Genomic DNA, 57,671 nt, shown 5'->3' with positions numbered 1-57,671 from the left:
TCACTCGCGAGATGCTCATCGAGAAACCGGAAGAAGAACGCCCGGATCTCGTCGTTGTCGTTGTCGACGCCACGGCACTGGGCCGTGGTCTCTACATGGCCGCGGAATTGGCGGAACAGCCCCAGCGCATCGTTCTGGCTCTGACCAAACTAGATGTTGCCAAGGCCAAGGGCATCGATGTGAATCCGGACGCATTGCAGTCAGCTATGGGGATGCCGGTGGTGGCGCTGGATCCCCGTCGTAAAGCGGGAATGGCGCGGTTGGCCGACGCGGTAGCAGCGGCTCTGGACGGATGTAGTTCGGTGTCGTCACCGATTCGCCAGGTCGATGGTGAATCGATTGAACGCCGGGACGACGCACGCTTTGCCGCGATTGATGCGGCGGTTGCGGCATCTACGGGCGGGGTGGAAGATCGCCAGACTTTCTCCGACCGCATTGATAACGTGGTTCTTCACCCGGTGCTCGGACCGATTGTGTTCCTGGCAGTTATGTGGGCAGTCTTCCAAATCACGACGACGGTAGCAGCACCGTTGCAGGACGGTTTGGAAACCCTTATTACCGGTAATTTCGCAGATTTGGTTACCCGTGGATTAGAAGCGGTGGGATGGGACCATCCGATTGTCACCGGGCTGCTTGTAAACGGCATCATCGGTGGTGTCGGCATGGTGCTGACCTTCGTTCCGCTAATGGCACTCATGTTCCTGTGCCTCGCAGTACTCGAGGATTCAGGGTATATGGCGCGTGCAGCCGTGGTGGCGGACCGTGTCATGCGTGCAATTGGTCTTCCGGGTAAGGCATTTATTCCGCTCATCGTCGGCTTTGGCTGTAATGTGCCAGCAATCTCGGCAACACGTGTGCTGAGTAATCCGCGCCACCGCATTTTGACGGCTCTACTGGTTCCGTTTACCTCCTGCTCGGCGCGCCTGACCGTGTATGTCATGTTGGGTGCGGTGTTCTTTCCGGAACACGCGGGCACAGTCGTCTTCGCTATGTACGTGATCTCGATTCTGCTGATTGTTCTGACCGGCCTTGCACTGCGTAAGACCCTGTGGCGCACCATGCCGTCGGAACCGCTGGTCATTGACCTGCCAACCTACCAGCTTCCGACCGCACGGCTGGCACTATCTGTGATGTGGATGCGTCTGAAGGGATTCCTGCAGACCGCTAGTGGAATCATCGTCAGCACCGTCATCGTCGTATGGCTACTGATGTCTATTCCGGTTGTCTCCGGGCACTCCTTTGCCGATGAAGACCTGGCACCGCAGGACTCCGCATACGGTGCAGTCAGCGAAACTATTGCTCCTGTGTTTAACCCGGCAGGATTCGGTACATGGTCTCTGACAGGTCCGTTGGTGACGGGCTTTGTGGCCAAGGAAGCCGTCATTTCTACCTGGGCACAGACCTATGCAGTGGAGGACGTCACCGACTCCAATTCGAGCGAACAGGCCTCCAGCCCGCTCGCGGAGAATATTCGACGTGACTTTGACAATGCATCCGATGGACACGGATTGGCAGCAGTCTGGGCCTATATGATCTTCCTGCTGGCTTACACACCGTGCGTGGCTACGCTCGCGGCACAACGTCGAGAGATCGGCGTGAAGTGGACGGGCTTCGGTTTGCTAGCGCAGCTGGTCGTTGCATGGGCACTGGCCGTGATTGTTTTCCAAGGGTTGAAGCTGTTCCTGTAAAGCCTCGTTGATTCCTAGTAGCTTCGGCAAAGCTACTAAGTCACACTTGCGAACTAGAAATCAGATCCAACAAGAATCGCGATACGGAAAGGAGCTATCGCCGTGGGACTCTTTAGAGCCAGGAAGAATACGACGGTTACTCGTCGGCCTTCAGAAGCCGTTCAGGATGCAATTGCGCAGGGCATTAGCTCCCGACGCAAGATTTGCGAAATCACTGGCCTGCAGCGAGCAACGGTAGACCTCATCCTTGACCGCATGGAACACACCGGCCAACTGCGCCGGGAATCCCTCGGTGGCATGTGCCCAGGCGGAGGTTGTTCCAACTGTGGAATGTCCGACAGTGGTACGTGTGCTGGTGGTAGTTCTAAGAGTGGTCCGGTCGCACTGGTTCTGACACGCAGGCCACCCTCTGCAGCCTAAGTCTTGAGCTTCGGCTCGGTATTCTCCGCACACAATGCGGAGAATTTGGCTTGTCATGCGACAATAGCAGCTAGTATGACGAATTTTTCCAACAACTTTGATGAGGTCAGCGGCGAAACGTCGCAGCAAGCTCGCACCTCGCACGAGATGGACGATTTTTTCATCGACGCTAATGATGCTGGCGAAAACGCTGATAGTGCCTCCGGGGATGCGTTCGCAACGAACGTCGGCACGCAAAGGGAACCTACCGTCGGTGATTTGGATCTGGAGGCGCGTTCCTCTCTGCGCCGGCTGACCAGGTCAGTAGCACATACTGAGTCTGAAGAAGTGATGGTCGAGTACCGTCAGCTCCGACTGGAACGCGTTGTGCTGCTCGGTGTCTGGACATCCGGGACCCTGCAGGAAGCCGAAGTGGCGATGGAGGAGCTCGCCGCACTGGCAGAGACTGCAGGTTCGGAAGTTTTAGAGATGGTGCTGCAGCGTCGCGATAAGCCGGACCCTGGTACTTACGTGGGATCCGGCAAGCTCAACGAGCTTCGCGATATTGTCGCCTCTACCGGCGCAGATACAGTTATTTGCGACGGTGAGCTGTCTCCCGGCCAGTTGGTGGCGCTGGAGGATCGCCTTGACGCCAAGGTTATTGACCGCACCATGCTGATTCTGGATATCTTTGCTCAGCACGCGAAGTCCAAGGAGGGCAAGGCGCAGGTCTCGCTGGCACAAATGCAGTACCTGTACACGCGTCTGCGCGGCTGGGGCGGCAACCTATCGCGTCAGGCTGGTGGTCGCGCGGGCTCCAACGGCGGCGTGGGTCTGCGTGGTCCGGGTGAAACTAAGATCGAAACCGATCGTCAGCGCCTACGCCAAGATATGGCGCGAATCCGCAAGGAATTAGCTGGCATGAAGACTGCGCGTGAGATTAAACGCGCACGTCGTAAGGCTGGACACCTGCCGCGCGTGGCAATTGTCGGCTACACCAACGCGGGTAAATCTTCGTTGCTCAACGCACTGACAGGCGCTGGTGTGCTGGTGGAAGACGCGCTGTTTGCGACGCTGGATCCGACGACTCGTCGCACCAAGCTTCGCGACGGTCGCACGGTGATTATGACCGATACGGTCGGATTTGTTCGCCACTTGCCGACGCAGCTCATTGAAGCTTTTCGCTCGACCTTGGAAGAGGTGCTCGAAGCCGACGTCATCATGCACGTCGTAGACTCCTCTGACCCATTCCCGCTGGAGCAGATTAAGGCTGTCAACAAAGTCATCAACGAAATCGCGGAGGAAGAAAAGGCCGAGATTCCGCCCGAGCTGTTGGTAGTCAACAAGGTGGACAAGGCCGATGGCATCACTCTGGCGCAACTGCGCCACCAGCTCGATGATGCGGTCTTTGTCTCTGCGCGAACGGGTGAGGGGATCGGTGAACTGGAGACCCGACTCGAGCTTGCACTCAATGAGCTGGAGTCTCACGTCCACATGTTGATCCCCTATGACAAGGGCAATATTGTCTCCATGCTCCACGAAGATGCGACCGTGCTGTCGGAGACATGGACAGAGCAAGGCACCCAGATGGATGTGCGTTTGCCCACTAGCCTCGCGGATGAACTGTCGGCATACCACATCGAACCTGCAGAGAATACTGACTTCTCGGCCGACGCGAATGAGGATAGTAGCAACGACGGCTAGTCGGAATAGGGCGAGCGGAGTTGGAATAGGGAGAGCGACAAAGAGCTCCGGCAGTCCTGGGTTTAATGCTGTATCCGTGGCGTGATCTGCGGTGGGCATCCACTAGCATTACAACCATGAATTCTACTTCTGACGCGGAGACCCAACAGGGAACCTCCGCAAATCCGCCTGCTGAAAACGCCGAACGTGGCCGTCTTTTCGGTTGGGATATTCACGGTGACGGTCGAAAGATTGCACCGGGAGCCGTGGTGGCTCCCAACGAACGCCTCGATTGGCCTCGTACAATTGGCATTGGCGCACAGCACGTCATTGCCATGTTTGGTGCAACTCTTCTGGTGCCGCTATTGACTGGTTTCCCAGTCAATACCACACTGCTGTTCTCGGGTATCGGCACGATTGTCTTCCTGCTAATCACCCGAAACCGCTTGCCCTCTTACCTGGGCTCGTCGTTTGCCTTCATCGCACCACTGACCGCGACACAGGCGCAGGGTATTGGTGTTCAGCTCGGTGTCGTGCTCTGCGCCGGCATCGCGCTCATGCTCGTTGGCTGCGTTGTAAAGTTCGCCGGCAAGCGTGTCCTCGATGCAGTGATGCCACCTGCAGTAACCGGTGCCATCGTCGCTCTCATCGGACTTAACCTGGCGCCTGCCGCCACGGAGAACTTCGCCACTCAGCCGTTGGTCGCATTTGTCACGATGGCATCCATTGTCTTCGCAACCGTCGCTGGCCGCGGTATGGTCAGCCGTCTGGGTGTCCTTATCGGCGTACTAATCGGCTGGGTCTTCGCCGCTGCCACTGGAAATCTCTCGCCCGAGGCTACAGAAACTGTCGGCAATGCCGCCTGGATTGGTCTGCCCGCATTCCACGCGCCGGAGTTCCACTTCAATGCGATGCTGATTGGTCTGCCCGTCATCGTAGTACTCATCGCAGAGAATGTCGGTCACGTCAAGGCTGTTGCTGCCATGACCGGCCGAAACCTCGATGACATCGCTGGCGATGCTCTTATTGCAGACGGTCTAGCCACCACCATCGCCGGTTCAGCTGGTGGTTCTGGTACCACTACCTACGCTGAAAATATCGGTGTTATGGCCGCTACCCGTGTCTATTCGACCGCAGCTTACTGGGTGGCAGCTTTCACCGCCATTGCACTGGCTTTCATTCCAAAGTTCGGCGCACTCATCTTGACCATTCCTACCGGCGTGCTCGGTGGGGCAACGATGGTGCTCTACGGCCTGATCGGTTTGCTCGGTGTGCGCATCTGGATGGACGAAAAGGTCGACTTCAACAACCCGGTTAATCTCACCGCTGCCGCCACCGCGCTGATCGCGGGTATCGGCAACCTCACCCTCGACATTGGTTCGCTGACGCTGGAGGGTATTGCTTGGGGGTCGGTCGGCATTATTATCGGCTATCCAATTTTGAACTGGCTCTACAATCGCATCGGCGAGAACCGCTCGTAGGCCACCCGTCCAGGGCAGAATCTCGCACGAATGCTTAACGACGGACCCCGTGACCGTTGCCACGATGTTTCGTCGTTAAGCTCTTTTGCTTTTTAATCGCTCAGGTCTTGGGCGATGAGTTCGGCGATTTTCTCTACCGCAACCGCGTTACTACTGGTCACAGTGACTTCATCGCCGAATTCGGCACCGAGTGCCATGAGCATCAACGAGGATGAAGCATCGGCCGGTTCGTTGTCGGGCTCGTCTGAGTCAAGGAGCTCGACCAGAATTTCTTCCTGAAAACGGGAGGCACGCTCAGCGATGACCGTTGCAGGGCGGGCATGAATACCCACCTTGGAGCCGACGTGGACATGTTGAGTAACCATGCGAGCGGCATCCTGCCTTTCTGCTTCTCGATTTCCTCGATGCCATTTCTGAGCTTAATAGGTTGCCCGGATGGGTTGGGGAATGTTTGCTGAAAATCGTAGAAATGCTCGTTGGGATAAACCAGCCGGTGCGGTAAAAACTACGCTTCCGCTGAAACGTCCGCTTCTAGGTTTTGATTATCGGTGCTGACTTGCCGCGGCCACAGGCTTTTAGCTGCCACAACGAGAATTGCTGCCACTATGCTGCCCAAGACGATTGCAGTAAGCCATGCGACAGGGTTGTCGATTGCAAACAGCACAAAAATACCTCCGTGCGGAACACGTGTGGCCGCACCCAAAGCCATTGAGGTGCCACCGGTGACGGCACCGCCAATCACAATCGACGGAATCACACGTAGCGGATCTGCGGCGGCGAAGGGAATTACTCCCTCTGAAATGAAGGCCGCACCGAGCACCCAGCCCGCTTTGCCGTTTTGACGCTCCGCCGAACTGAACAGCTTTGGTCGGAGCACAACTGCCAGAGATGTAGCCAATGGAGGTACCATGCCCGCCGCCATCACAGCGGCCATGACCTTCCATGATGCGGGATCTGCTGAGGCGATGTTTGCGACGGCAAAAAGATAAGCAGCCTTGTTGATCATTCCGCCCATATCCACGCACATCATTGCGCCGAGAAGACCACCGAACAGGAACGCCGCCGTCGTATCCAGTGATTGCAGCCACTGCTGCAGAGCCGTCATCAGCCACGCCAGCGGCATCCCGAGCAGCAGGTACATGGTGAGCCCAACGGACATAGCGCCGAGCATAGGAATCACGACAACCGGCATCAGCGGTCGCAGCCAGTCCGGGACTTTCATCCTCAACAGTAGGGCTACAACTAGTCCCGCCAGGATGCCTGTCACCAGGCCCCCAAGGAAGCCGGCGCCAACCGTGACCGCGATGGCACCGCCAATAAAGCCTGGTGCAATGCCGGCTCTGCCAGCCATGCCAAAGGCGATATAAGCACTCATTACAGCCACAATGACCTGCATGCCGTGGTTGCCAATGGCAAAAAGCGCCGAGCCGAGATACAGCCACAGCCCACTACGATCAATTAGCACGGTGCCGAGATCTTCTGTCGGCACAGCAATCGGGGCATCGAGTCCGATAATCTCCGGCAGCCGCAAATCCCTAGTCACGGCGTCAGCTACTACACCAACCTGATGACCGCCGACGAGGAATCCCAGCGCAATCAACAACCCCGATGCGGCCACGAACGGCACCATATAGCTGACACCGGTCATAATGGCATCACGAACCCAGTGTCCGAAGGCTTTGTCACCGCCTAACGATGATTTATGTGCCCCCACCTTCGTAGTTGCTTGTACCCTCTCAGATGAAGGGTCTGCGCCTGTAGTACCGGTTTGCGAACCGGCCTCCTTGTCGTGGTCATCCTTAGGTTGCGGCGCCTTTCGGTCGTAGGCGCGAACCCGTGATTGTTCTGCTTTTGCCTTCGCTTGTTTAATAACCGCAGTAGGTTCATTGACTGCCTTACGAATTGGCACTTTGACCTGTGGTTTATCGCTGAAGCGCTTAAGCCCCGTAACCCCAATATCGGCTGCGATTACTAGCACGTCGGCCCGGACAATTGCCTCTGCGGGGGCTTCCTGGGTTCCTGCCGAGCCCTGCGTCTCTACAGTTAGTGTGACATCAGACATGCTTTCTGCCGCGCCAGTAAGCGCTTCGGCTGCCAAATAAGTGTGTGCGATGCCCGTGGGGCAGGCCGTGATGGCGACGATATTGGTCTTCGCCGGAGGTTTTTTCGCTTTCCGACGAGGCGCTTTGGTGACGTGCTCGCTAATGATCCGGGCAGTCTCTTCATCGCTTTCAGCACCGCGAAGAGCTGCGCGAAACCCCTTATCGCGAAGTGCTTTTGCGAGTGCGGCCAGAATATCGACGTGGACATCGCTGTTACTAGATGGGACACCAATGAAAAAGAGCAGGTCCGCCGGCCCATCTGGTGTGGTGAATTCTGTAGCGCTGGTTAAGCGGGCAAACATCAGGGTCGGCTTCGACCAGTCCTCATGGCGGCAGTGGGGGATGGCTATCCCTCCCGACAGACCTGTCGGGGCCTTCTCTTCGCGTTCGAGGGCTGCTGCGACGATGCCGTTGCTGTCGGTGGCGCGGCCGGTCTCTACAGCTTTAGCGATGAGATAGTTAAGGATCTTCTCCTTTTGCGGACCGATATCTAGGTCAAGGAACACTGTCGACTCATCGGCTAGGTCTGATGCAATAGCGGAAAAATCTGCCGAAGAAGACATGGTTTTCTAATGCTCCTTATCTAGGCATCGAAAAGCTAAGTGTCGAGCTGCCATAACCGGCCGGCCTCGGGGTGAACCTGTTCTGGATAGGGGATGGTCGTACCGGGAAGGCTGGTTGCCGCCGCCCCATAAGCTACGGCGGTGGTTAGTGCATCTTGGTAGCTATCACCGCGTTCGCGGGACATAACGTAGCCGGCCAAAGCACAGTCTCCAGCACCGACCGTCGACTGAGCGACTATCGAGGGGGAGGTAGCAGCGAAACAACCGCCTGACTTCACTGAAAGCACCGCCCCTGCTTCGCCGAGAGTGGCCAGGACTTCGGAAACGCCAAGCTCGTTCAGCGCACGAGCAGCCTGCGCTACGGGAAGATAGTTCCCTTCGGCTGCAGCGGCCTCAAGTTCTTCGCCGTCCTGATCAATGATTTGACCAAGTTCGTAGGCGTTCGGCTTCATCAAAAAAGGTCGCACCTTTGGAAATGCGCGAACGACCTCAGTCAGTGGGCCGTCGCTCGTATCCATAGCAACACGAATATTCGGGTTGACCGAATACACCGCCTCGGTGCATTGAACGTAAAAATCCCTGGGGACACCAGGGGGCAATGAACCTGCGAAAACTACCCACGTGGCGTGTTTAGCATGGTGGATAAGTTTCTCCAGGACACGCCTACGGTGCGCTTTCGTCAATGTCATGCCAGGGGAATTGAGCTTGGTGGTCGTCCCATCTGGCTCTGCGAGTGTGAGATTAACGCGGGCTTCGTTAGTCGTGTTGATGGCTTCATGGGGTATGCCAGAGACTTCCAACAGGCGCGTGAATTTTCCGGAGTCCGATGCCGGGTAGAGCGCGAGCGTCTTTTCTCCGGCGTAGTGCAACGCCTTGGACACATTAATTCCCTTGCCACCAGCCATGTCCTCAGCCATTGGTAGGCGGAACACGCCACCTCGCTTGAGCTCCGTATCGAGTCGAGCAAGTCGATCGATTGACGGATTTACAGTCAAGGTCAGGATCATGAAGCAACCACAACCTCGACACCTTGCTCCCTGAGATCGTTGACGAACTGTTCCGGGGCAGAGGAATCTGTAATCACGACGTCGATATCTTCCAATGCTGCAAAGCTGACGAGAAAGTCGCGGCCAAGTTTCGTCGAGTCCGCCATAACGATGACCTTGCGCGCATTCGTAATCATCGCGCGCTTTACCGCCGCTTCCTGCGGATCAGCAGTAGAAAGACCGTGGTCAATTGTCAAGGCATTAGAACCAATGAAAGCGACATCGGCACGCATAACCGCGAGAGTGCGGAGTGCCGTATCGCCAGCAACCGCCTGAGTAATGACGCGAACTTGGCCGCCAAGGAGTTGAAGCTCAATGCGGTTCGATCCTGCGAGTGTGATGGCGTTGGGAAGAGAGTTTGTGACAACCGACCAACGGCGGTTATCAGGGGAGTGGACCATCAGCTCTGCAAGAGCCTCGGTGGTAGTTCCAGCATCGAGAAAAATTCCACCACCAGAGTCAGGCAGAAAATCCGCAGCACAGCGGGCAATAGAGAGCTTCGCGTCCTTTTGCGCGTTCTTTCGAGCGGCAACTGAAAACTCAACAGTCTGAAAAGAACGAGTAGCCACAGCGCCACCGTGTACGCGGTGAACTGCGCCCTCTGCATCCAACTGAGCTAGGTCACGGCGAATCGTCTCTGCTGTGACATCGAAAGCTTCCGCAAGATCAGCGACCGTCACGCGCCCTTCGACTGCTGTCAAAGACGCAATCTTCCGGCGGCGTTCCTCTGCGTACATTCCCCGCTCCTTAGCTGTTAAGAAATTTCAGCTTTACTATCTGTTCCCAGTATGCCCGTTTATGTCTGTTTCGGGCAACGAAAATGTGGGAAATTAGAGGCTGCGTAGGACGCTGACAATCTTGCCGAGGATTTTGGCGTGCTCCGCGGGGAGTGGGTCAAAGGCGCGATTATGGGGCATGAGCCACTTGCCAGCAGCGTCTTCGTGCCATTCCTTGACTGTTGCTTCATCTTCAAACAGGGCTGCAACGAAATCTCCCTGTTCGACCACGTCTTGGGAACGGACTACCACCCAGTCTCCGTCGAGAATGCCCGCGTCAACCATGGAATCACCCACGACCTTGAGTAGGTATAGCTGACCAGAGCCCGTAATCTCCATCGGAAGTGCCATGTGACTTTCCACATGCTGCTCCGCCAAAATAGGGTTGCCAGCCGCAATCTGTCCAACGATAGGAACGAAGATTGGCTCTGGCATGTCCTCTGGCATCTCGGGAGTTTGGGTGGTGCCAGTAGCCTTTGGCCCAGGCTTTACCGGAGTGAAAGTGCCAGCGGAGGACTTCGAATCCCTTACGTTTACCGCGCGGGGTTTGTGTGGGTCGCGGCGGAGAAAGCCCTTCTTCTCCAACTCCTTGAGTTGGTATGCCACCGACGAGGTGGAATTCAAGCCCACAGCATCCCCAATTTCTCGAATGCTCGGTGGGTATCCGCGAAGTACGACGGCATCCGAAATGACGTCAAGAATCCGACGCTGCCGATCGGTGAGTGTTTTAGGGTTCGCTTTCTTCTTTTGAGCCATGGAACATCCCTTCTCAAACTCTTTCGAATGAATCATAACTCAAAACTGTTCGAATCGTCGAGCATCGAACACTGTGCGCCCTTGAATTCTTTAGAAAACGTGTACATTATCCGTGCTCGGAGGCGGTGATGATGTCGAAAATCGAAAATAAATCCGGATAGCAGTAGACAATATTCGAACATGGTGTTATAAATCGAACATGACAAGTTACTCGAACAGTCGTTTGATGAAAGGGTCTAGACGGATTCTCCGCATCCGCCCTTGGACATAGTCTCCACAGCGTCGGGAAACGGTCGTACAACTCTTATTCTCTCCAGGCCGGCAACGGTGGGAGAGTCAACGTTGGAAAGGGAGAAAACATGATGTCTACGGTTTCAACCGCACTTGGTGTTAGCAGCACATCTGATATTGACTTTTCTCAAGTTTCCGAGCTCCCTGCTCGGACGACACGGAAAGCCCCGTTGGTGTGGGGTGAACGTAGTGCGTCTTGCACACAGCACATCGTTCGGCCCGGTCAGCGTGCACGTATTGCACAGCGCAATCGAAATGGGGCTTCATCGGCGCGAATGCGGAGGGACAGGTCGCGGCCCAGTCATGTCTCGGTCAACTACGGGCGTCCGTCTCTATCCGTTAGCAGGGCGCAGCAGTCCAATCGTAGTGATGTATCCGCAGGCACTAACCTGACTCGCCTGATGGCGGTATGGGCTCTAGGGCTTGGTGCTTTCTTCGGAGTTTTCGGCAGCATGGTCTTTGAACAGGGACAAAGTGAGGCGGTCGAAAGCACCTTTACGTCTACGTACGCTTCCTACTCCGCGCAATAATCATTCCAGTTTCCGGTGTTGGGGTGGGACGTAGACTGGAGACCGTGTATTGCCAGTTTTGTCATCATGATCAGACACGAGTCTTGGACTCACGGTTGATAGATAACGGTATGGGGATTCGTCGCCGAAGGGAATGCCTGAATTGCGGCAAACGTTTTTCTACGATTGAACGCTCGCAGCTGATGGTCGTTAAACGGGATGGAATCCCTGAGGAATTCAACCGTGAAAAGGTCATCCAGGGTGTTCGACGTGCGTGCCAGGGGCGCGAAGTATCAGAGTCTCAGCTGAAGAAACTTGCACAAAAAGTGGAGGAGAGCCTCCGCGAGAAAGGCACGCCCCGGGTGGACTCAAACGATATCGGCCTTGCCATCCTTGAGCCGCTCAAAGAACTGGACGAAGTTGGCTATCTCCGCTTCGCTTCGGTGTACAAGTCCTTTTCCTCCGCGGACGATTTCGCGCAAGAGATTGCCAGCATGCGCAAGGGGAAAGGACCGCAGGCTAATGGCAACGAGGTTAAAAAGAACTAACGCAGTTTATCCACACGTTTCTTTATTCGAGTCAGGGATACGCTCTGGGCGGTACCCAGCCGTTGTGCGAAAAGGCTGACGCGCAGCTCTTGAATGAGCCACTGAATATCCCGTACCTCCGCGGAATTCGAACGTGCCTTAGGCAGCTGCTGAAGCTTTGCCGCCAAGTATTCGCGGGCCTCAGTCACCTCATCTTCACGTTCGGCATCACGGTCCGGGTTACGGTTCATTTCCTCAAGCCGAATCTCCATCGCTTGGAGATAACGTGGCAAATGTCGTAGGTGCTGCCAACCGTGCCTTGCCACAGCGCCCTTAGGGAACATGAACTCCAGCTGGCGACGCATATCGTCAATAGCATCGCCTTCCCACTTGTTTAGCTGATTTACCACCGAGACATAACGAGGCATTGCCTGGGCAACGCCGACGACCAATTGGCGCACCTCTGAGGCGACTCCAGAACGAACGTGTTCGAGTAGTTTGTCGAATTCCTTCGGATCGCGGACCGGGCCGCCGGCAGCCATCATACGGTCGCGAATCACTGCGACACGGCAGTCCTCGACAAGCCCATCGGCGCCCCCATGTGGCCATGCGTCCACGCCAACACGTTGCTGGAGTGGAAGCCCCTTAGTCATTTGTGCACCATTTACTGGGCAATCCCGCAATAGCATTGTCAAGTTTGTGGTCGCCAACGTCGCCTCAGCCTGAGCCTTAGTTGGTTTGACCTCAATGGCCACGCCATCCTTGGTGGTCACCAGCGTCGGATACATCGTGACGGACTGACCGTCGACATTACTTTTGACCGTTAATGAGACGGCGCCCAAGTTCTCTGAAGTCCACTTTTTCACAGCTTCGCGTGCTGCAGACTTCGAACGTTTCGACACAGCAGTTGAGACCGTCGAGGCATGCTTGTCTCGAAGCGCAGCAAGATCTCGGCTCTGATCGACGATCTTTCCATGGCGGTCGACCACTGCGTAGTTAAAGCGCAAGTGTGCTGGCAGCTTCGAAGGGGCAAAGTCTGCACCATTGATGCCCGAGCCTCCGAGTCGTCGTAAAGCATCGGCAAAAACATCGACGAAGCGGCCTGAGTACGGAGTCATCGTCTCCAGCGCGCGGCGTGCGAAATCCGGGGCGGGGACAACGGACTTCCGCAGTGCCTTCGGCAGAGTGCGAATGTAGGCTTCCGCGAGCTCAGCGCGAAGACCTGGTACCTGCCAGTCGAAGCCATCTTCACGCAGACCTGCAAGAAGAGGCACGGGGACACGGAGAGTCACACCGTCATCAGGGGCGCCCGGTTCGAATTTATAGGACAGAGAGAAATCGACCGAGCCCTGCTGCCACATTTCGGGGAAGGCGTTGTCGTCGATGTCGCCGGCTTCGGGGTTGAGCAGCTTATTGGGATCAAAGTCCAGTAGATTTGGCTGCTTGGGCTTAGTTTTCTTCCACCAGCGGTCAAAATTGGTGGCCGTGGTGATAGAGGCGGGCAGCTTGGAGTCGTAGAACGCGTAGAGCACGTCGTCATCGACGACAATGCCGCGGGAACGCTGCTTTTCCTCGATCTTCTCGGCTTCGGCAAGTTTGTCTTGATTGTTCTTAAAGAACTCGTGATGTGTGTTCCATTCGCCGTCGACAAGCGCAGAGCGAATGAAGATCGAGCGGGCGGCGTCGGCATTGACTCGGTGATAAGGCATCAAACGGTCAACCACCACGGGCACGCCGTAGAGCGTCGACTTCTGGTAAGCCATCGCTGCACCGCGCTTAGTAGACCAGTGAGGCTTTGAGTACTGGTGCTTGAGCAGATGAGGGGCTACCTTCTCTAGCCACTGCGGCTGAATCGTGCCGACGTTGCGCGCAAAAGTGCGCGAGGTCTCGACGATTTCCGCAGCCATCACCCAGCGAGGCGGCTTCTTTGCCAACGCGGACGAGGGGTGAATGAGGAACTTAGTGTTGCGGGTGCCAGTAAATTCCTTGCCCTCGCCCTCGCGCGTACCAATCATCGATAACAGACCCGGTAACAGTGACTTTGCCACCTCGTCGGGATTGTCGACACCGTTGGTTGAGCTGCGGGCCGAAAGATGCCAGCCCAGCTCGGCCGTTGCCTGGTGGAGCTGACGCACCAAGTCCTGCCACTCGCGAACGCGCAGATAGTGGAGGTACTCGCGCTTGCACATCTTGCGGAATTGGTTACCGCTAAGCTCGCGACGCTTTTCCTCCAGGTACTCCCAGAGCTTCAGTAGGGAGTTGAAGTCGCTGGTGGTGTCCTTAAAACGGGCATGTAGCTGATCTGCCTGAGCTTGGAACTCCAGTGGACGTTCGCGAACATCCTGCAGAGACAAAGCGGCGACAATGACGGTTACCGCCCCAAGAGTGGTGTTCTCGTACCCTTCGACCAGCATGCGGGCAAGACGCGGGTCGACTGGGATACGGGCAATTTGTCGGCCGATGTCCGTCAGCTCGGGGGCATCAGACCCCGACGTGGTGGTAATAGCCTGAAGCTCTGTGAGCAGGTTAATGCCATCGCGGATTGCTTTGTGCTCTGGTGGCTGGACAAAGGGGAAGTCCTCAATCGCGCCAAGCCGCAGTGAAATCATTTGCAGTACAACCGAAGCGAGATTGGTGCGCAGAATCTCCGGATCCGTAAACTCGGGGCGCGAGAGAAAATCCTCTTCGCTGTAGAGACGAATCGCCACACCATCAGCTACACGGCCACAGCGTCCAGAGCGCTGATTCGCGGATGCCTGGCTGATGTCCTCAACTGGCAGGCGCTGCACCTTCGTGCGGGTGGAGTAGCGGGAAATGCGTGCGGTACCAGTATCGACGACATACTCGATACCAGGGACCGTCAGCGACGTTTCCGCAATGTTGGTCGCCAGCACAATGCGACGCCCGGAATGCGGAGTGAAGATCCGATGCTGCTCTGCATTAGATAGCCGACCGAATAGTGGAACGGCTTCTACACCTTTCCAGTGTTTGCCCTCGATGGCTTCGGCAGCTTCTCGGATCTCTCGCTCACCCGAAAAGAACACCAGGATATCGCCGTCGCCAAGCCGCATCAGCTCTTCACACGCAGCGATTACACCATCGATCTGCTCGATGGCGACTTCCTTTTCCTGCCCATTCTTCGCAACAACGGTCCGCACCAGCGGGCGATAGCGGATTTCCACCGGGTAGGTGCGCCCCGACACCTCGATGATGGGCGCAGGGTGCTCGTCGTCAGGCGCGAAATGACGAGCGAACCGTTCCGGATCAATCGTCGCGGAAGTGATAATGATTTTCAGATCTGGACGCTGCGGCAGAATATGCTTTAAATATCCCAGCAGGAAGTCGATGTTGAGGCTGCGCTCGTGCGCCTCATCGATGATGATGGTGTCGTACTCGCGTAGCAGTCGGTCGCGGCCAATTTCGGCCAGCAGGATACCGTCGGTCATCAGTTTGATGCAGGTATCCTTGCTCACGCGATCATCAAAACGCACTGCATAGCCGACGTGCTGTCCAATCTTTTCGCCCAGCTCATGAGCGATGCGCTCCGCGACGGAACGCGCCGCAATACGACGTGGCTGAGTGTGACCAATCTTGCCCCGCACGCCGCGTCCCAGTTCGAGGCATATCTTCGGGATCTGCGTAGTCTTACCAGAGCCAGTCTCACCAGCAATAATGACGACCTGGTTGTTTTCAATTGCCTCTGCAATGTCGTCGCGGCGCGCGGACACCGGCAACTGGGCAGGGTAGGTGATGCGAGGAATCGCTTTACGACGATCTTCTAACCGCTCCAGCGCAAAGTCGAGGTCTGCAGAGATTGCAGACAGCGCCTTCGGCGCGGATGCTCGCTTTAGCCGGCGTCGGAAGGACTGAGCCTCCCGAATCGGCAATTGATCAGCGAGCTGGTAGAGCTCCTTTTTACGCGTGTCCTTAGCAGGTTTGCCAGAGCGCTGTGGCCTGGCGGAATTGCGGTGGCCGGAGTGGTGGTTTCCCGACTGGGCACGTGGAGCTGGTTTATCAGAACGGCTAGGAGTACTCATGGTTGCCTACTAGATTAGCCGCGTCTGGGGAGACAACCCACATCTGTGCTGATTAAGAGGTGCTCGAGATAGTCCGATGGCAGCAGGGAGCGTCCTACTTTGCGGCTGCTAGCTCTTCGGCAACTTCCTTGCAGTCCTCGCGCCCACAGTGCTGTGTCTCGGTGTGCTCCCAGCAATCATCGCAAATAAGCACCTGACGACGGCAGGTATCTTCGTTGATGCAGTTCTGGAAGGTGTTTGTGGGCTTGCCGCAGTGGACGCAGTGCCCGAGCTGTACGTAGTCCTCGTCTTCGATGCCATCGCCAAACTCCATATGCATGCGCTTGTCGAAGACATATAGGGAGCCTTCCCACAGCCCCTTATTGCCAAACTTTTCGCCGTAGCGCACAATACCGCCGTCGATTTGGTAGACCTCTTCGAAACCGCGGTTCTTCATAAGTGCGGAGAGGATCTCGCAGCGGATGCCGCCGGTGCAGTAGGAGATAACCGGCTTGTCCTTCATCCAGTCGTACTTACCGGATTCCAGTTCGTCGATGAAGTCGTGCGTGGTCTTTACGTCCGGGACGACAGCGTTTTTAAACTTGCCAATCTCGGCTTCCATTGCGTTGCGGCCATCGAAGAAGATGACATCGTCGCCGCGTTCCTCGACCAGTTTATTGACCTCTTCCGGCTTCAAATGTGTGCCGCCGCCAATGACACCATCGACATCGACTTTCAGCTCACCCGGAGCACCGAAAGCGACGATTTCGTCGCGAACCCTGACGGAGAGTTTTGGAAAGTCATCAGCGCCGCCTTCGCTCCACTTGAACTGCATGGAGTGAAAAGCGGGGTACTGCTTGGTTTTCTTGATGTACTTCTTGCAGGCATCGAGATCACCGCCGACGGTGCCATTGATGCCGTGCTCGGACACCAGAATGCGGCCCTTGAGCCCTAACGACTCGCAAAGATCGCGCTGCCATAGCATGATGGCACGCGGATCGGACAGTGGGGCGAACTGGTAGTACAGAAGAATCTTGCTGATGCTCACGGGGACTATTCTAGTCTGCTCTCTCAGTTATCCTATTTTCGGCGTGAGCTGCTGGTATGGCTTAGTGCTTCTGATAGAGAGCCTTCTTCTGGTACTTAGGCTCCGAAGTCACTAGCACACCGAGGTTGCGGAAAATTGTTTCGTCCACGCTGCCCAGAATGGTGGTGGTGTGGACATCGCAGTTTCGAAGGTTCTTCAGCTCGGCGAGGGCTGCGCGGGCATCGTCGCTGGTGGCCGCCGACACGGAAAGGGCGATAAGAACCTCGTCGGTATGTAAGCGGGGGTTGCGGCTGCCCAGGTGATGCGTCTTAAGCGTTTGAATTGGCTCAATGGCAGCTGGGGAGAGCAAGTGCAAGTCCGGGTCGATATTGGCGAGCTTCTTGAGAGCGTTGAGGAGCATTGCTGCTGAGCATCCGAGTAGTTCAGAAGTCTTGCCCGTGATGATTGTGCCGTCGTGCAATTCGATTGCGCTACCCGGTGCCCCGGTAGATTTCTCAACTTCAAGTGCTGGTGCGACGACTCGGCGGGCGGCTGTCGACACGTTGGCCTTGCTCATAATCATGGCAATGCGCTGTGAGACTTCGTCGTCTGCGCTGTTCTTGTGTTCGTCGACAAGAGCCTTGTAGTAACGGCGAACGATTTCCTGGTTGGATGCCTCTCGGCACACTTCGTCATCGTCGATACAGTAACCGGCCATATTGACGCCCATGTCGGTCGGTGACTTGTACGGCGACTCGCCCGCGAGCTTCTCCAACAGAGTGCGCAGCAGTGGGAAGACCTCGACATCACGGTTATAGCTGGTGACCTTGGTGTCATAGGCGGCCAAATGAAAAGGGTCGATGAGATTGATGTCATCGAGATCAGCTGTTGCCGCCTCGTAGGCCAGATTTACCGGGTGTTCGAGTGCCAGGTTCCAGATAGGGAAGGTCTCAAACTTTGCGTAACCGGAACGAATTCCGTGTTTGTGATCGTGATAAATCTGCGATAGACAGGTCGCCAGCTTTCCAGAGCCCGGGCCCGGCGCTGTAACAACGACCAAGTCCCGCGACGTTTGCGCCCATTCATTCAGCCCGAAGCCGGCTTCACTGACAATTTTCTCCGTGTTTGTCGGGTAGCCCTCGATATTGCGATGGCGGATTACGCTCAATCCGAGTCGCTGCAGGCGCTCAATGAAGTTCTTTGCCAGGGTGTTGTCGTCGGAAAGCTGCGTGACGACGACGCTGTCGACTAGAAACCCGCGTTCACGAAAGACATCGACGAGGCGCAGCACATCGTCTTCGTAAGTGATGTCGAGGTCAGCGCGGACCTTGTGGCGCTCCAAATCCTTGGCATTGATGCACACCATGATTTCCAGATCGTCTTTGAGGCGATCGAGCATAGCGATTTTATTGTCAGGCGTGAAGCCGGGGAGCACGCGCGAGGCATGCATGTCATCAAATAGCTTGCCGCCCATTTCGAGATAGAGCTTGCCGCCTTCACCTGCGATGTCTGCGCGCCGCTTCTTAATATGAGCGGATTGCATTTCGATGTACTTTTCGCGGTTAAAACCGACAGCCTGAGCCATGGTGCCCTTTCTGAAGTTGTGTCTGCGAGGAGCGCGCTAAAGCTTGCGAAATTCTACTGTGTCCATGGTAGTGATACTGCCTTGCGAATGTCGTATCGGTTACTGCTGTCGCGGGGGGAATTTTGGGAACTTTGGCTTATTAGGCCACGCGTAGGGGATTGTCTGATTAAAGTCCAACATATTGATATTCAAAAAGAAATATGAAGAGGATGTGACATGCTCGATCCCCAGATGGCATCATCGTCGAATTCGGCAGAACCAACCGCACGCGCCCCGTACCAAGTGGGCAGGCGAGGCTTCCTCGTCGGAGCAACTGCCGTGTCAGCTGCGAGTATGATGCCTGCCGTAAATGGTGCATCAAAGGCAAACGCCGCTCCTGCAAACGGGGCTTCTGCCGCCGCGGGGAATTCGACCACCACTTTGAATGTCGGTCGAGGAATGGCTGACATGACAGGCGAGCCACTCGGCGCTGGCATGAACGGGTATGCGGTCATGGACCAGACCACCTCGGGTCTGCGTCTTCGCCAGATGGCGCGTGCATTCATCTTCGGTGATGACAACGACAACCGTGTCGTCCACGTCACCGCAGATATGGGGCTCATGTTCCAGTCCATCCAGATGGAAGTTCTGCGGCGACTGCGAGCTCTCTTCGGAGACCTCTACCACGAGGGCAACGTGCTTATCTGCGCATCTCATACGCATGTCGCGCCGGGTGGTACATCGGGCCATCTTATGGTCGACCTGACTACTCTCGGTTTCCGTCCCGTCACTTTCGAAGCTGTGGTCGTCGGTGTGGTCAAGGCTATTGAACGTGCACACGCTGATTACCAGCCGTCGACTATCCACCTGACCAAGGGGATTGCCAAGGATGCGGGTGTTAACCGCTCCCTGGAGGCATTCAGGCGTAACCCCGAGGAAGAACAGCGTCTTTTCCCCGACGGAGTCAACCCGGAAAGCCATACACTGCACGTGAGTCGCGGTGGTCGCGAAGTCGGATTCATTAACTGGTATGGAATTCATCCGACCACCTTCGGCCCCGAGCACACCATCATCGACGGCGACAACAAGGGCTATGCAGCATGGAAGGTTGAGGTCGACCGCGGGGTTACCCACCGTGAGCCGGCCGATGCCCCCTTTGTCGCCGCATTTACCATGTCGTGCCCGGGTGACATCAGCCCGAACATGGGGCTCGTGCCAAATTCGGGTCCCGGCAACGGAGACGAAGCAGAGTCCGCCCGCATTCTCGGTCAGCGTCAGATTGACGCTACCCAGGGTCAGACCATTGCACTGCCAGGAGGCGGAATCTCTACCGTCCACAAGTGGGTCAACCTCGGCGATGTCGACATTGACGGCCAATTCACGCCCGACGGCCAGCCGCACCGCACTGGACCTGCAATCCTCGGTGCGGCCTTCGCAGCCAGTAGCCAGGAGGACGGCGGCGGCGAACCAGCCCTAGGTTTCAACGAGGGCCAGCGTGGAGGCACACCGTGGGTACGTCAGCTCAATAACGTCGTACTCCCGAAAAATATCGGGGAGATTCAGGGCGAGAAAGAATGCCTGCTGCCAGTGGGCTACATCGATGGTCTTCTCCAGCAGACCCACATGTTCTCCATCACCCGCATCGGTGGCTTCACCTTGATTACCAACGGCCTTGAACCCACCACGATGTCGGGTTACCGCATGCGTCAGCACGTCGCCGATGTCCTCGGCGTTCCAATCGACACTGTCATCTGCCAGGGCTACACCAACAGCTATGGACACTACGTCGTTACCCCAGAGGAATACGATCAGCAGGACTACGAGGGCGGCGCAACGGCTTTCGGCAAGTACACGCTCAGTGCGATGATCTCCATCTATCACGATCTCGCCCACGCGCTTGCCGACGGCATGGCTGTCGACCCGGGCAGTGCTGCAGGTGATCTCACTGGCATCATCCCGCCGTCGCCAGCAGGAGGAAAGACTATCGATTCCGTACCAATGGGCAAGAATTTTGGTGACGTGCTCGAATCGACTGCAAGCGTCACGGTAGGGCAGCAGGCCGTTGCCCAATTCGTCGCGGCAAATCCGAATAACGACTTGCGACTGGAAGACGGCTACCTACTCATCAAGAATGACCGCGGTGAGATCGTTTCTGACGACTGGGACCAGGCAACTGTCATTGAATTTGCCAAGGACGGTAATTACACCACCGCCAAGGTCACTTGGGAGACCGGAGGAGTCGCGCCGGGCAAGTATGACATCATCGTGCGTGGTAGCGCGTTGGGTGCCGGTGATTCGCTGAACGAGTTCGAGGGAGTCGCCGCGGTGGAGCTCGTGTAAGAACGTCCAATTAAATACGTCCATGCGCACAATGTGACTTATACTTCGGCCTTTAAAAACTCATCAAGGGCTTGTCTCACGTATAGTCCGTTGTGCGCGTTATTTGTATGTATCCGTCAATTTGGCAGGAGCAATTTGCTTCATGAATACCTCAAACGATCCATATAGCAACAACGATTCTTACGGTGACGGCAGCCGGGACAATGAGTCCAATAACTATGACTCCCAGAGTCACGGTTTTCCCAACAATGGTTCGCAGGACTACAACCCTTACGGGTTCGATTCGGACGCACAACATGGCCCGCGTGGACCAGAGGATTCGCCACAGTGGAATCAGACTTACGGCCGTGAACAGGCTTATGGCGAAATTCCTTCTTATGGAACTGGCGAGTCGCGCGATAGTTACGGCGGGCAACCCTATGGTGCGGACTCGAGCTACTGGCAGCACCAGTCCAGCGGGGCTTCTGCAGCCGGTGCACTTGCTCCCGGAGTCAACATGCCAGGTGGCGATGAGCCGCCGGTGAAGCCTGTGGCACAGGGGCCGACGAAGGTCGACATTGGAAGTGCCTTTTCCGCGGCGTTTCGTAGTCTAAACAGCAATTTTGCTTCCTGGCTTGGCATCATGCTGACGTTCTTCGCCGTACTAGTCGCACTGATTGTTGGCGCAGCGGCAATTCTCTTTGCGACTGGTGACTTCGATCCGGACTTTGAGCCGAACTATCCAGGCGATGTTCCGTTTGAGGATCTAGGGTCAATGTTCGCGACTCTCGGCGCGATGGCACTCCTATTTGCCGTGGGCATGTTCGCGATGCAGGCATTTATGCTGCGCGGTGCATTCGAAGCTGTCGACGGCCGAGTGCCGAGCTACGGTACTTTCTTCCGTGTAAACCGGTGGGGATCTCTTATCGGTGCCTACATTGTCACGTTCCTGGTGGGGCTGCTCGCCATGCTTCCGGGGATGGTGCTCTTCATCGCTGGAGTATCCCTGTCTGCCAACGGCAGTGAAGCTGCAGCTGCGATGATTCCCATCGGCTACCTGTTGGTACTTGTGCTGTCCATCTTCATCATGCCAATCACAGCGACTATGCCGCTTCTTGTTTTTGATGGTCGAGCAACAGCACTTGAGGCTCCGGTCGTCGCATGGCGCTTGGTGAAGCCTCAGTATTGGACGATGCTCGTTGCATTCATTCTGACGTCAATTGTTTCTTCCGCAGGTGCAATGCTCTTCTATATCGGTATGTTGTACACAGTCCCGCTTGCTCTCCTCGTGCAAGTACATATCTACCGTCAGCTCATCGGTGGCCGTCGAGTAGTTAATGAAGCCCAGGAGAATCCGGGTTATTACCCGCCACAGCAGTAGCCAAAAACGTACAAGAAAAAGCGCCCAAGGAACCGATAAAAATTGGTTCCTCGGGCGCTATTTCGTCAGCAGGTAATCCTGCGGGGGAGCGTTCGGCTATCAAAAGCCGAACCTAAGCTCTGAATATTTAGCGGGTAGCCTCAGCGAAGACAGCCTGTGCAACACCAGAGACGGTGCCTGCAATCTTCACAGCTTCCCAGACCTGCTCCTTGGTCAGACCAGCATCGCGGACGACCTTTGCGTGAGAAGTCACGCAAGCTTCACAGCCGTTGATGGCAGAAACTGCCAGAGACCACAGCTCGAAGTCTTCCTTCTCGACACCCGGATTGGAGATGATGTTCATGCGCAGGCCGAACTTGACCTGTGCGTAGTCATCACCGAGCATGTGGCGAGTGCGGTAAGCAACGTTGTTCATGCCCATAACGGTGGCCGCACCAAGCGCAGATTCGAAAGCCTCGTCAGACAGGTGCTCCTTGGCTTCCTCAGCGATCTCGGAGAAAACGGTCTCGTTGCGGGTGGCAGCAGCGGATGCAAGCAGGGTACCCCACAGCTGCTGCTCGGAGAGTTCCGTAGAACGGGTGAGAGTGCCAAGGTTCAGCTTCATGTCCTTGGCGTACTCCGGTAGACCGGAACGAAGGTTATCGATGCTCATATGAGTTACTTCAGCTCCTGCTTCAGAACGTCCATCTTGTCGATGTTCTTGGTCGGGTCATTCTTCTGCCAGTTACATGCGCAGACCTCTTCAGACTGAAGAGCGTCGAGAACACGCAGAACCTCGTCAACGTTACGACCGACAGCGTCCGGGGTAACGGAAACGAACTGAATGATGCCGTCCGGGTCAATGATGAAGGTTGCGCGGTCTGCAACACCGTCAGCGTTCTCGACGCCGAGTGCACGCATCAGGTCATGGCGGATGTCGGAGAACATCGGGAACGGGATGTCCAGCAGTTCCTCGTGGGTTGCACGCCAGTTGAAGTGGGAGAACTCGTTGTCGCCAGAGCCACCGAGAATAACGGTGTCACGGTCCTCGAATTCCTCATTCAGCTTGCCGAATGCAGCAATCTCAGTCGGGCAGACAAAGGTGAAGTCCTTCGGGTAGAAGAAGACGACCTTCCACTTACCCTCGTAGGACTCATTGGTTACCTGCTCGAAGTAGTCATCCGGAGAAGAAGCGTTTGCATCACGCAGGTTGCCGCCCTTCAGAGCGGTCAGAGAAAACTCGGGGAACTTGTCGCCAACAGTCAAAATTGCCATGGAATCCTCCTGAATGTATTCCTTTTGGGGTCACACACCATTATGCCTATGGATTCCCGAACCGTCAAGAGGAAAAAGTTAATAAGCTCGTGTAGGCTTATAGGTATGCGTAATAGAGATTATCGGCCCACTTTGCCTCAGTTACGTGCCTTTGTCGCGATTGCCGATACCGGTCACTTCGGTCAAGCCGCTGCCCGCCTCGGCATTTCACAGCCCAGCCTGTCACAAGCGCTTTCCACCCTTGAGCAGGGACTGGGGGTGCAGCTTGTAGAGCGTTCGACTCGCCGAGTGCTGGTGACGCCACTCGGTCGCGGTCTGATTCCATATGCCCGCCAAGCATCTGAAATTGTTGACGAGATCGTTGCTCGCGCCTCTGGCCGTACAGATGATTTGTCCGGACCACTATCCATTGGTGTTATCCCTACGGTTGCTCCATACGTGCTGCCCAACTTCCTCCAGTTGGTTCGTGACGAGCTGCCAGATCTAAAGCCTAGGATCGTCGAAGAGCCGACCGAGCGCCTCATCGAATCACTTCGCTCCGGCACCATTGATGCAGCCATCATGGCACTGCCGTCCGATGTGCCTTCCTTTGAAGAGATCTACCTCTACGACGAAGAGTTCTACATCGTCGTGCCAGAGGATCATCCGCTGGCAGGTAAGGAAGAGGTAAAGCTTGAGGCAATCAGAGACTTGGACTTGCTTCTGCTTGACGACGGTCATTGCCTGCGCGACCAAGTGTTGGATATTTGTCGCAAGGTCGATGCTGTTCACGGCGAGACCTCCAGCTTGGAAACACGGGCGGCTTCTCTATCGACCGTCGTGCAGTGTGTTGCCGGTGGGTTGGGGCAGTCGCTTGTACCGGAATCGGCTGTCAAGATTGAGGCCGACCGTCCCGGCCTGGCTGTTGCGCGATTCGAAGGTCCGGCACGGCCGGGACGCACCATTGGGCTGGTTCACCGCGCATCATCGGTACGCGGCGGCGAGTTCAATCGAATTGCTGAACTGGTACGGCAGGCCTACATAGACGCTGTTGCCTAAAGCTCTCTTGGCGCATGCCGCAGTAGCGTATGAAATAAGCAAAACCGGGCTGGTAGTTCCAGCCCGGTTTTTCGCGTTTATCCCTGAATAATTCGCAGCGATGCCAACCTGACCTCGCCGTATTCATCAGATGCAGCCAAGTCAACGCCCGCTTCAAAGCGCCAGCCGTGGTCGCCCTCAGGGTCATCGAGTATCTGGATCACATGCCATAGGCCCTCACCAGCCTTGCGGTCAATCGAAATCATATCGCCGCCGCGAGCCTTTGCATCGATCCCTAGGTCATCGTATTCATCGAAGTAGTCATCCATCGCGGCAGGCCAATCTGGCGCATCGTCGAGGTAGTTGTCCAGGTCGGCCAGCTCCTCCTCCTTTTCAAAGGCAAAGAGCTGCACGTGGCGAAACATGAGATTGCGCACCATACGGGTAAATGCACGTTCGTTGCCTGTAAGGGGCCGCGACTCGTCGGTGCCAAAAGCCGCTTCCTTGAGAGTTTCCTCGTCCAATGGCTTGTCCGGATCGGCCATCTGCGCCCATTCATCCACCAGGGAGTTATCCACCTGCACAACGAGCTCGCCGAGCCATTCCACAATGTCCCGGAGTTCCTCGTTAGCGGCTTCCGGAGGGAGAGTGTGTCGCAAAGTGCGCCAGGCATCGGTGAGGTAGCGCAGGAAAATACCTTCAGAGCGGGCAATTCCATACTCAGATACCACGTCCGAGAAAGTCATGGCCTTTTCCACCATCTCGCGCACCACAGACTTGGGCGACAGCGAAAACTCACGCACCCACGGGTGACCTTGAGCATAGGTGTCGAATGCGCCCTCCAGCTCGTCGGCAAGCGGCATCGGCCATGTGATGTCTTCGACGATGTTCATACGTTCGGTGTAATCAACACCCTCGGCCTTGAGCGCGGCGATTTCTTCACCGCGTGCCTTTTTCTGCTGCGCGATGAGCAGTGGGCGAGGGTCTTCCAGAATTGACTCAAACACACTGATGACATCGAGTGCGTAGTTCGGGCTGTCCTTATCCAACAGTTCGAGCGCGGCGATGGCGAAAGGCGACAGCGGCTGATTGAGCGCGAAGTCACGCTGCAGCTCCATTGTCAGCTCGGGGCGGCAGTCATCGCCCTCGCCATGCATGACGACGATTCCCGCGTTGACCAAACCGCGGTAGAGCTCAATTGCGGTCAGAATAGCCTCATTTTGCTGGTGGCGGGTGTCGTGATTGGTGCGCAGCAGATGACGCATGTGTTCGTAGGTATCGCCACCACGTGCAATGACGTTGAGCAACATACCGTTGGTAACTGCAAAGCGGCTGGTCAGCGGCTCCGGTGGCTGAGAAACGATTTTGTCGAAGGTCTTCTCCGACCATGTCACTTCGCCCTTGGGAACGGACTTCAGCCGCAACTTCTTCAGTTTGGCCTCATCCTGGCCGGCACGGCGCCGCAGCTTGGCGTTTTCGATTTCGTGTTCAGGTGCTTCGACAACTACGGTGCCCTCGGTGTCGTAGCCAGCACGGCCGGCGCGTCCAGCGATCTGGTGGAACTCGCGTGACTTGAGAATACGGCTACGACGGCCATCGAACTTGGCCAAACCGGTAATCAGCACCGTGCGAATAGGCACGTTAATGCCGACGCCGAGGGTATCCGTGCCACAGATGACCTTCAGCAGACCAGTCTGAGAGAGACGCTCAACCAAACGACGGTACTTCGGCAGCATTCCCGCATGGTGGACGCCAATGCCCTGGCGCACCAACTTGGAAAGAACTCGACCAAAGGCCGTGGTAAACCGGAAATCGCCAATCTCTTCGCGAATCCGCTCCTTCTCCTCCTTCGTCAGCAGCTTCAGACCGGTCAGTGCCTGAGCCTGTTCAGCTGCTTGGCGCTGGGAGAAAAAGACGATGTAGATTGGGGCTTTGCCGGATTCCAGCAACTCCGCCAGCGTGTCATGAACTGGTGTGTAGACATAGTGGAAATCCAGCGGTACCGGGCGCGTCGTACCTGTAACGAGGTTGACGTCGAGTCCCGTGCGTTCCTTCAAATCCGTCTCAAACTTTTGAGTATCGCCGAGAGTGGCGGACATCAACAGGAATTGGCAACGGGAAAGCTCGAGCAAGGGCACTTGCCATGCCCACCCGCGATCGGGATCCGCATAGAAGTGGAATTCATCCATTACCACCTGGTCAATATCGGCGTCGGCCCCGTCGCGCAGGGCGATATTGGCGACAATTTCCGCAGTTGCGCAGATGATGGGTGCACCACCGTTGACGGTGGCATCGCCGGTCATCATACCGACGTTCTCAGCGCCAAAGACCTCGCAGAGGGCAAAGAACTTCTCGCTGACCAAGGCCTTAATAGGCGCTGTGTAAAAGCTGCGCTGGCCACGAGCGAGGGCGCAGAAGTGGGCAGCAATAGCCACCATGGACTTGCCCGAACCTGTCGGAGTGGCAAGGATGACGTGGTCGCCACCAGCGAGACCAATAGCGGCCTCCTCCTGGGCCGGGTAGAGCGTGATGCCCTGATCCCTGGTCCAGGCAATGAACGAGTCCATAATCGCATCGTCGAAAAGGGACTCTGGAACCTCAGCTAGGTCGGGAAGCATTTCAGATAGTGACACGCTTCCCACCCTAGCGGTAACCCCGGATTAGAAGCGGAACCAGGGCTTCCAGCCGCGCCGACGGCGAGGTTGTTCCGGTTCACCGGATTCTTCGCTTTCCGCCTGCTCTTCCCGAGGCTGTTCTGACTCAGGCTGTTCGGCAGTGCCGTCTGCAGAAAACTCCGCAGACCTATCATCCGCCGAGGCCGACTCGGATTCTTCCGAGTGTGCGTCAGTGTCCTCTGATGTAGTTGCCGAGGAATCCGAGCTGGCCGGGGTCTCCGCCTCGTCGTCAAGCGAGGAAGAATCCTCTACTGGGCGCAGCGGTTGAGAAGCGAGGAACCTTTCGAACTCAGCGCCAATCTCGTCGGCCGAAGGCATCTCGCCGTTAGGTCCAAGCAGGGGAGAAGTCTCCAGCTCTTGACGACGTTGAACTTCCTGGTCGTACTGTTCCTCGAGAAGATTGACCAGCTGAGAGACCTCGCCGGAATCATTCGTCTGCGTATTGAGCAGCTCCGCCACCCGCGCGGATTCCTTCTCCAACGCCTCAAGCGGGAGCTCGAGCTTGGCTAGTTTTGCTACCTCCTGCAACAGCCGCAGTGACGCCAGCGGATACTCAGAGGCCGCGACATAGTGTGGCACCTGTGCGGTGAAACCAAAGGCATCACAACCGCGGCTTGCGAGCTCGTACTCAATGTTCAGGCTCGCAGCACCCGGAACTGTGACGCGGTTTCCCCAGGTATGCATATCACCGAGTTTCCGCTTATCTGTGCCATGGGCGATGATGCCCAGTGGTCGGGTGTGCGGAACCGTCATCGGAGCCGAGTACAGCGACACAGTCCGACCGACATCGTAGCGCTCCGCCAACTCTGCAACGGCAGTCGAGAAAGCCTCCCACCGCATGTCTGGCTCAGGGCCAGAAAGCAGCAAGAACGGCTTACCGACGTTGTCGCGAACCACATTGAGTGACAGGTTCAAATCGGATACATCCACAATCTGGTCGTGGTTCATCGTCACAGAGGGACGGCGAGAACGATAATCAATCAGCTCGTCGATAGAAAAGTTCACCAATGGACGGTGCTCGAGAGCATCCAAGAGGAAACTAGCTGATTCCGAGACGGCATTACCGGCATCCGCATAACCGCTAAGTGCAATGACCAGGGTCAGATGGCCCTCGCTTCCCGTTACGTCAGGAACCGGAAAAACTACCTCGTACATATTGCCCTGAGGCTTGTCGGTCGGATCACTCACGTACGACTACCTCCTGCATCACATTTTTCGTCATTTGAAGTAAACAACCACGATACCGCAGAAACTATTCCAGTTATCCACAAGTAGAAAGTAGTCCACAGATGGGCCGATTTTTCCGGTCGCGCACAAGCAAGGCTGTTGCGGATTCGATAACAATGAGAGCCACCAGATGGCGAGAGGATTGTCCGCTGTCGAGCTATTCCAATGGGGGAAAAGGGGTAAGGAATTAATGGGAAACAAACAGAACTTCGGTGCAGGACAAAAGCCTGAAATTGAGCCGAGTGTTTTTCTGACGAACCTGCCGGGAATCGTTGGATTCTATCCGCGGGGGCAGGTAGTGATTGCGGCGTTGTATCGTCAGCAGGTCGAAGATCTCATCGATGGCAAGGTCGAGTTTGATCCGACAGCGCATGCTGGCCCGATGCTGATTAAGGATGTGGCCTCGATGGAGAACAATCCTGACTTGGTGCGGGCAGCCGCGGACTTCCTGCTCGATGAAGGATGCACTCACGCAGATGTGTTTATCATCGACGAATCCTGGGGGATTGAAAAGGACTCCACACCTATTACAGGCTGGCTGCGAGAAGGCGGCCTGCATGAGGTGCGTTTGGCGGGCGTTGCCACTATTGCTGCGGGGGAAGTTGTCACGGACGAGCAGGGAGAGATCGTCGGCATTGTCGGTGACAGTCTGATGACCGACAATGCAAATCTAATCTCTCGGCAGGGAGAGCAGATTTTCAAAAACTATGAGGAGTACCGCAGCTATTTTCGAGGTGGCCAATTCCGCGACAGTAAAGACAGGGCTCTGATTGAACCGCCTCCGGGAACGAGCGACAGCCGTTGAGCAGCCTAGGAAGCTCAAAATTGGTTCGGACAATCCCGCGCTCATCGAGCATTTCGACATGCTAAAAGCCGCCGTGGAAAACGTGGCCGATGGTGTGATGGATGCACATGAGGCGGTTCGCGATGAAACCGCGGGATATGCCATTGCTGCAGCACTGACCAACGTCACCTTGCGCGATATGTCCATGATTTTCATTACTACGCAGTTGGCGCAATCAATGGGAGAAATCTGGCGCGAGGCCGCAATCGTCCACCGCGGCAGCCTGCGTGCTAACGCTTTAGCGTGTTTTGCCATCGCAAAGTTCGCGGCTGGGCTGGAGAACTATGCGCAAACAGCTCTCGATGAGGCAGCGGGGGAGCAACCGAATCATTCACTGACTCAGTTGCTGGAAATTGCGGTCGCCAATCAAATTGTGCCGAGGTGCGTTGGCACAATTCTTGGTGCGGCACAAGAGGTGCTGCGCAGGGTATACAAGGTGAAAATGCCGCGTATTGATTAGCGACCCTGCAAGCTGTGCTGCAGTACCTAGCGGTGCGCCGAGTGGGCTCGGTCGCCGAGGTTCTTGGTGTACTCCCATGCATCGGCGACGATGGTTTCCAGCTCCGTATGATTGGGCTTCCATCCGAGCTCGTCCATGGCGCGCTGAGAAGAGGCAATAAGGGTTGCCGGATCACCGGCTCTACGCGGTGCATCCTCAGCAGGAATCGGGTGACCGGTGACCTTACGGCAGGTCTCAATAACCTGGCGAACCGAAAAGCCGTCGCCAGAACCGAGGTTGAAGATACGGTGGGTTCCCGGCGTGTTGGACTCCAGTGCCAAGACGTGCGCATCGGCGAGGTCTTTGATGTGGATGTAGTCACGAACCGCGGTGCCGTCCGGAGTCGGCCAGTCATTGCCAAAGACCATAATCTTGTCGCGGTGACCGAGCGCAACCTGCAGTACCAGGGGGATGAGGTGAGTTTCCACCTCACGGTTTTCGCCAAAACCGCCCCAGGCACCCGCCACATTGAAGTAACGCAAGCTGGTAGCGCCGATGTTGTATGCCTTGGCGTAAGACGAGATGGCGTAGTCCATGGCCAGCTTGGTGGCACCGTAAGGGTTGGTCGGTGCGGTTGGCATGTCTTCGGTAATTGGTGTCTTCTCTGGCTCACCGTAGGTTGCAGCTGTCGAAGAGAACACCAGGTTATTCGTACCGGTATCACGCATTGCGTCGAGTAGCTTCAGGGTTTGGCCCACATTGTTGTGCCAGTAGTCGGAAGGAACCTCAACAGACTCGCCAACAAGCGATTTCGCAGCGAAATGAACGACGCCGTCGAAGCTGTCGGAGGACAGAACCTCGTAGGCCTTGTCCGCCACATCGCCTTCGACTAGGGTCGCGCCCTCTGGCACCGCATCACGGTTGCCAACAGAGAAGTTGTCCAGAATGGTGACGTCGTGGCCAAGAGAAATCAATACTGCCGAGCACACGCTACCGACGTAGCCGGCACCACCAGTGACGAGGAGTTTCATTTGATAATCACCATGATTGCGTGAGACAGAGTATCCGGAATGTCAAGAGAATGATCACCACGGGCGAGAGTCACGCGGCCGGCGGCAACCTCGGCAAGTGCCTCAGTACCCGGCATAATTCCAGCCTTGTGGAGACGCTTCATGTAGCTCTGCTCGACCTGCAGGATTTCGTTAATCTGGACGATCTCAACGGTGTACTCGCCGGGGTTTAGATCGGACAGTCGGCGAACGTTCTCTAACGACTCTGGTGACTGAGTCCCACCGAGGTCTCCCAAACCGGGAATCGGATTGCCGAATGGGGAGCGTGTGTAAGAGTCAAGCACGTCGAGAAGTTTGCGCTCGACCTCGTCACTCATTACGTGCTCCCAGCGGCAGGCTTCGTCGTGAACCTTGTCCCATTCGAGGCCAATGACATCCGTAAGTAGGCGCTCAGCTAGGCGGTGCTTACGCATGACAGCCGTGGCCAGCCTGCGGCCCTCGTCGGAAAGCTGCAAGCTGCGATCTGGGGCAACTACGAGAAGGCCATCGCGCTCCATGCGCGCAACGGTTTGGCTAACGGTCGGCCCCGACTGCTCAAGGCGTTCGGCAATGCGAGCACGCAAAGGAATGATGCCCTCTTCTTCGAGTTCGAAAATCGTACGTAAGTACATTTCCGTGGTGTCAACCAAATCCCTCACGGTTTTCCTCCGATAACACAGTCTTAAAAGTTTTCACTCAAGTATTAGGATAACCACACTTGCGCAAGAAAGATGTTAGGGCTCGCAAATCTAGTGGCTTTGGTGCTGATTAGGCAGCGAAAAGCTTGGTTCGGTGGGCGCTGCTGAGACGGAAGGGAGCGTACGCGATGTCGAAAGTTCGACGTGCAGACGAAAACGCCGACCGCCAGTGTGGATGAAACTCCGGCACGGGGTCGGCATTGAAGTCCAGCTCTATCTCAGGGCTGAAATTAGGAACCCTATCGATGTCACCGCCATGTGGCGTTAGTTTGCGTACTCACGCAGCTTGTCAGCACGGTCACCCTCGCGGAGCTTGGACATAACTTCCCGCTCAATCTGGCGGACGCGCTCTCGAGACAGGCCAAAGTGGCGGCCAATCTGATCCAGCGTGCGGGGCAGGCCATCGTCGAGACCGTAGCGGAGCTTAATAACTTCCTGCTCTCGAATCTCGAGAGTGGACAGAACCTTGCGGACATCGTGGTGACGCAGGGAAGCGACAACTGCCTCCTCGGCATCAGTTGCCTCTGAGTCCTCGATGAAGTCTCCCAGAGGAGCTTCCTCATCAGTGCCCACCGGCATGTCCAAGCTCACCGGGTCGCGGGACTGACGCAGCAGCATCTCGATCTTGGCCTCTGGAATGCCGGATTCCTCTGCCAATTCCTCATTCGTAGCCTCACGGCCGAGCTGCTGGTAGAGCTCACGTTTGATACGAGAAATCTTGTTGACCTGCTCAACCAAATGGACGGGGAGGCGAATAGTGCGCGACTGATCAGCCATACCGCGGGTAATAGCTTGGCGAATCCACCACGTTGCGTAAGTGGAAAACTTGAAGCCCTTGGTGTAGTCGAACTTTTCCATGGCGCGGATGAGGCCCAAGTTGCCCTCCTGGATTAGATCCAGCAGAGGCATACCGCGGTTGGTGTAGCGCTTCGCCAGCGAGACCACAAGACGGAGATTGGCTTCGAGTAGGTGGGCGCGTGCAGCCTTACCTTCCTTTGCCAAAATCTTGACATCACGCTTCTTTGCGCGGGTCATTTTCGCGCCGGTCTGCAGCAAATGCTCGGCGTATACACCGGCTTCAATGCGCTTAGAAAGTTCCACCTCTTCTTCAGCGCTGAGAAGAGCAGTCTTTCCGATGCCGTTCAAATACACACGAACCAAATCGGCGGACGGATTGGAGTTATTGCCAGTGCGGCGCCCCTTGTCCCGTGGCTGACCTTCCAGTTCGTCATTTTGAATATCGGCACTCTTCATGAATCTGCCTCCTGGATTTTTAAGTGGACTCAATAACTACAACGCACGGAGTTACGGAAATGTTCCCGTGAAAGTTGATGAATGTCAATAGGGTAATTTTGCCATGCAAATATAATGTTTAGAAAAACTGCCGCGACTAGCATTCTACGAGAACTGTAAAGGGTCCATCATTGACGGATGCGACCTCCATCATTGCTCCAAATTGTCCCGTTTCGACCGTCAAGCCACGATTGCGCAAGTTCTCGACAATTTTTTCTATGACGGGTTCGGCTTCTGGGCCCGGAGCCGCGTCTACCCACGACGGCCGCCGTCCCTTCTTTGTCGCCCCCATCAACGTGAATTGGCTAACAACGAGCACCGGGGCGCCAGCGTCGACAGCGCTGAGCTCGCCATCCAGAATGCGCAGCTCCGCGATCTTGCGGGCCATCGTTTCCCAAGCATCGGCAGTGTCCTCGCGGCCAACACCTACGAGCGCCAAAATGGCGCCGGTATCGCCTCCGTCAACGTGGCCAACAACGGAGCCGTCGACAGTGACTGACGCGGATTTAACTAGGGTGAGAACGGCTTTCATTTACTGTTTATCCTCCAAGAGCTCGGTGGGGAGAATCAGACCATGGCGAACCAGGTCAACGACGATGGGAACTAGGGCGTCCTTGATTGCAGGGACTTCGGACTCATCAAAGGCTCCAAACATTGCCATGATGTCGATGACGGAGCCCAGAGCAGCTTCGGGATGCAGCGCACCCAGAATGGTTGCCACGGACTCATCGATTGAGTGTGTCCAGGCGGGGCCGTCGGTGCGTGAGATGCGCGTATCGAACTCAGTGAAGCCCTGGCCGCTGTCGACGTCGGCAAGCGAAACGCGTTCTAAGGCGACGCCAGGGCGCAGAGTAAAGGCAGCTTCGAGGATGGTGTTAGCAGTTTGTGCGCGAAGCCATTCGGCGCGGCCGAGATACTCCTGGGCTTCGGCGCCGAAGGGAGCGGCCAAAGGCTGCGGCATTTCTTCGCACACGGCGGAAGTCGGGCCGGCAATGCGTTGGACTGTGATGTAGCCGAACCCGATGCCTGTCACGCCGCTGTTGCGGAAGTGCTCCAGCCAGGCACGGGAGCGCTCGCAGCCTTCTGGGCTGCGGGGGTCGATGGACTCGTCTCGAAGCCAGGTGCCGATGTATTCCGCCGGCGTGGCGACATCTCGTTGTGTTACCCACACTTCGAGGCCTTCAGCAGGGAGCCAAGAGGCGATGCGCTGTTGCCAACTTTCGCCTTCGATATGGGCCCAAGCACCGAGCAGATGCGCCGTGCCGCCGTCGGTGAGATGGTCGGCCAGACCGCGGATCATAAGTTCGGTGGCACCGTCCAGATTCAATCCTGAGTCACGGTAAACATGTTCCACACTTGGCAGCCCTACGACGAACGGCGGGTTCGCCACAATGCGGTCAAACTTCTTGCCTGCAACCGGTTCAAACCACGAACCTTCGACGGCCTGCGCCTGGTCGAAGCCATTTGCGGCGAAAGTAGCGCGGGCAAAAAACAGCGCCCGGGGGTGAATGTCCGTCGCGACAATCGACTTTGCATCCGGCTGGGCAAGACTCTGGACGCCACAACCGGCACCGAGGTCGAGTACGGATTCCACCGCCGAGGTCGGCGAAATATCGAGGAGGGAGCGGGAAGCCCGCCCTACGCCCAAGACATGATCGGGTCCAGGAACGTGATCGCTCATAGAGGCATCGCGGTCGGAAAAGACAATACGGTCGACTCCCGCAATCTCGACCGGGCGCACATCGATACACACCTGTGCGTTGGTGGCGGTGCCGGCAAGTATGCCGCTGCCCAGTAACTTGGCTGTCAGCTCAGCCCCAAATAGCTGCTGTGCGTCGGCGAAATCGCCCAGGATGAAAAGACGCAACGCGGTCACAGTGTCCGCAGAAACGCCCTCAGTTTCGGTAAGTAGAACATCGACAACGCCGGGCTCACCGCGGTCCAGCGCGGCCAGTCCCTCGGCGCCTAGGACTCGACGCAGTGACTCACTGGAAAACTCAAGGCGCCTGAGCGCGGTGGCAAATTCCTCCGCACAGTCGACAAAATCACGAAGCTGCTGATCAGTCGGTGGGGTGAAGGTGGAGGGGGAAAAGGTCATCGTAGGCACTACCTTCGTCGTAAAGCGGGGCGGAGGGGCTAGTTAGGGGAGCTTGACGACGAATCGTCGTCTTCCGGCATATCGATGACATTTGCGTCATCGAAGGGATTTGAGGTGGTCTCGTTACCGGACTGCGTCGGTGCGTCGGTGTCTTCGGTACTGGCGGCAGAACCGAGCGCGCGCATCTCTGCTTCCTTGAGGGCGCGCTGGCGTTGCTGCTCCTCCCATTTGCGGTTTTGCTCGCGTACAACTCCAGGCTTGTAGACGCGCGGCTTACGCTTGTCAGCGGGTTCTCCAACGCCATTGGCGATGACAACCGCGATCCACGGCATGGGTACGGAGACGACCATGAGAATCGCTGCAATCCACGGCACATCCCACCACAGATAAAAAGCGCCGGAAAGAAGCAGCAGCGGAATGCGAGACCATTGCAGAGCCGCGTAGACGTGGCGGCGGTGGTCATAGTTGCGAATCCGAGAGCCGCGGGCGTCGGTAATCAACGCCGCGTCTTTCTTGCGTCGCCGGGAACTTCCGCGTTTCGGCAGCGCGGAGTCGCGACGGTCATTGATTCGCGCCATGGTTGTCTAGCATACGCCTGTGGCGTGGGGTCGTCTCAACTAGCTATGTCCGTTGCAGCCGCATGCTCGCGTAGTCGTAGCGATGTTGTGGATGGCTGTGGAAGGCAGCAGTCAGCAGCGGCCAGCACCTGGGTCACTGGGCATAATTTGACCGATGGGGCACAATTGGAATCTGTGAGCACTCCATTGAAGACGACAAAGACGATTGAACGCACCGATACCCGCGTCGATGAGTCGACGAGGGACGATACCCCGAAGTTCTTCCATTACGTCAAGAAGGACCAGATCGTGAACTCCGCGGTCAACGGCTCCTACGTCGTTGCTCTGTGCGGTGAAACCTTCCCTGTGAAGAAGTCAGCGAAGCCGGGTTCACCGGTATGCCCTGACTGCGAGCGGATTTACAAGTCCCTGCGTCGCAAGTGAGCGGGCTTCGTAAATGGCAGCAGGAGGCCCTCGACAAATACCTGGCGACTAACCCCAAGGACTTCCTTGCAGTGGCGACACCGGGCGCAGGTAAGACGACCTTCGCCTTGCGTATCGCCAGTGAGTTGCTGTCGCGCCGGATCGTCGAGCGCATCATCGTCGTGGTTCCCACTGAGCACCTGAAAGTGCAGTGGGCTGCTTCCGCTGCTCGTTCGGGGATTGCGTTGGATCCCAAATTCACCAACGCCAAGGGTGTGGTAAACCCCTCCTACCAGGGAATTGTTGTGACCTACGCCCAAGTCGCAGTGCATCCGTTTAAGCACCATGCCGTAGCCACCGCTCGGCCGACATTGGTGATTCTGGACGAGGTGCACCACGGCGGCGATGCCAAGAGCTGGGGCGACGGTATTTCCGAAGCTTACGGCGATGTCGAACGCCGCCTGTGCCTAACTGGTACGCCGTTCCGCTCCGATGACGCAGCGATTCCGTTTGTTCGCTACTCGCCGGACGGCGATGGTTACTCGCGTTCCGTCGCTGATTACACGTACGGCTATTCCAATGCGCTTGCCGACGGCGTTGTCCGCCCGGTGGTCTTTCTGGCTTATTCCGGTGAAGCCCGCTGGCGTGATAGTGCGGGCGATGAGTTTGCTGCGCGTCTGGGCACCGTGATGAGTCCAGAGGAGACCACGCGTGCTTGGCGCACCGCGCTTGACCCAAAGGGCGAGTGGATGCCATCTGTGCTGCGGGCAGCGCACACCCGGCTCTCGCAGATGAGGCAGCATATCCCGGACGCGGGTGGCCTGGTTATCGCCTCCGACGCGGCAACTGCCCGTGCGTACAAACGCATTCTCGAGCAGATTGCCTCTACGCCGGTGGCGTTAGTGCTCTCGGATGAACCGGGCTCGTCGGAACGAATTAAGACTTTCTCCGAGTCCACCGATGAGTGGATGGTGGCCGTGCGCATGGTCTCCGAAGGCGTGGACGTGCCGAGGCTGGCGGTCGGCGTGTACGCGACCAGTTCCTCGACTCCACTATTCTTCGCGCAGGCTATCGGACGATTCGTGCGAAGCCGCATGCCGGGGGAGACCGCTTCGGTCTTCTTGCCGTCGATTCCGGTGCTGCTCGACTTGGCCTCGCAGATGGAGGTGCAGCGCAACCACGTGCTCGGCAAGCCGGATCGGCCTTCGGAAGGCTGGGAGGATGACTTGGTCGCTGAGGCCAATCGCCGCAAGGATGAGCCCGACGAATTGCTGCCGGCCTACGAATCCATTGGCGCGGATGCTGAACTTGACTACCTCATCTACGACGGCTCCTCCTACGGCACCGCAACCGTTGCCGGTTCCGCCGAAGAGGCCGATTATCTGGGTTTGCCAGGGCTTCTCGACGCCGATCAGATGCGACTCTTGCTGCGTCAGCGGCAGGATGAACAGCTTAAAGCCGCCAGTGCCCGAGAGAAGGAAGCCCGCGAGGAGGCGAGGGAATCGTCGTCAAGCGGAGGCGAAGGGGGCGCGGTGCACCGGATTGAGGGATCGGCGTACCCAAGGCCGCAGAAGGTGGCCAGTGAGGTGTTGCCGAAGTTGCGGAAGGAGCTCAATACGCTGGTGTCGATGACAGCGGCGCGAACCGGTAAGCCACATGGTCAAGTGCATAACGAGGTTCGGCGCGCCTGTGGTGGCCCGCCGACTGCGCTATGTACGGAGGAACAGTTGCGTGATCGCATCAGCTACCTGCGTAATTGGTAGGGTTTCAAACGAACTGAGCAATCTATGGTGGAGAGAAGAATGTCGGCAAGCAGTGATAAGTCGAGGCCGTCGGAATTGACCGGCGGTGGTTTGTCAGCTGTACCAGGCAATGACGGTCGGACTATTGGCGTGCTGGCACTGATCTTTGGCGTCGGCGGACTCTTGATGTCCTGGATGATTGTTGGTGGCATCCTCGGTGTCTTTGGCATTGTTCTGGGCATCATCGCGATGGCGAAGGCAATGAGTGCCAAGAAACGCGTGCAGGCAGCCGGGGGAGACGCGGTCATCAGCGGTTCGTTCGGATTGGGCGTGGTCGGCATTGTGACGGGTATTGCAGCCGCCGTGGTATCGCTGATGCTGTATTCGTCGACATCAGATGCGATGTCGAAGTGCGAGAAGTTCGAGCGCACCTCTGGAGAGTATGCCGAGTGCATCTCTAAGCAGATGGGTACTGATCAGCCAAAGAAGCAATCGGAGTGAGTTTGGAAGCGACATCAATGGCGGTCTTACTTTGTGCCCGGAGTTTTCGGTCAATGCCAGATACGCAATCAGGAAATGAGCTAACCCCGTAGTCCACCCCCGAAGCCCAACTGCCTGCAGTTTCGGCCGGGGGTTTCTTAGTGAAATCTCATATTTGGCCGAGTGTTGGTAATGATATTGGTGTCAGAAAGTACCCACATTTGGCATCCCCACATGCGGTAAACGTTTGAACATGCGTGCAATACAGGATGTCTGCTGATTATTAAATAGGAGCGTGAATCGTGGCAGCGACATCTACGCGCGATAACTCCCCGGAACTGTCACCTGGCCAACAAGACCGTGGATACCTCAGCCGGGAGCTTTTCCGTAAGCGCACCGGTCTAGGACTCGGTATCATCCTGGCCCTGCTCGTGTACTTCTTTATGCCGGCTGAGCTCGATCACAACCTGCGTGCAACCGCAGGTGTAGCAGTGCTTATGGCCGTGTGGTGGATGTCCGAGGCTATCCCGATTGCCGTTACGGCTCTGCTGCCGCTGGCTCTATTCCCGATTCTCAACCTCGCGGAGATTAAGGATTTCTCGGGCAAGTACACAGACCCGACCATCTTCCTCTTTATGGGCGGCTTCCTGTTGGCGCTGGCGATGCAGCGTTGGAACCTCCACAAGCGCGTCGCATTGTGGGTTCTGGTGCTCATGGGGTCGTCACCAAAAATGCTGATTCTCGGCTTCATGGTGGCTACTGGCTTCCTGTCGATGTGGGTCTCCAACACGGCCACGGCCGTGATGATGCTGCCAATCGGTGTGTCCGTCCTGAGCCTCATTGTCCGAATGCTGCACGATGAAAAGGTTCCTGCAGAGGATACGGGCTCTGCGAGTGAATCCGTCGCTGAAACCCCCGGTGGGGATGCGCTGGAGGAGGCCGAGGAGTCGTCGTCAAGCTATGACCCGATGCCAAAGTCAAACTTCGGTATCGCGCTGATGCTGGGTATCGCTTACGCGGCATCGATTGGCTCGCTGGGCACGATTATTGGTACTCCGCCGAACGCGATGCTGGCGGCCTACATGGCGGAGCAGGGTGTCAACATTGGGTTCGGCCAGTGGATGCTGCTGGGTGTCCCGGTGGCGGTTGTGCTCATGCTCTGTGCATGGTTTTTGCTGACAAATGTTCTGTTTAAGCCGGAGATTACGCATATTCCAGGTGGGCGCGAACTCATGCGTGACGAGTTGAAGCGCCTTGGCCGTATGTCGACTGGAGAGCGCCGAGTGCTCCTAGTGTTTATCGCGGCGGCACTGGCGTGGGTCTTTGTTCCGGTGCTGCTGCCCGACACCAAGATTGCCGATGCGGTTATCGCAATGACCGTGGGTATTGCGTTGTTCCTTATTCCGGGTGGCCCTAATGGCGTGAAGCTCATGCGCTGGGAAAATGCGTTGGAGCTGCCGTGGGGTGTGCTGCTGCTGTTCGGTGGTGGCCTGGCGCTGTCCTCGCAGTTCGGTGCCTCTGGGCTGTCGGACTGGATTGGCGAGCAGCTGTCTACTCTCGGCTGGATGCCAGTGGCTGCACTCGTGGTTGTCGTCGGCGCCGTTGTGCTGTTCCTGACCGAGTTCACCTCTAACACCGCGACGGCCGCGACCTTCCTGCCGCTGGTTGGTGCGATGGCAATCGGTCTGGGCCACGACCAGATGATCTTCGCAGTTCCAGTTGCACTGGCAGCTACTTCGGCATTCATGATGCCGGTTGCAACACCGCCGAACGCCATCGCCTACGGCTCCGGCTACGTCAGCATGGACAACATGGTCAAGGCCGGTGTTTGGCTGAACGTCGTCGCACTGATCGTGATTTCTGTGGCATCGCTGACGCTGCTGCAGTGGGTATTCGGCGTCGTGTACTAGCTGGGTAGGTAGTAGCCCGTAGTGGATGGTGGGCCAGTGTGCTGAACCACCATCGGGCTTCTCCGCCTAGCGTTGCTCAGATGCTCCTTCGCCCCGTTCCACTTTGGTGGTTCGGGGCTTTTGGCTGCAAATGTGAAACTGTGTGAGTTTATGACACTTTCAGGCCATTTTTGAGGTCATTTTTGACATAAACGCAGTCAGTAACTCACTAGCGCTGACACCAAAAGAAAAACCGGGCTCGAATAAGGTGTGAAACCTCATTCAAGCCCGATTCTCTGGGTCTAGCTGTTAGCCCCTGAACAACTCCAGGTTAAAGCTTTACTCCAAGTAGTCGCGCAGCACCTGCGAGCGCGACGGGTGACGCAGCTTGGACATCGTCTTGGACTCAATCTGACGGATGCGCTCGCGTGTCACACCGTAGACCTGACCAATCTCGTCCAGGGTACGTGGCATGCCGTCGGTAAGGCCGAAGCGCAAGCGGACGACACCGGCTTCACGTTCGGAGAGAGTCTCCAAGACGTCGCCAAGCTGATCCTGGAGGAGCGTGAAGCTGACGGCGTCCACGGCGATAACTGCCTCGGAGTCCTCGATGAAGTCACCGAGCTGAGAGTCACCCTCGTCGCCGATGGTCTGGTCCAGGGAAATCGGTTCACGAGCGTACTGTTGAATCTCGAGAACCTTTTCCTCTGTGATGTCCATTTCCTTGGCGAGCTCTTCCGGGGTGGGCTCGCGGCCCAGATCCTGAAGCAGTTCACGCTGGATACGACCGAGCTTATTAATGACCTCGACCATGTGAACCGGAATACGAATGGTTCGAGCCTGGTCGGCCATTGCACGAGTAATGGCCTGGCGAATCCACCACGTTGCGTAGGTGGAGAACTTGTAGCCCTTGGTGTAGTCGAACTTCTCGACGGCGCGAATCAGGCCGAGGTTGCCCTCCTGAATCAAGTCGAGGAAAGCCATGCCACGGCCGGTGTAGCGCTTTGCCAGGGACACCACAAGACGGAGGTTGGCTTCGAGCAGGTGATTCTTGGCGCGCTGACCGTCACGAGAAATCTCGCGCAAGTCGCGCTTCTGAGCGTAAGCGATGCGCTCGCCGGCTTCCTTGGCCTCGTCAATCTTGTACTGCGCGTACAGACCGGCCTCGATGCGCTTTGCCAGACTGACTTCTTCCTCGGCAGTCAGCAGCGCGACCTTACCAATCTGCTTGAGGTAGGCGCGGACAGAGTCGGCGGAGGCGGTGAGGGCAGCATCTTTGCGGGCCTGACGCAGACGAGCGGACTCGTCCTCGTTCCAGACCTCGTCGCCCTCGTCCTCTTCATCCTCGTCTTCGTCTTCGTCCTCGTCGTCCTCTTCTTCATCATCGTCGAGGTCGTCGTCTTCGAGGTCGTCATCATCCAGATCGTCGTGAAGATCATCGTCTTCGAGATCATCATCCAGATCCGGGTCGTAGTCCTGCTCCTGCTCCAAGTCGTGGTCGAGTTCCTCGTCCTCGAGCTCTTCGTTCTCAGTTGCGTCGAGAGCCTGCGCGTCCTTCGCCTTCGCTGCAGCAGCCTTGGCCGCGGTGGCCTTCGCAGCCGTTGTCCGCTTAGTTGCCTTCTTGGCGGCGGCCTTACGCGTGGTCTTCTTAGCGACGGACTTCTTGGCCGCCTTCTTCACGGTCTTCTTGGCCGCTGCCTTCTTAGCGGTCGTCTTCTTCGCCGCAGTTTTGGTAGCAGCCGTCTTTTTGGCAGCAGTTTTCTTCGCGGCAGTCTTCTTTGCCACGGTCTTCTTCACTGCCTTCTTGATGGCCTTCTTTACAGCCTTCTTTGCAGGAGTAGCTGAACCGGTGCCACTCCCGGTGGATTGGTCCTGAGCTTGCCCCAGTTCGTTGCCTGCCACGAACGCCCTTTCACGATGTACGTTGTGTGCGCCGCCAAAGCCGCCGCCAGCTTCTCTCGGTCGAAGAGAAGCTCAACGCGCCAGTGGTGCGCCTTTACTTCGTCTATAGCCAACTAGCCGAATGGAAAACATTCAGAGCTGACCTTTTCGTGCCACGGTCATCAGTGTTGCTTTCTGGCTCCTAGCGAAGAAGTAATCGGTGAAAATCCTCATCGAAGCAGTGCGCTGGAATTCGATTTTCCCAATCCTCCTCGAGCCTGTTGATTATTCAACCTTGCCGTGAGTCAACTTCTTATTGTAAACCAATTCTTAAAATCGCCGCCACGGGGCATGGCTTCAAGCACGTGTCACGCCCGACACGTAGCTACCAATCCCCATATAAGAAATGAAAGTGGTTAAGGGTAAAGTCCCTGGTCAGCTGCAAAGGCGGCGCCAGCAATACCCGCATTATTATCCAAACTTGCGGGGACAACTGGAGTCTTACATGTCAACAGCGGAATCCACTTTTCGTGTTCGCGACTGATTCCGCCGCCGACGATGATCCGTGACGGCCAAAACAGCGCCTCGTAGGTCTTAAGCACCTTGCTCACGCGCTCAGCCCACTCTTCGAAGCCGAGCCCCTCCACATCCTTAACTCTCGCGGATGCAAAGTGTTCGGCCTCCATGCCATCAATGATGAGGTGGCCTAACTCCGAATTGGGGTAGAGCAGTCCGTCATGAATAAGCGCGGAGCCGATGCCTGTACCAAAAGTTAGCAACAACACGGCGCCTGTCTTATTGCCCGGATCGCCAAACTGGACTTCAGCGAGGCCGGCAGCGTCAGCGTCGTTAAGCACGTGCGCCTTGTTGTTGGGCAGGTATTTAGCGAAGAGCTCTTGGCAGTTCGTATTAACCCAAGAACCGTCAATATTGGCGGCCAGCAAGGCAATCTGATTCTGTACGACGGACGGAATCGTGATGCCGACATCGGAATCCCACTTCGCAATGTCCACAATTTCTGCAATGGTCTCCGCAACCGCTTCCGGAGTTGCCGGCTGTGGCGTGAAAATTTTAATGCGGTCGCCAATAAGCTGCCCAGTTTCAAGGTCTACGCGGCCACCCTTGATTCCAGAGCCTCCCACGTCGATGCCAAATCCAATTCGTTGTCCCATAGCTCAAATTGTACGAAACAGACACAATGGGGGCATGAGCAATAACTCGCATGGCACCGAACAACTCGCTAACAGCGCGGATAATAGGGGGTCTGCTGCACCGAATAGCCCCGGGTCCGTGCGGCCCAGCGTCGGGGAATTGCGTGACCGCGCGGTACTTATCGCCCGCGCAGCCGCGGCGCACATCGCCAGTCGTCGGGTCGAACTCGGCTCCGATGGCGTTTTAGCAAGTTCCGAAACGAAGTCCTCAGCTGTTGACCCCGTCACCGTCGTCGACCGTGAATCTGAGGAGCTCATTCGTTCGCTTATCAAGACGTTTAGCAGCTCTGACCGCATTTTGGGCGAAGAAGGCGGGCTTGACGACGGCGCGAGTTCCCCAGCGCAGGCTGCCAACGAGGGCGAAGCGGTGACCTGGATTGTAGACCCCATTGATGGCACGGTGAATTTCCTTTACGGCCTGCCCAATTGTGCCGTGAGTATCGCTTGCGCCGTAGGCGATGAGGTAGTGGCGGGTGCAGTGGCAAATGCGTCCTCGGGAGAGATTTACAGTGCAGCTAAGGGAGAGGGCGCTCAGGTTTCTCGACGGGACGGCACTGTGCAGACGCTTAGTTGTTCCCCAACGGCCGAGCTGGAAAAGACACTTGTGGCAACGGGATTCAGCTATTCCGCTAGTCTCCGGCAGGTGCAGGGCCGGATAGCGTCGCAGTTGCTGGGGGAGTGTCGAGATATTCGGCGCATGGGATCGGCGGCGCTGGATTTGTGCATGGTGGCGCACGGCCGTGTTGATGCGTATTACGAACACGACATCAAGGTTTGGGATTATGCAGCTGGTGCTCTGATTGCGGCTGAAGCAGGCGCAAGGATTAGGGTCCCGGAATTCACTCAGTGTGCCAACGTTACTGGCCGGCCGGAGGGAGACCCGCTCGACTTTGGTGTCGGTGCGGCGAACTCTGAAGTTGCCGATGCGTTCTTCGAGGCATTGGATGGTGCTATCGCGAAGGCTAGGAATTAGTGCGTCGGTCTAGGAGCAGGTGCTCGAGCCTAACGAGCTCAAACCCTCTAGGTCGGCTTGTTCGCCACGGTTCAATGCGGACATCGTTTCCTCAACCTGGCTGGCTACTTCGAGATCCTTAAACCCCTTACCCAACGACACATCGACGGTTGCATCCGGCCGACCATCGTGGATGAGCTCAAAGCAGGGGAAAAGAGCGTGAAGCGCCGCGGCGTGGCCATTGAAGTCCTCGCCATAACGCAGCTGGCCGAAGCAACCGAGGTCTTGGTTTTCCACAATAGGGTCGTTGCCGTAGGGAACCTGCTCATCGAGGACAAAATCGAGCTGCCGCAATTGCTCGGCGACGGTTGTAGCCTGGCCGACTTTGCCGTTGGCATTATAAACGCGCACATGAACATCCGACGGTGGAACGACGTGCTCTCCGATTAGCGTGGTGGAGGAAACAGGGGCCCCAGCCGCGGGGAGGGAACAGGACACCGGATAACTTGCCGGTTGGCTGCGGAATGCCAATACCCACAACGTAGCGGCAATCACTACAGCAACGACGGAAACCACCACGTAGGGAACAATTTTTCGTCGATGTGATGTGCTCGAAGTGCTCGCGGGGCCTGAACTCATAGCCATCATGTTATCCTCTCCTCGGCTTATGGGCATAGAAACCTATTCTGACCTGCAGAGATGACAGATTGCGTGAATTGCCTTAATATCCGCTGAGAAAGGCGCTGGAGAGTACAGGGTGTCAATCGTCTCAACGCGTTGTATTCTCCGAGAAAAAGTCAGTTCACAATGTCTAGCAAAGGTCCAGAAAGAAGGTTTGGGACATGGCTGTAAACTACGATGCCCCGCGTACTCGTGAAACCGAAGAGCTGGAGACCGATTCCCTCGAGGGCCTTCAGGCTGCATCTGCTGAGAAGGAAATCGACGACACTGACGACGGCGAAATTGTTGAGCCGTTCGAGTTGCCGGTTGCCGACATCGCGGGTGAAGAATTCGATATGGATGTTGCCCCGAAGGGGGAGGATGAATTCACCTGTGGCTCCTGCTTCATGGTGATGCACCGCTCAATGATCGCAATCGATAACGGCGATGGATTCCCCATCTGTCAGGACTGTGCCTAATCCCCGCACAGCCGGGATAGCTTCCTAGGAAAAAGGAAAACCGCCACTACCACGGTTCTGGCGGCGCTGGGGCCGTCGGCAAGCGTGTAGCGGCGGTGAGAGATTTGACCTAGCGGTCGAAGAGACTGTCAAGCAGTGCCTCGGGGTGGCGGGTGGAGACCAGCCAATAGGGGGTGGGGTCGTCCGGATCGTCGAGGACTAGCAGCACCATCGTGGGAATCCACGTGTGTGTAACCAGGAACGCTGCTGGATCGAGCTGACGGCCCAACGCATTGCGCTGCGCGGACTTCGGGACCACCAGGGATTTGGCAACAACCGATGCTGGCAAAACTGCCGTGCCAGCGTGAAGCCAGCGTTCACCAGTGCTGTCCACTTCCACGGACACCGTGGTCTTCGACATAGTCAACAGCACCCACACGCCCACGGCCAGACAAATAATGCCGCCGATGACAAGCCAAAACGGTGAACGGTTAAAGCCAATCTGGGCCGTGCATACAAAAACGGCAGCAGCGCCGAGTACCCAGAACCACCAGGGAACCCAGAGCTTTTCGGAATAGACAATCGATGAATCTCCGCTCGAGCTCATTGCTATTGCCGCACCTTCAGAGACGGATGCTGAGCTGTCGTCGCGACGAGGCTGCAGGTTATCTTTTCCACTCACGGTTATCCATTCTAGGGCACGGCTATGCTCGGTACTGACAAGGCCGAAGTGCGGTTCTTAAAAGACGCGACAGCGAAGGATATACAAAGAGATGACTTATGCCCCGGTGCAAGTGAAAAAGCTCGCTAAAGACGCTGTGATTCCCCAGCGTGCGCATGCCGATGATGCCGGTGTGGATTTGAGCTCAGTGGAGGATGTCATCCTAGCACCAGGGCAGCGGGCGCTCGTGGGAACCGGTATTGCCATTGCTTTGCCGGCGGGCACAGTGGGATTGGTTCATCCTCGCTCCGGATTGGCTTTCAAAAAGGGGCTGTCCATCGTCAACGCTCCCGGCACGATTGATGCCGGTTACCGTGGTGAGCTTAAAGTCTGCCTGATCAACTTGGACCCGACCAATGCGGTGGAGATCGCCAAGGGCGATCGAATTGCCCAATTGGTTGTGCAGAAGGTCGAGCTCAGCCCGCTGGTGGAAGTCGATGAGCTCGATGAAACTGAACGCGGCGTGGGAGGTCACGGGTCAACCGGAGTGTCCACGACGCTTTAAAACGCCTCTGACAGCGCGGGGACCCTACCAAGTGTGGTTCAATGCGTGAAGAGCTCAATAAAGCGTTTACAAAAGCGTATACAAAGATTTCTTTTTAGCGAGGTGTCAATAAACCACCATGTGGCCATTTGGAAAGAAGAACCAGCCAGAAGAACCAGCTGCTGAGGCAGAGACCGTTGCCACCGACTCTGCGGCGCCAGCTTCTGAGGAGGCTACCGCAACCGTGCATGACGACGCGTCGGAAACCGCCGCGGAGAACGCACCAGCAAACGGCCCCTTCGATATCAACAGCGCTAGCCCGACGCAGTTTGATTTTTCGGACTTCGCGAAGGCCAGCCTGAACCTCGGTTCGATGCTGCTGCCTATTCCTCACGTTGGTGATATTCAGGTGGAGATGGGGCCGACAGGTCCAACCATGCTGCACGTCGCCACTGAGCATGGCCGCGTAACTCCTGTAGCATTCGCTGCTCCGACGTCGGGTGGCCTCTGGGAGGAGTCCGCTCAGGAAATCAAGGACGGTCTTGAGTCCGATGGCCTCGATGTCCATGTCGAGCAGGGGCCGTGGGGTTCTGAGGTCGTAGGTCGCACCTCCGATATGGAAATGCGAATCATCGGCGCCGACGGCCCGCGTTGGATGCTTCGCATGACGGCCTCCGGTCCGGCTGATCGGGCGGAGGAACTTGCGAATCTCGCCCGCGGTCTCCTTGCCCGTAGCTTCGTCTCTCGCGGTGAGAACCCGATGCCAGCAGGTCAGCCGCTTCCGGTTACGCTGCCGTCCCAGATGGCCGAGCAGATTCGTCAGGCATACCAGCAGCAGACCCAGGCTGCTCAAGCTGAAGGTGAACCTGGACAGGTGCCAGGCGCTACTGGTATCAACCCGGATGGTTCCACCAATTAGTTTGGTTAACCCGCCAGCAGAGAGAGGCTAGCTGCTTGACAAGGTAGAAGAGGATCTGCAGGTGCCACTGTGCACTGCCCGCCGCCGTCACCCGACGGCGGCTTTTCTCTTGTCAGCGGGTAGTATCACACTGCGTGAACATCGAAGTGACTATTGACCGTCCCGCTGCCGGCGGAGAATTCATTGCCAGCTATGACGGACGTATCGGTTTCGTCACCGGCGGTATCCCCGGCGAACGCGTTGTTGTCGAAATTGCCAAACCTGATGCCAAGCTTTGGCGCGGCAATGTCGTTGAGGTTCTGGATGCCTCAGAGCATCGAATTTCGCAGCGTTGCGAAGCAGCTCAGCAGGGCGCGGGCTGTTGCGACTGGGGTTTTATTGATCCTGAGCACGCGGCGCGTCTCAAGGCTGATGTCTTGACCGATTGCCTGCGCCGTCTTGGACGTTTCACCGCCGACGAGCTGCCAGCTATCGATGTTCTTCCACTGGCTCCGACCTCCCGTTGGCGCACGCGCGTGCGGCTGGGTGTGGATTCCCAGGGACGAGCGGGATTACGTCGTTCCCGTTCCCACGAGCTCGTCATCGGCTCCGAGTGCGTCCAAACAGTTCCCAATCTCATCGCTGGCTTTTCGACGGCCGGAACCATCCCTGTTGCTAAGCCTGCTCGCGGTCGAGGGAGCAAGAAGCCGAAGCCAGGAGAACTCCATGTGGCCATGGACACGGAGGGTAACCGAAGTGCTGTATACGTTTCCGGCAGCGGCAGGAACCGCACGCAAACGTTGATTGAAGGCGAGCCAACTACACAGCACACCGTTCACGGAATTACTTTCGATGTGCCGACGACCGGTTTTTGGCAAGCCCATTGCCATGCCCCTGAGTTCTATGGATCGCGCATCATCGACCTGTTGGTTGGTCAGTCTTTCTCCTGCGGTTGGGATCTTTACGGTGGCGCAGGCGTTCTGTCGGCGGCACTGCGCAAGCTAGTTGACGCAGAGGGTTCAATTCTCTCTGTCGAGGGTTTTGCCGCGGCCGCGACGGCGGGGCGCAAGGCTTTCACTGCAGCTGACCACAGTGGAAATGCGTCGCCTGCGGCACCAGTCCGGTTCGTAACCGGGGATGTCACCAAGGTAGTGCGCCGCGAAGTTGCTAATGCGGAAACACCAAACCCGGATATCGTCGTTCTCGACCCTCCGCGCTCCGGTGCTGGTAAGGATGCCATTGCCGCTATTGCTGAGGCAAAGCCACGCACGGTCGTACATTTCGGTTGCGATCCGGCGACTTTTGCCCGCGATGCCCGGTACTGGGCTGACTATGGCTACGCGTTCAAACACCTCGAGGTCGTGGACGCATTTGGTCTAACGCATCACTTTGAAACCATCGCGGTGCTGGAGCAGCTGTAGCTAGAGTGGCTGCCGCATGGGCGCAAGAACGTTGGCGCCGATCACGTCGGCAAGCAAATGTGCCTGCCATGGGCGGAAACCCTGTTCCCTGAGGTGAGCGGAGATTTCTGTAACGGCTGGCAGGCCGCCAGCGTAGTTGTCGTGGTGGCGGAATACGAATGAGCCGACTGCGCGACTGTGAATCCACCACACCAGTTCACGTGTCTGCGCGGAAGTGATGAGTGTGTCTTTGCGCAGGTGTATTTGGGCACAGACGTTGTCGATGCAGTCTCGCGTGGTTTCGAAAATCTCGGCGGCTTGTGGGGCATGTTCAGCCCAACGGCGAAAGTGGGGCATCTGGTTGGGAGCCTGCTTCTGGGGCTTCGGCCATGACGACCTGGGTTCCTGACGGGCTTCATTAACGACCTTCAACCAAGCGTCCGCGGCACCGCGACGGCGACGTGGAAATCCACGGATTGCAGTTAGTTCACGCTGCGTACCGGGGAGTTGTTCTGCGATTGTACGTAGAACGCTGTGACCCATGACGTGTGTTGGGGAGACATCACGGCGCTGCGCGATTTCGTCACGCTCAGTCCACAGTGCACGGGCGACGTGAAGTTGTTCGGGAGTGCGCAGCTTCCCAATCCCTTTGAGCCCCTGCCACGAGTGTCCGACGTGCAGACCATCGAGGTATTTACGGTTTAGAGCGAGTTCGCGTTCGCATTCCTGTTCCAGCCATTCCAAACGGTCGAGCTCAGTCAGCGCCTGACAAAGAACCTCGGCGAGTTCGATGAGCAGCTCGACATCCAAGGCTGCGTAGTCCAGCCAATCTGCTGGCAGTGGACGAGTAGACCAATCCTCTCGACCGTGCCCCTTGGCAAGTCCAACTCCGAGGAGTCGCTCTGTCAGAGCTGCTAAGTTGACTCGCTCCAGGCCGAGAAGGCGGCCGGCCAGCTCAGTGTCAATGACTTTGGTGGGGTAGAGACCCAGAGCTGCGAGGCAGGGAAGGTCAGAATGAGCGGCGTGAATAATCCAGGTCAGGTCGTTGACTGAGGAACCGAAAACGGCCATCGCCTTGCGACCATCTTCGGGATCGATGAGAAAGGTGCCCGCTCCACGGCGGCGAAATTGAAGCAAGAAGGCGCGGTCGTCGTAGCGATATGCCGAAGCTCGTTCAGTATCGACTGCGAGCCAACCGTGTCCTTTGGCCAGCTGCTCACCGGCGTCAATAATGTCGTCGATGGCAGAAAGCACGCGTGGAGTTCCCTCGGCTGGGGCAAGTCTTACTTCTACGTCGGGACTAGTTTCCACGTCGGAGCTCATCGCACGCCTCTTCGGTCGTCGGTATCAGCAGTCGCCGGTATCAGCCCAGCAGGGAAACGCCGACGGGTGGCAGACCAGCGACGTTCGCTAGTACCTGAGCGAAGGATTCAACGTGGGTGCGCAGGTCGGTGCCACGAGCAGTCCACGATGCGCGCATTTCTAATTGAAAGGCCTGTGGCTTGCCGCCGATCTCGCCATAGCGGACAGAGTTCGTAGTAGTCACCGTGCCACCCAAGTTCGACAGTTCGGCGTTGTTCTCAGCCAGAGCCTCGGTGAGCCATTGCCAGGCAACCTGGGGAAGCAGCGGATCTTCCGCGAGGGAGGCGTCCATATCCGCCTGGATGTATGCAACCAAGCGCATGTCACCGTCCCAGGTTTCCTCACTGCGGGGGTCATGGAGCAAAATTAAACGACCAAAGGCATCGTCGTCCGAGGACTCGGGGACGATATCAGCTTCGGGCTGCGTGACCTCAAGCGAGACAGCGTGGCTAAACGGTGCCAGCTTCTGCGGTGGCCGAACGGTGCCCAGAGCAATCTCAGGTCGCAGTTCAGCAGAGTGCATTGACTGGACCGCGGCGCGGAAGTTCTGTGGCATTGAATCGGTTCCATTCACGCGCCTGAACTTAGCCATATGACGCTTGCGTTAGTGGGAGGCGCGCCGAAAAGAGTGGGAAGCGACCAAGCGGTTCGTCGAAAACGCACAGCAGGGCGAGCGATTTCCCTGTTCTTAGTACCCCACACATCAATTTCTAAGGTAAGTGGGGCATGATTGTCCGTATGAACAATCGTCGCACTTTGACTGATGCCCCGATTCTTGATGCAGCTTACGGTCGAACTCCGTCGCGCCGCCCGGTGTGGTTTATGCGGCAAGCCGGTCGTTCACTGCCTGAATACCGTGAGGTGCGCAAGGACATCGGTATGTTGGACTCCTGTTTCCGTCCGGAACTGCTCGCTGAGATTACTATGCAGCCGGTACGTAGGCACGACGTTGATGCTGCGATTCTTTTTTCCGATATCGTCGTGCCGCTGAAGGCTGCGGGTGTCAACCTGGATATTGTTCCTGGCCGCGGTCCAGTAATGGATACTCCGGTGCGCTCGGAAGCAGACATCAAGGCTCTACCGGAAGTCACGGAAGAGCAACTCGCTCCGGTGGCCGAGGGTATCGGCCTCATTCTGCAAGAGCTGACTGATACCCAGGCACTCATTGGTTTCGCCGGTGCACCGTTCACCTTGGCGTCGTACCTGATTGAAGGCGGTCCATCCCGCAATCACGAGCGCACTAAGGCGCTGATGCACTCGGACCCTGAATTGTGGGATCACCTGATGCAGAAAATCACTCCGATGGTGATTGCTTTCCTGCGCGCGCAGATTGGCGCTGGTGTGGACGCTATTCAGCTCTTCGACTCCTGGGCTGGCTATCTCACCGAGCGTGATTACCGCCGCTTTGTGTTGCCGTACTCGAAGGAAATCTTCCAGGCTGTCGCCGACGCCGGCATTCCGCGCATCCACTTCGGTGTGGGCACCGGCGAGCTTCTCGGTGCGATGGCTGAAGCCGGCCCAGAAGTCATGGGCGTCGACTGGCGCGTGCCACTGGACGTTGCTGCCAACCGCATTCGTGCCACGCTTTCCGACGTTCACCGAGGCGCAGACCCGGCGGAAAACAGCCTTGCATTGCAGGGCAACCTTGACCCGGCGATTCTCTTTGCCGGTGAAGATGCAATGACCCAAGAGATTCAGCGCATCTGCTCTGAGACGGACCGTGCAATTAAGCGTGGTGACGCCCGTGGACATATCTTCAACTTGGGTCACGGGGTGCTACCGAATACCGATGCCGACGCGATTACGCGCGCCGTTGAGATCATTCACGCAACGTAAAAGCCGACGCAACAGGCGTGTAAAACACGCACTAGCTAATTTCCTACAAGTCTTATCGACCGTGCCCGCTCGAGGCGCGGGCATAGAGAAAGCGTACGAAATACCGTGGTTGCACAACCTTCTACCATTGCCGTCATAGGTGGCGGTATCTCCGGCCTGAGCGCAGCGTATGAGTTGCGTAAAAAGCTCGGACCCGCCGCAAGAATAATTGTCATCGAGTCCAGTGCACAGGTCGGCGGCAAGCTGAAGACTCGAACAGGAACTAACGGCCCTCTCGAAGCGGGCGCTGAGGCGTACCTGGCGTTCCGTCACGATGCCACCGATTTTTTCAAGGAACTCGGGTTGGCAGATCAGCTAGTCGCCCCTTCGGGGCTGCCTTCCAAGCTCTACATTGGCGGTGAACTCAAGGACCTTCCGCGTAACACGGTCACCGGTATTCCAGGAAGTTCAGAAGGGTTGGGCTACCTCCTCAGCGAGGCCACCCTCGCCAAGATTGATGCCGAGTCGAACCCCGAGCTCACTCCAGCCTTGCACTGGGTACTGGGTGACGACATGAATGTCGGCCAGCTGGTCGCGGCGCGGCTCGGTGAGGAAGTCGTTGACCGCATCGTCTCCCCGCTGCTCGGAGGCGTCTACTCAACCACCGCATACGACCTGGGCCTGCGTGCGACCATCCCACAGTTGGCGGCAGCGCTTGATGAAATGGCTAGTGTCGGTGATCATGTCAGCCTCACCGGCGCTGTCCAGCGCGTTCTGGAAGCACGTAAGCAGGCGCAGCAGGCGCGTCTGAGCAGTGAGGCTGCGACAGACTCGACGAAGACGAATCGACCGGTGGTCTTCCAAACGTTCCGCGATGGCTTCGAGGTTCTCTACAACACGCTTGTCGACGAATCGGGAGCCGAACTCCTCTTGTCGACGAAGGCTACTGGTCTGCGGCAGCATGACAATGGCTTTGAGGTCACTGTGGAACTGCCGTCGGAAAGCGGCACGAGCGTTAGCACTATCGACGTCGACGGCGTTGTCGTGGCGGCACCTTCTGCAACCACATCGGAGCTGTTGAGCAATCTTGCGCCAGAGGCGGCCGAGCTCATTGGTGGGGTAGACACGTCGAACTCGGCGGTGGTCGGTATGTGTTTCGACTCGTCGGAAGGACTGCCGGAGATTAACGGCGTGTTGTGCGAGATTGGTGCTGACCTGTCCGCGAAAGCTTTTACAGTGTCGTCCCGGAAGTGGCCACATATTGGTGAGCGCTACGGTGCCGTTGTGAGGGCAAGCTTCGGCCGTTTTGATGATGACTCGCACGTGCATCGTAGCGACGAGGACCTCATCGCCAGGGCAAAGGCGGATTTGGCTAAGGCGACTGGCTTTGATGCTGAACCGACTGCGGTTTTCGTCCAGCGTTGGTGGGCGGGGATTCCACGCTTCGATATGGGGCATGGCGGCCTGATGGATTTTGCTCGCCAGGAATTGGCCGAGGTGCCTAAGCTTGCAGCAACGGGGGCGTGGCTCAGTGGCCCGGGCATTCCGGAATGTATCTCCAACGCCAAGGCTGCGGCCAGCAAGATTGCTGCGGAGCTGGCATAAAGCTGCGAGATTGGTGCTGAGTACGAAACTGGCGCTGACCCATCGTTTTTAAACAAACCTTTCAACCGAACTAGGAGACAACTAATGACCAAGCTCGATTTCAAGAAGCTCAACGACACCATCCGCTACACCATGTGGTCTGCCTTCAAGGTGACCCCAGGTGCACTCGGTGATAACCGCGAAGAGGCAGTGGCTAAGACCAAGGAATTCCTGGCTCGTTACGAAGACACTGATCTGATCATCCGTGGTTTCTACGATGTTTCGGCCATGCGTGCTGAAGCCGACTTCATGTTCTGGATCCACGCAGAGAAGCTGGAAGACCTGCAGGCGTTCTACAACGCCTTCCTGCGCGAGACTCCGCTGGGCAAGGCATCCACTCCGCACTGGTCGAACGCTGCGCTGCACCGTCCAGCTGAGTTCAACAAGTCGCACCTGCCGTCGTTCATCATGGGTGAAGAGCCGGGACGATGGATTGCGGTTTACCCCTTCGTTCGTTCCTACGACTGGTACCTGCTGGAGCCGACCGAGCGACGCCGCATCCTTGCTGAACACGGTATGGCCGGTCGTGACTACCCGGATGTGCGCGCCAATACTGTCCCGGCGTTCGCACTCGGTGACTACGAGTGGATCCTTGCATTCGAGGGGCCGGAGCTCGACCGCATTGTGGACTTGATGTGGAAGATGCGTTACACCGAGGCTCGTCTGCACGTCCGCGAAGAGATTCCGTTCCACACGGGACGTCGCGTCGATGACATCGCAGAGATCATCAACGTTCTGCCGTAGCTCGCGCAATCAACGAGAGAATCAGCAGCGCCGCTGGTCAAGCCCCGTTAACTGACGGGATTTTGACCAGCGGCGCTGCTTCTCTATCTAGTTATTCAGCCGTCTTGTCCGGTTCGAGCGTGAGTGAAATTGAATTGATGCAATAACGCAGGTCGGTCGGAGTATTGTATCCCTCACCCTCAAAGACGTGGCCGAGGTGAGACTTGCAACGACTGCACAGCACTTCGGTACGGACCATACCGAGGCTGGTGTCTCGGCGCTCAATAATCCGGTCTCCAGCTAGTGGAGAGAAGAAGGATGGCCAACCGCAGTGAGAGTCGAACTTCTCGTTCGACCGAAACAGCTCGTAACCACAGGCCCGGCAGCGGTAGACACCTTGAGTCTTGGTATCGGTGTACTCACCGGTGAAGGCGCGTTCAGTACCTGCCTGACGCAAAACCTGGTACTCCGCGGCACTGAGGCGTTCGCGCCATTCTTCTTCGCTCAGATTCCAGTCTTCGCTATGCGAATCAACCATTCTGAATAGCCTCCTCAGACTTGAGATCAGATTCCTGATTAGACTTCCTGCCTGCTATCTTCCAGTCGCTCAGCCAGCTGAAGCCGGATGCAAAGCTACGCCCATTGACGGCATCCACAATCGTCATTCGAATGAGTGCTGCCGTGATGGAGAGAATAAGAACGGCCCATCCAATACCGCCGATTGCAACCGTGAACCACGGGAAAAAGAGGTCATCTTCATCAATCCACCAATTGGCGTAGAAGAAACAGAGTACGACTCCGAGTCCTGCGCCCCAATTCAACATGACTGTCGAACCAATATTTCCTTCATTGTCGCGAGCCAAAACCAATGGGCGAAGCACGGTGAGAACCATTGGCAAGAGCGTCATCGAGTAGTACTGCTGGCCCAGGCTGGAAAGGAAGAACGCGCCGGTGAAGAGAACTCCGGAAGTCGTAGCAATCCAGAATATCTCATCCCTTTCGAGCCAGCGAAGAAGGAGCACGACGGATACCAAGACGAAAATGCCGAAAAAGATCTGCCACAGCAAAATCAGGGTCGGATGGGCACCTAGCCAAACAAGCTGTCCAGTCAGTGAAGCATTTGCAAAGTCACGGACAACTCCCAGGTAGGGGACGGTGATATCTAGGTAGTCACGTGGTTGGACCATGAGCGGCCACGCAATGACATTGGCTGCAATTACCACTCCGATACTGGTCAGTACCGTAGAGAACTGCCTGCGCATGAACGGTAGGAACAGCATTGGCAAGAAAACAGGTTTAATGGTGATTGCGATACCGATGATCAGGCCGGCCAGGATATTGCGCCGCTCGGTCAGAGCAATAAAAAACAGCACTAATGCAAGGAAGAGTGAACCGTTGACGTTCGTAAAATCAAGGGTGTTGGTAACGGGTTCCGTGAGGTAGAGCAGTGCTATCGACGCTGGAATGATGGGGCCAGAGCGCGCAATACCAAGCCACCTCAGCAGCAATACAATTGCCGCAATGATTGCAGCTGACTGAAACACCGCAAACCAGATTCGGCCCGATTCAAGCGAGCCGAACAAATCAATCGGGGCTAAAAGTAGGGTAGCGCCTGGGGAATACAGATAGTGCGGATCGGCTGTTACGTAGTCTTCCGAATAAACGGGTACCTGCGATACGAATCGATTAATTGCCGACCAGACGGTCGTAAAGTCATCTGTGCCAGAAACGTCTTTCGGCAAAACCCAGGTGCGGTGAAAAATCACCACAGCTGCGATAGGCCACAAGAAAGCGCTGAGTCCTCGCGACACGTGCCGAGACAGAGGGCGTGGAGCCACCGAATTTGTCTCTGGCGTGTCCTTGGACGTTTGCGTTAATGCCGTTGCGCTTGCGCTCACGTCGATTTTTGGTTTACTCACAATACTCCACCCTACTGGGTGAAGCTGCGGGAATAGCGTAGGAAGATGTGTGAGTCGGAACGTAGGATATCCCGCACTTCAAAAGCCTGCGGGTTCGTCGAGTTCCCGTCATCATCAGGGTCGTTCTCGCCGAAAGCCAGGGGACCGTTACCCACCCACATCGGCGACAACGTCAGGAACAGTTCGTCGACGCACCCCTTTTTGAATGCTTCTCGATACATCGTCGGTCCACCCTCTACGACAATGTCCCGATACCCATGTTCAGCCAGCCAGGTTAACGCCGCTTTTACCGAGGGGTTAGGGAGCTTAACGACGCGAGCCCCGGCCGACTCCATCTTTTTAGCTTTGTTCTTGTGAGCGGTCTTTGCTCCTTCATCATTAAAAGCGTCCTCAGTCGGGGTGAAGATTATCGGAGGATTGACTTCTGCATTCGCGAAAAAGTCGGATTCTATATCTAGATCCAACGAGCGCGAAAGTGTGGACATCGCCACGTGCTCGGAGCGACCTAGCTTCTGTCGAACGGCCTCTAGGTACTCCGGTATCTCAACTGGCCCGTACCCCTCGGACGCAATGGTGCCTGTACCAACGAAAACGACGTCGGCAAGCGCGCGAAGCGTGTTGAAAACCGTGGCATCGGTGTCGTTGCCAAGCTGGCCCGAGGTGCCTTCGACGGCGCCGCGTCCGTCCAAGCTGGTGACGGCGATGGCCGTGACGGTGGAGGTGTTGTGAGACGCCGCCGCTGTATCATGTGTCGTTTGCGCAGGTCGAGAAAGAAACTGCAGAATTTCGTCGGTCGATGGGCTTACGGAGGTGAGTGTAGCCATACCGCCGAGGTTAAGCCGACGATTGCAGAATAGGCAAGGCCTGGCTTATAAGGGAAGTGTTATAATCGTTGTCATTTATAAGGATTGGACTTATAGTAGGGGCATGCGACTAACAGATACTCTTGAGAAGGCATTCAACGACCAGATCACTATGGAGCTCACCGCTTCCCACGTCTACCGCCAGCTGGCAATCGAACTGGACCTGCTGGATTTCTCCGGCATGGCAGAGTGGATGCGTGCACAGGCGGATGAGGAAGTTGATCACGCGAATCAGTTCATCGCACACCTCGATGCTCGCGACAACCACCCGCAGATTGGTGCTGTCGACGCACCGGAGGTGAAGGTCACTTCCGCAATCGATGCATTCCGCATTGCTCTCGAGCATGAAGAGAAGGTTTCGGCATCTATCCGTAACCTCCGCAAGCTTGCTGATAGCGAGGGTGATCTCGACTCCCGCCCGCTGCTGGACAGCTTCGTGGTTGAGCAGATTGAGGAAGAGGACACCGTGCGTGGCATCATCGGTCGCCTGGAGATCGTTGGCGACAACGGTGCTGGCCTGCTGCGTATCGACCGGGAGCTTGGCGCTCGCGACGCAGCTTAATATCGAGCTCGGTTCGCAGTTTGGATAGAAATGACCGCCCTGGGGCTAACTGCCTAGGGCGGTCATTTCTATTTAGCTGGGGTATCAATTGATGGGCTTGGCGTCCAGCCAAACCGAAATTCGGGGAGCTGTCATGGGCTGACCGTCCATAGCATTTAGACGAGCGAGCTGCTCAGCAAAGTTCGCCGAATTGGAAAACCTGCCAGCCGAGACGCCCGCCGGACAATATTTTTCCTGCTTAACCCGGGGGAGCGGTAGGACTCGATGAAATTGGGGGTTAAGTAGCAAAAAGTGTGTCCGCTCGG

The 57,671-nt window shown here is 56.8% G+C and carries 50 protein-coding genes (1 of these 50 running past the window's edge); 23 read left to right on the top strand and 27 right to left on the bottom strand.

Features of this window, described 5'->3' with window-relative positions:
* The 4 genes from feoB to HMPREF2562_RS02105 all read left to right on the top strand — a co-directional run.
* Positions 1–1,688 carry the 3' portion of a ferrous iron transport protein B gene (gene feoB / locus HMPREF2562_RS02115; RefSeq protein WP_070549544.1) on the top strand. 286 nt of this gene lie to the left of the window's left edge, so only the last 1,688 of its 1,974 coding nucleotides appear in the window; its start codon lies off the left edge, out of view; its stop codon occupies positions 1,686–1,688.
* Positions 1,689–1,790: 102 nt separating this feature from the next.
* Positions 1,791–2,108: a FeoC-like transcriptional regulator gene (locus HMPREF2562_RS10870; protein ID WP_101687554.1), complete on the top strand. Its 318-nt coding sequence runs from the start codon at positions 1,791–1,793 to the stop codon at positions 2,106–2,108.
* Positions 2,109–2,183: 75 nt separating this feature from the next.
* A complete protein-coding gene (hflX, locus tag HMPREF2562_RS02110) occupies positions 2,184–3,791 on the top strand; it encodes a GTPase HflX (protein WP_141744759.1) in 1,608 nt (535 codons plus the stop codon).
* Positions 3,792–3,907: 116 nt separating this feature from the next.
* Positions 3,908–5,251 carry a uracil-xanthine permease family protein gene (locus tag HMPREF2562_RS02105; protein ID WP_224433128.1) on the top strand — a complete coding sequence of 448 codons (1,344 nt, stop codon included), beginning with the start codon at positions 3,908–3,910 and terminating at the stop codon, positions 5,249–5,251.
* Positions 5,252–5,343: 92 nt separating this feature from the next.
* Here the strand turns inward: HMPREF2562_RS02105 and HMPREF2562_RS02100 are convergent, their stop codons facing one another.
* From HMPREF2562_RS02100 to lexA, 5 genes are all read right to left on the bottom strand, one after another.
* Positions 5,344–5,616 (bottom strand): HPr family phosphocarrier protein, encoded by a 273-nt coding sequence (locus HMPREF2562_RS02100; protein WP_016422625.1) that lies wholly within the window; start codon positions 5,614–5,616, stop codon positions 5,344–5,346.
* A 140-nt stretch (positions 5,617–5,756) separates the two neighbouring features.
* A complete protein-coding gene (locus tag HMPREF2562_RS02095; protein WP_049189641.1) occupies positions 5,757–7,916 on the bottom strand; it encodes a PTS fructose transporter subunit IIABC in 2,160 nt (719 codons plus the stop codon).
* Between the two features lie 35 nt (positions 7,917–7,951).
* Positions 7,952–8,923 (bottom strand): 1-phosphofructokinase family hexose kinase, encoded by a 972-nt coding sequence (locus HMPREF2562_RS02090; protein WP_016422627.1) that lies wholly within the window; start codon positions 8,921–8,923, stop codon positions 7,952–7,954.
* Complete coding sequence (locus HMPREF2562_RS02085) at positions 8,920–9,699, bottom strand: DeoR/GlpR family DNA-binding transcription regulator (RefSeq protein ID WP_016422628.1); 780 nt, start codon at positions 9,697–9,699, stop codon at positions 8,920–8,922. The genes HMPREF2562_RS02090 and HMPREF2562_RS02085 overlap by 4 nt, the downstream gene beginning before the upstream one ends.
* 93 nt (positions 9,700–9,792) lie before the next feature.
* Positions 9,793–10,494 carry a transcriptional repressor LexA gene (lexA, locus tag HMPREF2562_RS02080; protein ID WP_016422629.1) on the bottom strand — a complete coding sequence of 234 codons (702 nt, stop codon included), beginning with the start codon at positions 10,492–10,494 and terminating at the stop codon, positions 9,793–9,795.
* A gap of 865 nt (positions 10,495–11,359) precedes the next feature.
* On the opposite strand from lexA, the gene nrdR reads away from it, so the two are divergent.
* Positions 11,360–11,842 (top strand): transcriptional regulator NrdR, encoded by a 483-nt coding sequence (gene nrdR, locus HMPREF2562_RS02075; protein WP_042388651.1) that lies wholly within the window; start codon positions 11,360–11,362, stop codon positions 11,840–11,842.
* On the opposite strand, the gene hrpA is transcribed toward nrdR, so the two are convergent.
* From hrpA to HMPREF2562_RS02060, 3 genes are all read right to left on the bottom strand, one after another.
* A complete protein-coding gene (gene hrpA / locus HMPREF2562_RS02070) occupies positions 11,839–15,858 on the bottom strand; it encodes an ATP-dependent RNA helicase HrpA (RefSeq protein ID WP_083295684.1) in 4,020 nt (1,339 codons plus the stop codon). The genes nrdR and hrpA overlap by 4 nt on opposite strands.
* A 94-nt stretch (positions 15,859–15,952) precedes the next feature.
* Positions 15,953–16,885, bottom strand: a complete 933-nt coding sequence (locus tag HMPREF2562_RS02065) for an oxygen-dependent tRNA uridine(34) hydroxylase TrhO (RefSeq protein ID WP_016422632.1) — start codon at positions 16,883–16,885, stop codon at positions 15,953–15,955.
* A gap of 61 nt (positions 16,886–16,946) precedes the next feature.
* Positions 16,947–18,449, bottom strand: a complete 1,503-nt coding sequence (locus HMPREF2562_RS02060) for a DUF1846 domain-containing protein (RefSeq protein ID WP_016422633.1) — start codon at positions 18,447–18,449, stop codon at positions 16,947–16,949.
* 216 nt (positions 18,450–18,665) lie between these two features.
* Between HMPREF2562_RS02060 and HMPREF2562_RS02055 the strand changes: the two genes are divergently transcribed.
* Both HMPREF2562_RS02055 and HMPREF2562_RS02050 read left to right on the top strand, forming a co-directional pair.
* Complete coding sequence (locus HMPREF2562_RS02055; protein WP_016422634.1) at positions 18,666–20,768, top strand: neutral/alkaline non-lysosomal ceramidase N-terminal domain-containing protein; 2,103 nt, start codon at positions 18,666–18,668, stop codon at positions 20,766–20,768.
* Between the two features lie 142 nt (positions 20,769–20,910).
* Positions 20,911–22,128 (top strand): hypothetical protein, encoded by a 1,218-nt coding sequence (locus HMPREF2562_RS02050; RefSeq protein ID WP_016422635.1) that lies wholly within the window; start codon positions 20,911–20,913, stop codon positions 22,126–22,128.
* A gap of 127 nt (positions 22,129–22,255) precedes the next feature.
* Here the strand turns inward: HMPREF2562_RS02050 and HMPREF2562_RS02045 are convergent, their stop codons facing one another.
* Both HMPREF2562_RS02045 and HMPREF2562_RS02040 read right to left on the bottom strand, forming a co-directional pair.
* Positions 22,256–22,780 (bottom strand): alkylhydroperoxidase, AhpD family, encoded by a 525-nt coding sequence (locus HMPREF2562_RS02045; protein WP_016422636.1) that lies wholly within the window; start codon positions 22,778–22,780, stop codon positions 22,256–22,258.
* A 5-nt stretch (positions 22,781–22,785) separates the two neighbouring features.
* Positions 22,786–23,382, bottom strand: a complete 597-nt coding sequence (locus HMPREF2562_RS02040) for a peroxiredoxin (protein WP_016422637.1) — start codon at positions 23,380–23,382, stop codon at positions 22,786–22,788.
* 105 nt (positions 23,383–23,487) lie between these two features.
* On the opposite strand from HMPREF2562_RS02040, the gene HMPREF2562_RS02035 reads away from it, so the two are divergent.
* A complete protein-coding gene (locus HMPREF2562_RS02035) occupies positions 23,488–24,420 on the top strand; it encodes a hydrogen peroxide-inducible genes activator (RefSeq protein WP_049193018.1) in 933 nt (310 codons plus the stop codon).
* A 77-nt stretch (positions 24,421–24,497) separates the two neighbouring features.
* On the opposite strand, the gene HMPREF2562_RS02030 is transcribed toward HMPREF2562_RS02035, so the two are convergent.
* Both HMPREF2562_RS02030 and HMPREF2562_RS02025 read right to left on the bottom strand, forming a co-directional pair.
* Complete coding sequence (locus HMPREF2562_RS02030; protein WP_101738652.1) at positions 24,498–27,017, bottom strand: DEAD/DEAH box helicase; 2,520 nt, start codon at positions 27,015–27,017, stop codon at positions 24,498–24,500.
* A gap of 42 nt (positions 27,018–27,059) precedes the next feature.
* Positions 27,060–28,262: a PAC2 family protein gene (locus tag HMPREF2562_RS02025; protein WP_016422640.1), complete on the bottom strand. Its 1,203-nt coding sequence runs from the start codon at positions 28,260–28,262 to the stop codon at positions 27,060–27,062.
* A 229-nt stretch (positions 28,263–28,491) separates the two neighbouring features.
* Here HMPREF2562_RS02025 and HMPREF2562_RS11020 point away from each other — a divergent pair, with 229 nt between their 5' ends.
* Both HMPREF2562_RS11020 and HMPREF2562_RS11015 read left to right on the top strand, forming a co-directional pair.
* Positions 28,492–29,106: a DUF4192 domain-containing protein gene (locus HMPREF2562_RS11020; protein ID WP_246819317.1), complete on the top strand. Its 615-nt coding sequence runs from the start codon at positions 28,492–28,494 to the stop codon at positions 29,104–29,106.
* Positions 29,072–29,605 carry a DUF4192 family protein gene (locus HMPREF2562_RS11015; protein WP_246819316.1) on the top strand — a complete coding sequence of 178 codons (534 nt, stop codon included), beginning with the start codon at positions 29,072–29,074 and terminating at the stop codon, positions 29,603–29,605. Before HMPREF2562_RS11020 ends, HMPREF2562_RS11015 begins: the two co-directional genes overlap by 35 nt.
* A gap of 26 nt (positions 29,606–29,631) precedes the next feature.
* Here the strand turns inward: HMPREF2562_RS11015 and galE are convergent, their stop codons facing one another.
* The 6 genes from galE to HMPREF2562_RS01990 all read right to left on the bottom strand — a co-directional run bounded on the left by galE (position 29,632) and on the right by HMPREF2562_RS01990 (position 35,300).
* Positions 29,632–30,615 (bottom strand): UDP-glucose 4-epimerase GalE, encoded by a 984-nt coding sequence (gene galE / locus HMPREF2562_RS02015; RefSeq protein WP_016422642.1) that lies wholly within the window; start codon positions 30,613–30,615, stop codon positions 29,632–29,634.
* Positions 30,612–31,292, bottom strand: coding sequence for an iron-dependent transcriptional repressor DtxR (locus HMPREF2562_RS02010; protein ID WP_016422643.1), 681 nt, complete (start codon positions 31,290–31,292; stop codon positions 30,612–30,614). Before HMPREF2562_RS02010 ends, galE begins: the two co-directional genes overlap by 4 nt.
* A gap of 303 nt (positions 31,293–31,595) precedes the next feature.
* The gene (locus HMPREF2562_RS02005) at positions 31,596–32,585 is read right to left on the bottom strand and encodes a sigma-70 family RNA polymerase sigma factor (protein ID WP_016422644.1); all 990 of its coding nucleotides are present in this window, start codon (positions 32,583–32,585) and stop codon (positions 31,596–31,598) included.
* Between the two features lie 136 nt (positions 32,586–32,721).
* Positions 32,722–33,156 carry a D-aminoacyl-tRNA deacylase gene (gene dtd / locus HMPREF2562_RS02000; RefSeq protein ID WP_070549538.1) on the bottom strand — a complete coding sequence of 145 codons (435 nt, stop codon included), beginning with the start codon at positions 33,154–33,156 and terminating at the stop codon, positions 32,722–32,724.
* Positions 33,157–34,722 carry a DUF7782 domain-containing protein gene (locus HMPREF2562_RS01995; RefSeq protein WP_070549536.1) on the bottom strand — a complete coding sequence of 522 codons (1,566 nt, stop codon included), beginning with the start codon at positions 34,720–34,722 and terminating at the stop codon, positions 33,157–33,159. It lies immediately after the preceding gene.
* A gap of 38 nt (positions 34,723–34,760) precedes the next feature.
* Complete coding sequence (locus HMPREF2562_RS01990; protein ID WP_016422647.1) at positions 34,761–35,300, bottom strand: DUF3099 domain-containing protein; 540 nt, start codon at positions 35,298–35,300, stop codon at positions 34,761–34,763.
* 174 nt (positions 35,301–35,474) lie between these two features.
* Between HMPREF2562_RS01990 and HMPREF2562_RS01985 the strand changes: the two genes are divergently transcribed.
* The 4 genes from HMPREF2562_RS01985 (at position 35,475) to HMPREF2562_RS01970 (ending at position 39,834) form a co-directional block, all read left to right on the top strand.
* On the top strand, positions 35,475–35,723 hold the full coding sequence (locus HMPREF2562_RS01985) for a DUF3039 domain-containing protein (protein WP_005509477.1): 249 nt from the start codon (positions 35,475–35,477) through the stop codon (positions 35,721–35,723).
* Positions 35,720–37,465, top strand: a complete 1,746-nt coding sequence (locus HMPREF2562_RS01980) for a DEAD/DEAH box helicase (RefSeq protein WP_048733265.1) — start codon at positions 35,720–35,722, stop codon at positions 37,463–37,465. Before HMPREF2562_RS01985 ends, HMPREF2562_RS01980 begins: the two co-directional genes overlap by 4 nt.
* A gap of 39 nt (positions 37,466–37,504) precedes the next feature.
* On the top strand, positions 37,505–37,945 hold the full coding sequence (locus HMPREF2562_RS01975) for a hypothetical protein (protein ID WP_016422649.1): 441 nt from the start codon (positions 37,505–37,507) through the stop codon (positions 37,943–37,945).
* 281 nt (positions 37,946–38,226) lie between these two features.
* Complete coding sequence (locus HMPREF2562_RS01970) at positions 38,227–39,834, top strand: SLC13 family permease (RefSeq protein ID WP_070549534.1); 1,608 nt, start codon at positions 38,227–38,229, stop codon at positions 39,832–39,834.
* A gap of 318 nt (positions 39,835–40,152) precedes the next feature.
* Here HMPREF2562_RS01970 and HMPREF2562_RS01965 read toward each other — a convergent pair whose 3' ends face one another.
* Together HMPREF2562_RS01965 and ppgK are read right to left on the bottom strand one after the other, a co-directional pair.
* Positions 40,153–41,715 carry an RNA polymerase sigma factor gene (locus HMPREF2562_RS01965; protein WP_016422651.1) on the bottom strand — a complete coding sequence of 521 codons (1,563 nt, stop codon included), beginning with the start codon at positions 41,713–41,715 and terminating at the stop codon, positions 40,153–40,155.
* A 395-nt stretch (positions 41,716–42,110) separates the two neighbouring features.
* Positions 42,111–42,866 carry a polyphosphate--glucose phosphotransferase gene (gene ppgK / locus HMPREF2562_RS01960; RefSeq protein ID WP_042388657.1) on the bottom strand — a complete coding sequence of 252 codons (756 nt, stop codon included), beginning with the start codon at positions 42,864–42,866 and terminating at the stop codon, positions 42,111–42,113.
* A gap of 34 nt (positions 42,867–42,900) precedes the next feature.
* Between ppgK and HMPREF2562_RS01955 the strand changes: the two genes are divergently transcribed.
* Positions 42,901–43,878, top strand: a complete 978-nt coding sequence (locus tag HMPREF2562_RS01955) for an inositol monophosphatase family protein (RefSeq protein ID WP_016422653.1) — start codon at positions 42,901–42,903, stop codon at positions 43,876–43,878.
* A 9-nt stretch (positions 43,879–43,887) separates the two neighbouring features.
* On the opposite strand, the gene HMPREF2562_RS10690 is transcribed toward HMPREF2562_RS01955, so the two are convergent.
* Positions 43,888–44,496: a LytR C-terminal domain-containing protein gene (locus HMPREF2562_RS10690; protein WP_160310020.1), complete on the bottom strand. Its 609-nt coding sequence runs from the start codon at positions 44,494–44,496 to the stop codon at positions 43,888–43,890.
* Positions 44,497–44,699: 203 nt separating this feature from the next.
* Between HMPREF2562_RS10690 and HMPREF2562_RS01945 the strand changes: the two genes are divergently transcribed.
* Complete coding sequence (locus tag HMPREF2562_RS01945) at positions 44,700–44,996, top strand: DUF4193 family protein (protein ID WP_016422655.1); 297 nt, start codon at positions 44,700–44,702, stop codon at positions 44,994–44,996.
* Between the two features lie 109 nt (positions 44,997–45,105).
* On the opposite strand, the gene HMPREF2562_RS01940 is transcribed toward HMPREF2562_RS01945, so the two are convergent.
* Positions 45,106–45,582 (bottom strand): DUF3093 domain-containing protein, encoded by a 477-nt coding sequence (locus HMPREF2562_RS01940; protein ID WP_070549532.1) that lies wholly within the window; start codon positions 45,580–45,582, stop codon positions 45,106–45,108.
* A gap of 166 nt (positions 45,583–45,748) precedes the next feature.
* On the opposite strand from HMPREF2562_RS01940, the gene dut reads away from it, so the two are divergent.
* The 3 genes from dut to HMPREF2562_RS01925 all read left to right on the top strand — a co-directional run bounded on the left by dut (position 45,749) and on the right by HMPREF2562_RS01925 (position 48,499).
* The gene (dut, locus tag HMPREF2562_RS01935) at positions 45,749–46,201 is read left to right on the top strand and encodes a dUTP diphosphatase (protein ID WP_016422657.1); all 453 of its coding nucleotides are present in this window, start codon (positions 45,749–45,751) and stop codon (positions 46,199–46,201) included.
* Positions 46,202–46,319: 118 nt separating this feature from the next.
* Positions 46,320–47,099 (top strand): DUF3710 domain-containing protein, encoded by a 780-nt coding sequence (locus HMPREF2562_RS01930; RefSeq protein ID WP_049173039.1) that lies wholly within the window; start codon positions 46,320–46,322, stop codon positions 47,097–47,099.
* 134 nt (positions 47,100–47,233) lie between these two features.
* Positions 47,234–48,499 (top strand): class I SAM-dependent RNA methyltransferase, encoded by a 1,266-nt coding sequence (locus HMPREF2562_RS01925; protein ID WP_016422659.1) that lies wholly within the window; start codon positions 47,234–47,236, stop codon positions 48,497–48,499.
* Here HMPREF2562_RS01925 and HMPREF2562_RS01920 read toward each other — a convergent pair whose 3' ends face one another.
* Both HMPREF2562_RS01920 and HMPREF2562_RS01915 read right to left on the bottom strand, forming a co-directional pair.
* A complete protein-coding gene (locus HMPREF2562_RS01920; RefSeq protein WP_016422660.1) occupies positions 48,500–49,801 on the bottom strand; it encodes an HRDC domain-containing protein in 1,302 nt (433 codons plus the stop codon). It abuts the gene before it with no gap.
* Between the two features lie 40 nt (positions 49,802–49,841).
* Positions 49,842–50,396, bottom strand: coding sequence for a DUF3000 domain-containing protein (locus tag HMPREF2562_RS01915; protein WP_016422661.1), 555 nt, complete (start codon positions 50,394–50,396; stop codon positions 49,842–49,844).
* Positions 50,397–50,566: 170 nt separating this feature from the next.
* Here HMPREF2562_RS01915 and hemE point away from each other — a divergent pair, with 170 nt between their 5' ends.
* The 3 genes from hemE (at position 50,567) to hemQ (ending at position 54,043) form a co-directional block, all read left to right on the top strand.
* A complete protein-coding gene (gene hemE, locus HMPREF2562_RS01910) occupies positions 50,567–51,676 on the top strand; it encodes a uroporphyrinogen decarboxylase (RefSeq protein WP_016422662.1) in 1,110 nt (369 codons plus the stop codon).
* A 105-nt stretch (positions 51,677–51,781) separates the two neighbouring features.
* On the top strand, positions 51,782–53,260 hold the full coding sequence (gene hemG, locus HMPREF2562_RS01905) for a protoporphyrinogen oxidase (protein ID WP_049189729.1): 1,479 nt from the start codon (positions 51,782–51,784) through the stop codon (positions 53,258–53,260).
* An 84-nt stretch (positions 53,261–53,344) separates the two neighbouring features.
* Positions 53,345–54,043 (top strand): hydrogen peroxide-dependent heme synthase, encoded by a 699-nt coding sequence (gene hemQ, locus HMPREF2562_RS01900; RefSeq protein ID WP_049173031.1) that lies wholly within the window; start codon positions 53,345–53,347, stop codon positions 54,041–54,043.
* Positions 54,044–54,134: 91 nt separating this feature from the next.
* Here hemQ and msrB read toward each other — a convergent pair whose 3' ends face one another.
* The 3 genes from msrB to HMPREF2562_RS01885 all read right to left on the bottom strand — a co-directional run bounded on the left by msrB (position 54,135) and on the right by HMPREF2562_RS01885 (position 56,765).
* On the bottom strand, positions 54,135–54,560 hold the full coding sequence (gene msrB / locus HMPREF2562_RS01895) for a peptide-methionine (R)-S-oxide reductase MsrB (protein WP_048733231.1): 426 nt from the start codon (positions 54,558–54,560) through the stop codon (positions 54,135–54,137).
* The gene (locus HMPREF2562_RS01890; protein ID WP_070827430.1) at positions 54,553–55,809 is read right to left on the bottom strand and encodes a glycosyltransferase family 87 protein; all 1,257 of its coding nucleotides are present in this window, start codon (positions 55,807–55,809) and stop codon (positions 54,553–54,555) included. Before HMPREF2562_RS01890 ends, msrB begins: the two co-directional genes overlap by 8 nt.
* A gap of 143 nt (positions 55,810–55,952) precedes the next feature.
* Complete coding sequence (locus HMPREF2562_RS01885) at positions 55,953–56,765, bottom strand: dihydrofolate reductase family protein (protein ID WP_049189727.1); 813 nt, start codon at positions 56,763–56,765, stop codon at positions 55,953–55,955.
* Positions 56,766–56,868: 103 nt separating this feature from the next.
* Between HMPREF2562_RS01885 and HMPREF2562_RS01880 the strand changes: the two genes are divergently transcribed.
* On the top strand, positions 56,869–57,366 hold the full coding sequence (locus HMPREF2562_RS01880; protein ID WP_070438323.1) for a ferritin: 498 nt from the start codon (positions 56,869–56,871) through the stop codon (positions 57,364–57,366).
* Positions 57,367–57,671 lie beyond the last annotated feature (305 nt).

Source organism: Corynebacterium sp. HMSC077G07, from assembly GCF_001809225.1.
GTDB classification, from domain to species: domain Bacteria; phylum Actinomycetota; class Actinomycetes; order Mycobacteriales; family Mycobacteriaceae; genus Corynebacterium; species Corynebacterium jeikeium_D.
This window is presented reverse-complemented; position numbering and strand designations above follow the sequence as displayed.

Coding starts and splice junctions, on each gene's coding strand:
- HMPREF2562_RS02100 (WP_016422625.1), bottom strand. CDS start 5,616: ATGGTTACTCAACATGTCCACGTCGGCTCCAAGGTGGGTATTCATGCC.
- HMPREF2562_RS02045 (WP_016422636.1), bottom strand. CDS start 22,780: ATGAGCATCGATAACCTTCGTTCCGGTCTACCGGAGTACGCCAAGGAC.
- ppgK (WP_042388657.1), bottom strand. CDS start 42,866: ATGGGACAACGAATTGGATTTGGCATCGACGTGGGAGGCTCTGGAATC.
- hemE (WP_016422662.1), top strand. CDS start 50,567: ATGATTGTCCGTATGAACAATCGTCGCACTTTGACTGATGCCCCGATT.
- HMPREF2562_RS01995 (WP_070549536.1), bottom strand. CDS start 34,722: ATGACCTTTTCCCCCTCCACCTTCACCCCACCGACTGATCAGCAGCTT.
- dut (WP_016422657.1), top strand. CDS start 45,749: ATGACTTATGCCCCGGTGCAAGTGAAAAAGCTCGCTAAAGACGCTGTG.
- hflX (WP_141744759.1), top strand. CDS start 2,184: ATGACGAATTTTTCCAACAACTTTGATGAGGTCAGCGGCGAAACGTCG.
- galE (WP_016422642.1), bottom strand. CDS start 30,615: ATGAAACTCCTCGTCACTGGTGGTGCCGGCTACGTCGGTAGCGTGTGC.
- HMPREF2562_RS02050 (WP_016422635.1), top strand. CDS start 20,911: ATGAATACCTCAAACGATCCATATAGCAACAACGATTCTTACGGTGAC.
- HMPREF2562_RS01940 (WP_070549532.1), bottom strand. CDS start 45,582: ATGAGCTCGAGCGGAGATTCATCGATTGTCTATTCCGAAAAGCTCTGG.
- HMPREF2562_RS02030 (WP_101738652.1), bottom strand. CDS start 27,017: ATGCTTCCCGACCTAGCTGAGGTTCCAGAGTCCCTTTTCGACGATGCG.
- HMPREF2562_RS01975 (WP_016422649.1), top strand. CDS start 37,505: ATGTCGGCAAGCAGTGATAAGTCGAGGCCGTCGGAATTGACCGGCGGT.
- HMPREF2562_RS02005 (WP_016422644.1), bottom strand. CDS start 32,585: ATGAAGAGTGCCGATATTCAAAATGACGAACTGGAAGGTCAGCCACGG.
- HMPREF2562_RS01990 (WP_016422647.1), bottom strand. CDS start 35,300: ATGGCGCGAATCAATGACCGTCGCGACTCCGCGCTGCCGAAACGCGGA.
- HMPREF2562_RS02055 (WP_016422634.1), top strand. CDS start 18,666: ATGCTCGATCCCCAGATGGCATCATCGTCGAATTCGGCAGAACCAACC.
- dtd (WP_070549538.1), bottom strand. CDS start 33,156: ATGAAAGCCGTTCTCACCCTAGTTAAATCCGCGTCAGTCACTGTCGAC.
- HMPREF2562_RS01955 (WP_016422653.1), top strand. CDS start 42,901: ATGAGCAATAACTCGCATGGCACCGAACAACTCGCTAACAGCGCGGAT.
- HMPREF2562_RS01885 (WP_049189727.1), bottom strand. CDS start 56,765: ATGGCTACACTCACCTCCGTAAGCCCATCGACCGACGAAATTCTGCAG.
- HMPREF2562_RS11020 (WP_246819317.1), top strand. CDS start 28,492: ATGGGAAACAAACAGAACTTCGGTGCAGGACAAAAGCCTGAAATTGAG.
- HMPREF2562_RS01920 (WP_016422660.1), bottom strand. CDS start 49,801: ATGAGCTCCGACGTGGAAACTAGTCCCGACGTAGAAGTAAGACTTGCC.
- HMPREF2562_RS02060 (WP_016422633.1), bottom strand. CDS start 18,449: ATGGCTCAGGCTGTCGGTTTTAACCGCGAAAAGTACATCGAAATGCAA.
- HMPREF2562_RS02085 (WP_016422628.1), bottom strand. CDS start 9,699: ATGTACGCAGAGGAACGCCGCCGGAAGATTGCGTCTTTGACAGCAGTC.
- HMPREF2562_RS01930 (WP_049173039.1), top strand. CDS start 46,320: ATGTGGCCATTTGGAAAGAAGAACCAGCCAGAAGAACCAGCTGCTGAG.
- HMPREF2562_RS01915 (WP_016422661.1), bottom strand. CDS start 50,396: ATGCCACAGAACTTCCGCGCCGCGGTCCAGTCAATGCACTCTGCTGAA.
- hrpA (WP_083295684.1), bottom strand. CDS start 15,858: ATGAGTACTCCTAGCCGTTCTGATAAACCAGCTCCACGTGCCCAGTCG.
- HMPREF2562_RS10690 (WP_160310020.1), bottom strand. CDS start 44,496: ATGAGTTCAGGCCCCGCGAGCACTTCGAGCACATCACATCGACGAAAA.
- HMPREF2562_RS02035 (WP_049193018.1), top strand. CDS start 23,488: ATGCGTAATAGAGATTATCGGCCCACTTTGCCTCAGTTACGTGCCTTT.
- HMPREF2562_RS01880 (WP_070438323.1), top strand. CDS start 56,869: ATGCGACTAACAGATACTCTTGAGAAGGCATTCAACGACCAGATCACT.
- HMPREF2562_RS01945 (WP_016422655.1), top strand. CDS start 44,700: ATGGCTGTAAACTACGATGCCCCGCGTACTCGTGAAACCGAAGAGCTG.
- HMPREF2562_RS02105 (WP_224433128.1), top strand. CDS start 3,908: ATGAATTCTACTTCTGACGCGGAGACCCAACAGGGAACCTCCGCAAAT.
- HMPREF2562_RS02040 (WP_016422637.1), bottom strand. CDS start 23,382: ATGGCAATTTTGACTGTTGGCGACAAGTTCCCCGAGTTTTCTCTGACC.
- hemQ (WP_049173031.1), top strand. CDS start 53,345: ATGACCAAGCTCGATTTCAAGAAGCTCAACGACACCATCCGCTACACC.
- msrB (WP_048733231.1), bottom strand. CDS start 54,560: ATGGTTGATTCGCATAGCGAAGACTGGAATCTGAGCGAAGAAGAATGG.
- HMPREF2562_RS02095 (WP_049189641.1), bottom strand. CDS start 7,916: ATGTCTTCTTCGGCAGATTTTTCCGCTATTGCATCAGACCTAGCCGAT.
- HMPREF2562_RS02090 (WP_016422627.1), bottom strand. CDS start 8,923: ATGATCCTGACCTTGACTGTAAATCCGTCAATCGATCGACTTGCTCGA.
- lexA (WP_016422629.1), bottom strand. CDS start 10,494: ATGGCTCAAAAGAAGAAAGCGAACCCTAAAACACTCACCGATCGGCAG.